This window comes from Hymenobacter sp. H14-R3 (assembly GCF_030063445.1).
In the GTDB taxonomy this organism is placed as follows: Bacteria; Bacteroidota; Bacteroidia; order Cytophagales; family Hymenobacteraceae; genus Hymenobacter.
In genome coordinates this window covers 134436-190054 of the sequence record NZ_JASITD010000002.1, presented here as the reverse complement: position 1 = coordinate 190054, position 55619 = coordinate 134436, and the positions used below count along the sequence as shown (strand labels likewise).

General features: G+C 63.6%; 54 protein-coding genes (2 of these 54 cut by a window edge). 27 read left to right on the top strand and 27 right to left on the bottom strand.

Going from position 1 to position 55619, the window contains the following annotated elements:
• A protein-coding gene (locus tag QMK33_RS02850) for an endonuclease MutS2 (protein WP_283563035.1) crosses the window boundary here: on the top strand, positions 1-1423 show its 3' portion. Its footprint begins 1016 nt before the window's first position; the window shows 1423 of its 2439 coding nt (coding positions 1017-2439); its start codon lies off the left edge, out of view; the stop codon is at positions 1421-1423.
• A 15-nt stretch (positions 1424-1438) separates the two neighbouring features.
• Positions 1439-2053: a CDP-alcohol phosphatidyltransferase family protein gene (locus QMK33_RS02845; protein WP_283563034.1), complete on the top strand. Its 615-nt coding sequence runs from the start codon at positions 1439-1441 to the stop codon at positions 2051-2053.
• 16 nt (positions 2054-2069) lie between these two features.
• Here QMK33_RS02845 and QMK33_RS02840 read toward each other — a convergent pair whose 3' ends face one another.
• Entirely contained in the window at positions 2070-3212 is a 1143-nt protein-coding gene (locus QMK33_RS02840) for a putative sensor domain DACNV-containing protein (RefSeq protein WP_283563033.1), read from the bottom strand.
• 237 nt (positions 3213-3449) lie between these two features.
• Here QMK33_RS02840 and QMK33_RS02835 point away from each other — a divergent pair, with 237 nt between their 5' ends.
• The 4 genes from QMK33_RS02835 (at position 3450) to QMK33_RS02820 (ending at position 9385) form a co-directional block, all read left to right on the top strand.
• On the top strand, positions 3450-6332 hold the full coding sequence (locus QMK33_RS02835; protein WP_283563032.1) for an MSEP-CTERM sorting domain-containing protein: 2883 nt from the start codon (positions 3450-3452) through the stop codon (positions 6330-6332).
• Positions 6333-6384: 52 nt separating this feature from the next.
• A complete protein-coding gene (gene yiaA / locus QMK33_RS02830) occupies positions 6385-6822 on the top strand; it encodes an inner membrane protein YiaA (RefSeq protein ID WP_283563031.1) in 438 nt (145 codons plus the stop codon).
• Entirely contained in the window at positions 6815-8086 is a 1272-nt protein-coding gene (locus QMK33_RS02825; protein ID WP_283563030.1) for a hypothetical protein, read from the top strand. The genes yiaA and QMK33_RS02825 overlap by 8 nt, the downstream gene beginning before the upstream one ends.
• Positions 8087-8338: 252 nt before the next feature.
• Complete coding sequence (locus QMK33_RS02820) at positions 8339-9385, top strand: IS630 family transposase (protein WP_283563029.1); 1047 nt, start codon at positions 8339-8341, stop codon at positions 9383-9385.
• Positions 9386-9406: 21 nt separating this feature from the next.
• Here the strand turns inward: QMK33_RS02820 and QMK33_RS02815 are convergent, their stop codons facing one another.
• From QMK33_RS02815 to murB, 6 genes are all read right to left on the bottom strand, one after another.
• Entirely contained in the window at positions 9407-10624 is a 1218-nt protein-coding gene (locus tag QMK33_RS02815) for a sensor histidine kinase (RefSeq protein WP_283563028.1), read from the bottom strand.
• 24 nt (positions 10625-10648) lie between these two features.
• The gene (locus QMK33_RS02810; protein ID WP_283563027.1) at positions 10649-11095 is read right to left on the bottom strand and encodes a response regulator; all 447 of its coding nucleotides are present in this window, start codon (positions 11093-11095) and stop codon (positions 10649-10651) included.
• A gap of 16 nt (positions 11096-11111) precedes the next feature.
• Entirely contained in the window at positions 11112-13421 is a 2310-nt protein-coding gene (locus QMK33_RS02805) for an ATP-binding protein (RefSeq protein WP_283563026.1), read from the bottom strand.
• Positions 13418-13993, bottom strand: a complete 576-nt coding sequence (locus QMK33_RS02800) for a biliverdin-producing heme oxygenase (RefSeq protein ID WP_283563025.1) — start codon at positions 13991-13993, stop codon at positions 13418-13420. The genes QMK33_RS02805 and QMK33_RS02800 overlap by 4 nt, the downstream gene beginning before the upstream one ends.
• A gap of 171 nt (positions 13994-14164) precedes the next feature.
• Positions 14165-15172: a hypothetical protein gene (locus QMK33_RS02795; protein ID WP_283563024.1), complete on the bottom strand. Its 1008-nt coding sequence runs from the start codon at positions 15170-15172 to the stop codon at positions 14165-14167.
• A 124-nt stretch (positions 15173-15296) separates the two neighbouring features.
• Positions 15297-16343, bottom strand: coding sequence for a UDP-N-acetylmuramate dehydrogenase (murB, locus tag QMK33_RS02790; protein ID WP_283563023.1), 1047 nt, complete (start codon positions 16341-16343; stop codon positions 15297-15299).
• Between the two features lie 105 nt (positions 16344-16448).
• On the opposite strand from murB, the gene QMK33_RS02785 reads away from it, so the two are divergent.
• Complete coding sequence (locus tag QMK33_RS02785) at positions 16449-17000, top strand: RNA 2'-phosphotransferase (RefSeq protein ID WP_283563022.1); 552 nt, start codon at positions 16449-16451, stop codon at positions 16998-17000.
• A 120-nt stretch (positions 17001-17120) separates the two neighbouring features.
• Here QMK33_RS02785 and QMK33_RS02780 read toward each other — a convergent pair whose 3' ends face one another.
• Positions 17121-17672 carry a hypothetical protein gene (locus tag QMK33_RS02780; RefSeq protein WP_283563021.1) on the bottom strand — a complete coding sequence of 184 codons (552 nt, stop codon included), beginning with the start codon at positions 17670-17672 and terminating at the stop codon, positions 17121-17123.
• Between the two features lie 216 nt (positions 17673-17888).
• On the opposite strand from QMK33_RS02780, the gene treA reads away from it, so the two are divergent.
• On the top strand, positions 17889-19553 hold the full coding sequence (treA, locus tag QMK33_RS02775; protein ID WP_283563020.1) for an alpha,alpha-trehalase TreA: 1665 nt from the start codon (positions 17889-17891) through the stop codon (positions 19551-19553).
• Between the two features lie 167 nt (positions 19554-19720).
• On the opposite strand, the gene arsS is transcribed toward treA, so the two are convergent.
• From arsS to QMK33_RS02750, 5 genes are all read right to left on the bottom strand, one after another.
• Complete coding sequence (gene arsS / locus QMK33_RS02770) at positions 19721-20767, bottom strand: arsenosugar biosynthesis radical SAM (seleno)protein ArsS (RefSeq protein WP_283563203.1); 1047 nt, start codon at positions 20765-20767, stop codon at positions 19721-19723.
• A gap of 153 nt (positions 20768-20920) precedes the next feature.
• Positions 20921-21253: an arsenosugar biosynthesis-associated peroxidase-like protein gene (locus QMK33_RS02765; protein WP_068229436.1), complete on the bottom strand. Its 333-nt coding sequence runs from the start codon at positions 21251-21253 to the stop codon at positions 20921-20923.
• Positions 21254-21310: 57 nt separating this feature from the next.
• Complete coding sequence (locus QMK33_RS02760) at positions 21311-22138, bottom strand: SDR family oxidoreductase (RefSeq protein WP_283563019.1); 828 nt, start codon at positions 22136-22138, stop codon at positions 21311-21313.
• Positions 22128-23153 carry an NAD-dependent epimerase/dehydratase family protein gene (locus tag QMK33_RS02755; protein ID WP_283563018.1) on the bottom strand — a complete coding sequence of 342 codons (1026 nt, stop codon included), beginning with the start codon at positions 23151-23153 and terminating at the stop codon, positions 22128-22130. The genes QMK33_RS02760 and QMK33_RS02755 overlap by 11 nt, the downstream gene beginning before the upstream one ends.
• Complete coding sequence (locus QMK33_RS02750) at positions 23153-23842, bottom strand: TIGR04283 family arsenosugar biosynthesis glycosyltransferase (RefSeq protein WP_283563017.1); 690 nt, start codon at positions 23840-23842, stop codon at positions 23153-23155. Before QMK33_RS02750 ends, QMK33_RS02755 begins: the two co-directional genes overlap by 1 nt.
• A 325-nt stretch (positions 23843-24167) precedes the next feature.
• Here QMK33_RS02750 and QMK33_RS02745 point away from each other — a divergent pair, with 325 nt between their 5' ends.
• From QMK33_RS02745 to QMK33_RS02735, 3 genes are all read left to right on the top strand, one after another.
• Complete coding sequence (locus QMK33_RS02745; RefSeq protein WP_283563202.1) at positions 24168-24863, top strand: DUF547 domain-containing protein; 696 nt, start codon at positions 24168-24170, stop codon at positions 24861-24863.
• Between the two features lie 200 nt (positions 24864-25063).
• Positions 25064-26032: an arsenosugar biosynthesis arsenite methyltransferase ArsM gene (arsM, locus tag QMK33_RS02740; RefSeq protein WP_283563016.1), complete on the top strand. Its 969-nt coding sequence runs from the start codon at positions 25064-25066 to the stop codon at positions 26030-26032.
• A 164-nt stretch (positions 26033-26196) separates the two neighbouring features.
• Positions 26197-26817 (top strand): DUF6134 family protein, encoded by a 621-nt coding sequence (locus tag QMK33_RS02735; RefSeq protein ID WP_283563015.1) that lies wholly within the window; start codon positions 26197-26199, stop codon positions 26815-26817.
• Between the two features lie 60 nt (positions 26818-26877).
• Here QMK33_RS02735 and QMK33_RS02730 read toward each other — a convergent pair whose 3' ends face one another.
• From QMK33_RS02730 to QMK33_RS02715, 4 genes are all read right to left on the bottom strand, one after another.
• Positions 26878-27399: a rhodanese-like domain-containing protein gene (locus QMK33_RS02730; RefSeq protein ID WP_283563014.1), complete on the bottom strand. Its 522-nt coding sequence runs from the start codon at positions 27397-27399 to the stop codon at positions 26878-26880.
• Positions 27400-27613: 214 nt separating this feature from the next.
• Positions 27614-29077, bottom strand: coding sequence for a cellulose synthase family protein (locus tag QMK33_RS02725; RefSeq protein ID WP_283563013.1), 1464 nt, complete (start codon positions 29075-29077; stop codon positions 27614-27616).
• Positions 29078-29122: 45 nt separating this feature from the next.
• The gene (locus QMK33_RS02720; protein ID WP_283563012.1) at positions 29123-30475 is read right to left on the bottom strand and encodes a 4Fe-4S binding protein; all 1353 of its coding nucleotides are present in this window, start codon (positions 30473-30475) and stop codon (positions 29123-29125) included.
• A gap of 81 nt (positions 30476-30556) precedes the next feature.
• Positions 30557-31888, bottom strand: a complete 1332-nt coding sequence (locus QMK33_RS02715) for an NAD(P)/FAD-dependent oxidoreductase (RefSeq protein WP_283563011.1) — start codon at positions 31886-31888, stop codon at positions 30557-30559.
• A 185-nt stretch (positions 31889-32073) separates the two neighbouring features.
• Here QMK33_RS02715 and QMK33_RS02710 point away from each other — a divergent pair, with 185 nt between their 5' ends.
• The 8 genes from QMK33_RS02710 (at position 32074) to QMK33_RS02675 (ending at position 38391) form a co-directional block, all read left to right on the top strand.
• On the top strand, positions 32074-32424 hold the full coding sequence (locus QMK33_RS02710) for an ArsR/SmtB family transcription factor (protein WP_283563010.1): 351 nt from the start codon (positions 32074-32076) through the stop codon (positions 32422-32424).
• A 27-nt stretch (positions 32425-32451) separates the two neighbouring features.
• Positions 32452-32910 carry a DUF6428 family protein gene (locus QMK33_RS02705; RefSeq protein WP_283563009.1) on the top strand — a complete coding sequence of 153 codons (459 nt, stop codon included), beginning with the start codon at positions 32452-32454 and terminating at the stop codon, positions 32908-32910.
• A gap of 56 nt (positions 32911-32966) precedes the next feature.
• Positions 32967-33104: a GNAT family N-acetyltransferase gene (locus tag QMK33_RS02700; protein ID WP_283563008.1), complete on the top strand. Its 138-nt coding sequence runs from the start codon at positions 32967-32969 to the stop codon at positions 33102-33104.
• A 119-nt stretch (positions 33105-33223) separates the two neighbouring features.
• Positions 33224-34306: an ACR3 family arsenite efflux transporter gene (arsB, locus tag QMK33_RS02695; RefSeq protein WP_283563007.1), complete on the top strand. Its 1083-nt coding sequence runs from the start codon at positions 33224-33226 to the stop codon at positions 34304-34306.
• A 107-nt stretch (positions 34307-34413) separates the two neighbouring features.
• The gene (locus tag QMK33_RS02690) at positions 34414-34839 is read left to right on the top strand and encodes an arsenate reductase ArsC (RefSeq protein WP_283563006.1); all 426 of its coding nucleotides are present in this window, start codon (positions 34414-34416) and stop codon (positions 34837-34839) included.
• Between the two features lie 7 nt (positions 34840-34846).
• Positions 34847-35899 carry an ArsO family NAD(P)H-dependent flavin-containing monooxygenase gene (locus QMK33_RS02685; RefSeq protein ID WP_283563005.1) on the top strand — a complete coding sequence of 351 codons (1053 nt, stop codon included), beginning with the start codon at positions 34847-34849 and terminating at the stop codon, positions 35897-35899.
• Positions 35900-35988: 89 nt separating this feature from the next.
• Positions 35989-36708: a glycosyltransferase family 2 protein gene (locus QMK33_RS02680; RefSeq protein ID WP_283563004.1), complete on the top strand. Its 720-nt coding sequence runs from the start codon at positions 35989-35991 to the stop codon at positions 36706-36708.
• Positions 36709-37056: 348 nt separating this feature from the next.
• Positions 37057-38391, top strand: a complete 1335-nt coding sequence (locus QMK33_RS02675; RefSeq protein ID WP_283563003.1) for an MptA/MptB family glycosyltransferase — start codon at positions 37057-37059, stop codon at positions 38389-38391.
• Between the two features lie 41 nt (positions 38392-38432).
• Here QMK33_RS02675 and QMK33_RS02670 read toward each other — a convergent pair whose 3' ends face one another.
• A complete protein-coding gene (locus QMK33_RS02670) occupies positions 38433-39071 on the bottom strand; it encodes a TIGR04282 family arsenosugar biosynthesis glycosyltransferase (protein ID WP_283563002.1) in 639 nt (212 codons plus the stop codon).
• Positions 39072-39309: 238 nt separating this feature from the next.
• Entirely contained in the window at positions 39310-40080 is a 771-nt protein-coding gene (locus QMK33_RS02665; protein WP_283563001.1) for a TIGR04283 family arsenosugar biosynthesis glycosyltransferase, read from the bottom strand.
• A 296-nt stretch (positions 40081-40376) separates the two neighbouring features.
• On the opposite strand from QMK33_RS02665, the gene QMK33_RS02660 reads away from it, so the two are divergent.
• The 3 genes from QMK33_RS02660 to recQ all read left to right on the top strand — a co-directional run bounded on the left by QMK33_RS02660 (position 40377) and on the right by recQ (position 45338).
• Positions 40377-41549, top strand: coding sequence for a THUMP domain-containing class I SAM-dependent RNA methyltransferase (locus QMK33_RS02660; protein WP_283563000.1), 1173 nt, complete (start codon positions 40377-40379; stop codon positions 41547-41549).
• Positions 41550-41692: 143 nt separating this feature from the next.
• Complete coding sequence (locus tag QMK33_RS02655) at positions 41693-42853, top strand: alpha/beta hydrolase fold domain-containing protein (RefSeq protein ID WP_283562999.1); 1161 nt, start codon at positions 41693-41695, stop codon at positions 42851-42853.
• Between the two features lie 220 nt (positions 42854-43073).
• Positions 43074-45338: a DNA helicase RecQ gene (recQ, locus tag QMK33_RS02650; protein WP_283562998.1), complete on the top strand. Its 2265-nt coding sequence runs from the start codon at positions 43074-43076 to the stop codon at positions 45336-45338.
• A 65-nt stretch (positions 45339-45403) separates the two neighbouring features.
• Here recQ and QMK33_RS02645 read toward each other — a convergent pair whose 3' ends face one another.
• On the bottom strand, positions 45404-45781 hold the full coding sequence (locus QMK33_RS02645) for a hypothetical protein (RefSeq protein WP_283562997.1): 378 nt from the start codon (positions 45779-45781) through the stop codon (positions 45404-45406).
• A 220-nt stretch (positions 45782-46001) separates the two neighbouring features.
• On the opposite strand from QMK33_RS02645, the gene QMK33_RS02640 reads away from it, so the two are divergent.
• The gene (locus QMK33_RS02640; protein WP_283562996.1) at positions 46002-46808 is read left to right on the top strand and encodes an XRE family transcriptional regulator; all 807 of its coding nucleotides are present in this window, start codon (positions 46002-46004) and stop codon (positions 46806-46808) included.
• A gap of 136 nt (positions 46809-46944) precedes the next feature.
• On the opposite strand, the gene QMK33_RS02635 is transcribed toward QMK33_RS02640, so the two are convergent.
• The 3 genes from QMK33_RS02635 to QMK33_RS02625 form a co-directional block, all read right to left on the bottom strand.
• On the bottom strand, positions 46945-48681 hold the full coding sequence (locus QMK33_RS02635; RefSeq protein WP_283562995.1) for a phospho-sugar mutase: 1737 nt from the start codon (positions 48679-48681) through the stop codon (positions 46945-46947).
• A 121-nt stretch (positions 48682-48802) separates the two neighbouring features.
• Positions 48803-49294, bottom strand: a complete 492-nt coding sequence (locus QMK33_RS02630) for a hypothetical protein (RefSeq protein ID WP_283562994.1) — start codon at positions 49292-49294, stop codon at positions 48803-48805.
• Positions 49295-49557: 263 nt separating this feature from the next.
• Positions 49558-49989 carry an OsmC family peroxiredoxin gene (locus QMK33_RS02625; RefSeq protein WP_283562993.1) on the bottom strand — a complete coding sequence of 144 codons (432 nt, stop codon included), beginning with the start codon at positions 49987-49989 and terminating at the stop codon, positions 49558-49560.
• A gap of 225 nt (positions 49990-50214) precedes the next feature.
• Between QMK33_RS02625 and QMK33_RS02620 the strand changes: the two genes are divergently transcribed.
• Together QMK33_RS02620 and QMK33_RS02615 are read left to right on the top strand one after the other, a co-directional pair.
• Positions 50215-51723, top strand: a complete 1509-nt coding sequence (locus QMK33_RS02620) for a GH3 auxin-responsive promoter family protein (protein WP_283562992.1) — start codon at positions 50215-50217, stop codon at positions 51721-51723.
• 1 nt (position 51724) lies between these two features.
• Positions 51725-52150 (top strand): hypothetical protein, encoded by a 426-nt coding sequence (locus QMK33_RS02615; RefSeq protein WP_283562991.1) that lies wholly within the window; start codon positions 51725-51727, stop codon positions 52148-52150.
• Between the two features lie 101 nt (positions 52151-52251).
• Here QMK33_RS02615 and QMK33_RS02610 read toward each other — a convergent pair whose 3' ends face one another.
• The gene (locus QMK33_RS02610) at positions 52252-53244 is read right to left on the bottom strand and encodes a hypothetical protein (protein WP_283562990.1); all 993 of its coding nucleotides are present in this window, start codon (positions 53242-53244) and stop codon (positions 52252-52254) included.
• A gap of 195 nt (positions 53245-53439) precedes the next feature.
• Here QMK33_RS02610 and QMK33_RS02605 point away from each other — a divergent pair, with 195 nt between their 5' ends.
• The gene (locus tag QMK33_RS02605; protein WP_283562989.1) at positions 53440-53919 is read left to right on the top strand and encodes a hypothetical protein; all 480 of its coding nucleotides are present in this window, start codon (positions 53440-53442) and stop codon (positions 53917-53919) included.
• An 80-nt stretch (positions 53920-53999) separates the two neighbouring features.
• A complete protein-coding gene (locus QMK33_RS02600) occupies positions 54000-54647 on the top strand; it encodes a zinc ribbon domain-containing protein (RefSeq protein WP_283562988.1) in 648 nt (215 codons plus the stop codon).
• Between the two features lie 311 nt (positions 54648-54958).
• Here QMK33_RS02600 and QMK33_RS02595 read toward each other — a convergent pair whose 3' ends face one another.
• The 3 genes in view from QMK33_RS02595 to QMK33_RS02585 are tightly spaced (at most 27 nt apart) and all read right to left on the bottom strand, a layout consistent with a single transcriptional unit that may run on beyond the window.
• Complete coding sequence (locus tag QMK33_RS02595; protein WP_283563201.1) at positions 54959-55144, bottom strand: DUF2281 domain-containing protein; 186 nt, start codon at positions 55142-55144, stop codon at positions 54959-54961.
• 27 nt (positions 55145-55171) lie between these two features.
• Positions 55172-55390, bottom strand: a complete 219-nt coding sequence (locus QMK33_RS02590; protein WP_283562987.1) for a hypothetical protein — start codon at positions 55388-55390, stop codon at positions 55172-55174.
• Between the two features lie 2 nt (positions 55391-55392).
• Positions 55393-55619, bottom strand: partial view of an ABC transporter ATP-binding protein gene (locus QMK33_RS02585; RefSeq protein WP_283562986.1) — the 3' portion only. Its footprint extends 1624 nt past the window's final position; the window shows 227 of its 1851 coding nt (coding positions 1625-1851); its start codon lies beyond the right edge, outside the window; its stop codon occupies positions 55393-55395.

Below are 55619 nucleotides of genomic sequence, written 5' to 3'. Positions count from 1 at the left end.
GGAGCTAACGCCCGAGCGCCGCGTGCTGGTTATTTCGGGGCCCAACGCGGGCGGCAAGTCGGTGGCCCTCAAAACGGTGGGCTTGGTGCAGTACATGCTGCAATGCGGCCTGCTTATTCCGTGCGATGACTACTCGGAGGCCGGCATGTTTGAGGATATTCTGCTCGACATTGGCGATGAGCAAAGTATTGAGAATGACCTTAGTACGTATTCGTCGCACCTGCTGGCCATGAAGCAGTTCGTGACCGTGGCCAACAAGAAAAGCCTCATCCTGATTGACGAATTTGGCACCGGCACCGAGCCCAGTCTGGGCGGGGCCATTGCCGAAGCCGTGCTGGAGCAGCTCAACCAGGCCCGCGCTTTTGGGGTGATTACCACGCACTACACCAACCTCAAGAACTTCGCCGAGAAAACCGACGGCCTCGTGAACGGTGCCATGCGCTACGACCCCGAGCGCCTGCAACCGCTCTATCGCCTCGAAATTGGCAAGCCGGGCTCGTCGTTTGCCATCGAGATTGCCCGCAAAATTGGCCTGCCCCGGCAGCTCGTGGAGCGCGCTACCCAGCTGGTGGGCAAGGATAAAATCCGCTACGACCGCCTGCTCGAAGGCCTTGAAAAGGACAAAACCGAGCTCGAAACCAAGCTCCGCGAAACCGAGAAGCTGCAAAACGGCCTCCGCAAGTTCACCCAGGAATACCTGGACCTCAAGAAGCACCTCGACGACACCCGTAGCGAAACCTTGCGCGAAGCCAAGCAGCAGGCCAAGAAGCTGTTGCAAACGGCCAACCAGCAAATCGAATCCACCATCACCGAGATTCGCCGCAGCCAGGCCGATAAGGAAACTACCAAGCAGGCCCGCTCGACCCTCGAAACCTTCGTGCGCCAGGAGCTGCAAACCGAGCCGCCCCGGGCCCGCCCCACCCGCGAGCTGGCCGAGGCCGGCAGCCTGCTAGCCGGCGACCGCGTGGCCATCCTGGGCCAGGACGGCCACGGTGAGGTGGTGAGCGTGAAGGGCAAGACCGCCGAAGTGCTCTTCGGCGGCATGAAAACCCTGGTGAAAGTGGCCCAGCTCGAAAAGCTGAGCCGGGCCGAAGCCCGTGAGCGTGAGCAAGTTGCCCGCAAGACGGCCGCCGCCAACAGCGGCGGCCCCAGCCTCGACATCACCGGGCGCATGGCCAGCTTCAGCCCCACCCTCGACCTGCGCGGCGAGCGCGCCGAAGATGCCCTCACCAAGCTCATGAGCTTCGTGGACGATGCCGTGATGCTGGGCATTCCGGAGGTGAAAATCCTGCACGGGCGCGGCAACGGCGTGCTGCGCCAGGTGGCCCGCGACTACCTGCGCCGCACCCGCACCGTGGCCAGCGTGGGCGACGACCACGCCGACCGCGGCGGCGACGGCGTAACGCTGGCCGTGCTTAAGTAATGTAGCTTTGGACCCATGCGCAGCTTCACCAGCAAAATCCCGATAGGGCTGATTTACAGCCGCTTGCTTATCGGTATTTTGCTGGTGGGGCTCAGTTGCTACCACGTTCCACACTACGGCCCCCTTGCCATCGGGCTGTTGGTGGTGGCCGTGCTCACCGACGTGTTCGACGGCGTGGTGGCCCGGCAGCTGGGTATTTCGACGCAGCGCCTGCGGCGGCTCGATTCTACTATCGACCAGGTATTCTGGCTGCTGGTAGTGGGGGCCACGTACGTAGCCTGCTCCGGCTTCTTTGCTGCGAATAGCTTGCAGCTCAGTATATTGCTAGGGTTGGAAGCCTTGACCTACGCGGTTTCTTTTTTGAAATTTCGCAAGGAAGTAGCTACCCATTCCTTCGCGGCCAAAGGCTGGGTACTGGTGTCGCTGGCCACGCTGGTGCAGGTTTGCCTGAGCTGCCAATCGGGCTGGCTGTTTCAGCTGTGCTTTTGGGTGGGCGTACTATCGCGGCTCGAAATAGTAGGTATCTTATTGGTACTGAAGACCTGGGCCAGCGACGTGCCCACGCTCTACCACGCGGGGCGGCTGCGGCAGGGCCGGGCCATTAAGCGGCACAAGCTATTTCATGGCTAAGCGCACGCTTGCCGGCTCACAGCAGCAGCACGTCGATGCGGTGGGCGTGCACCCGGCCCAGCGCTTCCGACCACGAGAAGACCGTGAAATTGCCGTCCTGCGAGGCTACCAGCGACACCGCGTCGTGCTGGTCGTGCACAAACTGGGCGGCGGCCAGGTGGCGGGTGCCGCCGTTTTTGGCGGGGTGCAGGGTGGTGGCGCTGCTGCCCACCACGGGCTCGGTGAGCACGATTTCCTCTACTGAGGTGCCGTCGGTGCGGCGGGTTACTTTGGCCCCAAAGGCCAGCAGCTTGTAGTCGCGGGTGAGCACGGTGGCCCCGTCTACGGCGGTATAGCCACCCACTATCTCAATGGCATCCAGCAGGTTCTCCTGCCAGTCGCGGTGGCTGCGGTCGGCGCCGGTGAGCAGGTCGGCGATGCCCGCGAAGGCCGGCACCACGGGGTAGCCCAGCGGCTGCACCACCGAGGCCCGCCACGCCTCCGAGCCGGGTGGCAGCAACAGCAGCAGGCCGCCGCGGCCGTGGGCGCGCATGGCGCGGGCCAGCTCCAGCAGCACATCTACCGACCGGCCGCCGGGCGCGGTGGCCGGGCACGGAATGGCGGGCAGCGACTCGCGCAGTGTGGGGTAGTCGGCCAGGCCCATGGTATCCTCGTCCACCACCCTTATCTGGTCGCCCCGCAGCACGGCCACGTTGATGAACTTGCCAAAGCCATCGGCCCGGCGGTGCTTGGCCACCAGCAGGCCCGGCTCCACCACTTCCAGCACAAAGCACACCGGCGGCACCTGGCTGGCCGTGCCCCAGATGTAGAGACCCTCCGCGTCGAAGCTCACCCCCAGGTGAATGCCGGGATGCTCCACGGCCGGCGCTAACTTGATGAGTACCTGCGGTGTGAGGCGCAGCCGGTGCCCAAACAGCAGCGGCTGCCCGGCCGCCTCGGGCTCCAGCAGCGCCAGCGAAATGCGGGGCGGGCGGCCCTCCTCGCGCCGCAGGCTGGCCCAAAACGCCACGTCGATGATGGCTTCGAGCAGCGCCGCCGGCGGGGGTGGGGGCAGGGGCGGGCCGCCTAGTTGCGCGGCGTCGGTGCGGTGCTGGGCAAAGTGAGCTTCGAGGGCGGGGGCCACCATGCGGGCGGCCAGGTAGGTAGGTTCGGAGAGCATAGAAAAAACGAGGGGCGGCCAGCTGCGCAAAGCCTGCTACCGCGAAGCAGTAGAACAGCCAGGCAGGAAAATCGCTTGGCACCCGCCCAAAATCACTTGAAAGCAAGCTTTTTGCTAAATTTACTTTGAATTACAAAGTTCTTTACAATACCTTTGCCGGCCGGGTTGCTGCCGCCGTTGCTGGCGGCGTGCGGCGGCGGTGCCGCCACTTATTCACCGTTTTATTAGCCTTTGCTTATGCACAACCTGCTCAATGCCAAATGGCTATTGCTGCTCAATACCCTGCCGCTGCTGCTGCTGGCGGCGCTAGGCTACGGCGAGTTTTCGGTGATTGAAACGCTGCTGCCGGCCGCCAGTGTGGCCGTGTGGCAGCAGCTAGCGCTGGGGCTGGCGGCCCTGGGTGGGGCCACGCTGCTGCATGCGGCCTGGCAGTGGCGGCGCGGGCTGCCGCTGAGCAGCCGCTACGCGGGGGCCGCGCTGGTGGCCTACGTGGCGTACCTGGCCTGGTACACCAGCAGCAGCGAGGTGGTGCTGCCGCGCGATATTCCGCGCTGGATGGTGCCCACCGATTTGCTCGTCTACGTCTGGACCTTCCTCATGCCCACCCTGGCCCATGCCCTGCTGGTGCTGGTGGTGCGCAGCGTGCCCGCCGCCCGGCCCCAATCGGTGCTGCCCAGCCTGGGGCTGGCGGTGGCCATTCCCGTGGGTGGGTGGCTGGTGCTGGGGTTGCTGAGCACGCTTTTGGGTAGCTGGGTCAACGGCTCCTGGCTGGATGGGCCGCTGCTGCTGGCCGGGCTGGTGGTGGGGCCCCTCACGTTCCTGTTTTTTCTGGTGCGGGCCGCCTATCTCTTCAGTCTGCGCCGCGACGATGAGTTTACCATTATCTGGAAAGTACTCATTACCTTAGTATTACCTCTGTTAGGCTTGCTCGTGAACACGGGCATGCTGCTGGGGGGCGTGGGCAAGCAGAGCGGCATTTTTGGTAATTTCAACACGCCGTGGTTCTACGGGCTGGCGGTGCTCAACGGGGTGCTGCTGTGCCTGCCGGCCCCGGCGCGGCCGGCCGGGCGGCTGGCGCTGCTGGGGGCGCGCAGCGTGTTGCTGGGCTACACGTGCTACTTTTTTCTGGTGTTTCTACCGTTTTTGCCGCTGTCGCTGCTGGCCGTTATCGCCATTGGCACGGGCTTTCTGATGCTTGCGCCGCTGGTGCTGCTGGTGGTGCACGTGCGCCTGCTGGCCGAGGATGTGGTGGCCGTGCGGCCCCACTTTGCGCGCTGGGTGCCGCGCGCCGTGCTGGTGGGCGGGGCTACCGTGCTGCCGCTGCTGCTCACCGCCGACTACTACCACGCCCGCCGCACGCTGCACGCGGCGCTGGCCTACGTGTACACCCCCGATTATACCAAATCCTACGACCTCGACGCCGCGACCCTGGCCCGCACCCTGGCCACCGTGCGCCAGCACAAAGACCACGGCCGCGACCTGTTTATGGGCAGCCAGCAGCCGTTTCTCTCCACGTATTTCAACTGGCTGGTGCTGGACAACCTGCTACTCTCGGAAAGCAAGCTCACTACGCTGGAAAGCGTGTTCGGCCTGGGCGATACGCGGGTAGATGCCTGGAATTCAGGCATGTTTACCGCTACTGCCGCCGCGCCCGCGCCGGCCGCGCTACGGCACCTCACGGCCCGCAGCACCTACGATGCCCGCCAGCAGGCCTGGGTGAGCTGGGTCGATGTGGAGGTGGGCAACCCCAACCCGGCGCAGCCAGCCGGCGAGTACCGCACCACGTTTGCGCTGCCGGCCGGCTGCTGGGTGAGCGATTATTACCTCGACATCGACGGCCGCCGCGAGCCGGGCATTCTGGCCGAAAAGAAAGCCGCCGACTGGGTCTACACCCAGATAGTGCACCAAAACGACCGCCGCGACCCCGGCCTGCTCGCCTACGCCGGCCCCGACCAACTGCGCCTCCAGGTGTACCCGGTGGTGGAAAATACCCCCCGCCGCACGGGGGTGCAACTCACGCACAAAGAGCCCGTTAGTTTACTGATTGACGGGCAAACGGTGCAACTGGGCCGCCCCGGTTTGGTGGCCCCCACCCCCGCGCCAGTGGCCACGCCCGGCGGGGCGGTGGTGTACCTGAGCGCGGCGGCCAAGCAGCAGCTACCGCTGGTGCAGCGCCGGCCCTACTACCACTTTCTGCTTGATGTGTCGGCGGCGGCGCAGGTTCGAAAAGAGGCTTATAAGCAGTGGGTTACCACTTTTATGGCGCAGTACCCGAGCGCTGCGCCGGCCCGCTTCACGCTCGTGAATACCTACGCTACGCCCGTGCCGGCCGGGGCCGACTGGCGGCAGCAGCTCGACGGCTTTGCCAATGCGGGCGGCTGCTACCTCACCGGGGCCGTGCGCCGCACGCTGGCCGAGGCCCAACTGCACCCCGCCGCCAGCTACCCGGTGCTGGTGGTGGTCACCGATTCGCTGACCGGCACCGTGCTCGACCCCGATTTTGCCGATTTGGCGGCGGCCTACCCCGAGGGCGATACGTTTCTGGTGCTGGGAGAGGGCAAAATACTGGAAGCACAGGGCCAGGTTACCGGGCATTCGCTGCGCGCCGCTTCGGGCGAGGTAGTGCAAAATGCTGTTAATCAGGCCGAAGCAAAACCAGGCGTGCGGGCCTGGCCTACGGCCGCGCAGCCCCGCGCGTACCTGCCCAACGACGGCCGCGCCAGCGTGGTGCTGAGCCAGCCGGCCGCCGCGCTGGCCGTGCCCACCGCCGCGGCCTCGCGCTGGCAAACCGGGCTGCTGCTGCGCGGCTACGCCCAGTGGCAGGCGCTGCACCCCGCCGCCGCCGATGCCCAGCACCTGGCCTTCATTCAGGCCAGCTTTCGCAGCCGCCTGCTCACGCCGCTCACCGCCTTCCTGGCCCTCGAAAACCAGGCCCAGAAGCAGGCGCTCTACCGCAAGCAGGCCCAAACGCTGGCCGCCAACGCCAGCCTCGATACCCAGGAGGCCGCGCCGCCCAGCACCGCCACCGCCGTGCCCCTCGACGACTATGCGCCGTGGCTGCTGCTGCTGGGCGTCGGGCTGGGTAGCTGGTGGCTGCGCCGGCCCCGGCTGGCGGGGTAGGGGCGGGGCGGGCCAAGTAGGCGTATGTTTGCCCACTCATCATCCCGTCCTCATGAATCCATCTGCTCGCACCGCGCCCCAGGGGCCTTCCGCCGCTTTTATTATCGCCTCTTGGGTGGCACTGCTAGCCGGCATGGCGGCCTACAACATTGGCCTCTGGAACGCCCAGATGGTGCTCAACGAAAAGGGCTACTACTTCACGGTGCTCATGTACGGGCTGTTTTCGGCCGTGTCGGTGCAAAAAAGCGTGCGCGACCGCCAGGACGGCATCAACGTCACCAACATCTACTATGGCTTGAGCTGGTTTTCGACGGTGCTGGCCATTAGCCTGCTGGCCGTGGGCCTCTGGAACGCCACGCTCACGGCCAGCGAGAAAGGCTTCTACGCTATGTCCTTCTTGCTGAGCTTATTCGCAGCCATTGCGGTGCAAAAAAACACCCGCGACACGCAAGGCCTGGCCCGCCCCAACCGCGAGGAGCCGCTTGCCTAGGTACCTCGCTGGCGTGGCCCCGCTGGTAGCCCTGCTGCTGGCGGCGTGCCTGTCGTTCTGGCTGTCGCCGGCCCCGCGGGGCCAGCCCGACGTCGAGTACTGGGGCGAATACGTGCACCTGGCTCCCGGCCTGGGATTTGTGGTCAACCACGACAGCCACGGCTACATGCTGGTGGCCCAAGAGCCGCGCCGGCTGCTGCTGCCGCAGGAGGTGCGGCAGTCGCGCCCGCTTTATGCCCTGCTGGGCGCGGCCGTGGGCTACCCGCTCACGGCCGCGTTGCGCCTGGCCGGTCGGCACGGCCTGGTGCTGCCTTTTTACCCCGAAGACCCGCGCATTGCCGGCTACTACGCCGGCTTTGTGCTGCTCAATGGCCTGGCCTTGCTGGCTGGTATGCTGCTGCTCAGGCATTTGTGCAGGGTGCTGACGGCCGGCCGGGGGGCGGCCTGGCAATTCTACGCCCTGGCGTGGGTGCTGGTAGCCAATCCCATCACGAAGGCTTTTTTCTGGACGGCCCACCAGCAGATGTTCGCCTTTCTGGTGCCGCTCTTTTGCCTGGCGCTGGCGCTGCGGGTGGGGCGGGGCTGGCTGCGCGGCGGCCAGCTGGCGGGCCTGGCCTGCGCGCTGGGGCTGCTGCCACTGGTGTATGGCAGCTTCGTATTGGCCTGGCCTGCACTGGCTTACGGCGTGGTGCGGGCGGCCCGGCTGGCACCGGCGGGCGGGCGGCGCTGGCGGCTGGTAGCTACCCGCCTGCTGCTGAGCGGCCTGCTCTTCGGTCTGCCCACCTTGCTATGGATTGCCTTGCTGCGCACCCAGGGCACCACCTACTACAACCACGAGGCCGCGCGCTTTCACCAGCTGGTGTGGCTGCCCGAGGCCTGGCCGCTGCCCTGGCCCGAGTTCACGCAGGTGGTGGCAGCCAAGCTGGCGGCCTACGCGGCCAGCCTGGCCGTTATGAGGTGGTGGCTGCTGGCCGGGCTGGGCCTGCTGGGCGCTACCTGGTGGCGGCTGCGGCCCCGTAGCCAGCCAGTGCTACCTGCCGGTACCGGGCCGGCGCTGAGCTGGGTTTTTGGGTGCTTCGTGGTGTTTTTTGCCCTGCTGGGCTACTACCCCGAGCGGCTGGCCTACACGCTGTTGCCACTGGTGCTGTGCCTACTGGCGGGCCTGCTGCCGCATTGGCCGGCCCGCTACGCGCGGCCGGCGGTGCTGGCTGGGGCCGCCGGCTGGCACCTCTACGTGCTGCTGAGCTACGGCCCATTTTCGTAGCTTTTACCAGATAACATATTGATAATCAATATGTTATAGTGTACTCCGCATTGCAAGCCCCAGCGAGTGCGACTCCGCTGGGGCTAACGAACGCGTTGACGCAATGCCTCGCTGGAGCTTACAAATGCGTTGGCATAACGCCCGTTGGGGCTGTGCAAGCGCGGCTGCCTTAGCGCCTTGTAAAAGTCGGGTACTATACTCGTCGCGAAGTGAGTTGCGAAAACAGTGCGTAAAAAGTCCTAAACTTGCGTCATGGAATTAAGCCTAAGCCCTGCTGAGCGCCAAGCGCTACGCACCCTGCAAGGGCGGTGTGGCGAGCGAGCGGACTATGTGGCGGTGACCGTGGTGCTGCTGCTGGACAAGGGTCGTTCGGTCGCCAGTATCGCCGATGATTTAGGCGTGTCCGTGGCCACGGTCTACCGCTACACCAGGGCCTACCAGGCCCAGGGATTGGCCGCTTTCCGCAAACCCGACACGCAGGCCGGGGGCTACTGGGGCCTGCTGACCAGCGCCCAGCTGGCGCACCTGTGTCAGGAGCTGGGCCGCCACCTCTACACCGATTGTCGGCAAATCGCGGACTGGCTGGCGCTGACCTGCCAGGTGCAGTATTCCGTTTCGGGTCTGACGGACCTGCTGCACCGCCTGGGCTTCTCCTATAAATTGACCACTGCGGTGCCCTGCGAGGCGGACGCAGCCCGGCAGCACGCATTTCTGGCCGACACCTTACGGCCGTTGCTGGCTCAGGCCGAAGCAGGCACGGCGGCGGTGTATTTTGCCGATGCCGCTCACCCCACCCACAACACCCGCGCCACCCACGTCTGGACTGAGACGGGCAAAGAACGGCCCCTGCTCACGGTCAGCGGCCGCGAACGCGTCAATCTCAATGCGGCCCTGAATGCGGTGGTCGCTACCGAGCTCTACCTCGATGAAACCGACTGCGTGAATGCTCAAAGCACGCGTCGGCTGTACGAGCAGCTGCTCGAAGCCCACCCCCAAGGCCCGGTCTATGTCGTCTGCGACAACGCCCGCTACTACAAAAATAAGGCCCTTACTACTTGGCTGGTCGACTCCCGCCTGGTACAGGTTTTCCTGCCCCCCTATTCGCCTAATCTGAATCTGATAGAGCGCTTCTGGAAATTCCTGCGCCAAAAAATCATCAACACGGCTTTCTATCGCACCAAAGGCGCGTTCAGGATGGCCGTGCTCGACTTTTTCACCCGGCTCGACGAGTTTGGGCCTGAACTCGCGTCCCTGCTCACCCGCAATTTTCATATTCTCGACGCGCAACCCGCTTCGTGACGAGTATAATATAAAAATATATTAATCAGCGCTTTGTAAATAAACGCTAAACGTGGTGCCCTCGCCTGGCTGGCTGGCCACCTCGATGTGGCCGCCCTGTGCCTGCACCAGCCGGTTGACCAGGAACAGGCCTACGCCCGTGCCCGACGCGGCATCGGGGTGGAAGCGGCGAAACAGCTGAAACAGCTCGCCCTGGTGGCGCTCCAGGTCGATGCCGAGGCCATTGTCCTGCACCTCTAGCACGGGGTGGCCGGCGGCCAGCCAGGTGCGCAGGCGCACCTGCGGGGCGCGGCCGGGGTGGCGGTACTTGAGGGCGTTGGCCAGCAGGTTGAGCAGGATGGTGCGCAGGTTGCGCGGCGAATAGCTTAGCACGGGCAGGGCCTCGAAGCAGCTTATTATAACGGCTTTGCTATCAAGTATTTGCACATGCAGCGACTGGGCGATTTCGGCCACTATAGCGGCCAGCGCTACTTGCTCGATAGGCTCGGCGGCGGGCTGGCGCTCTTCCTGCACCACGCTGGCCAGGTCGGTAATGGTAGTGGCCAGCACGCGCAGCGAGTCATCGGCCAGGCTCCACATTTTGGGGGCGAGCGGGTCCGCAAAGGTGGCGGTGGCGCGCAGCTCGTCAAACAGCCCGCGCAGGTTGTTCACCGGCTGCTTGAGGTCGTGGCTGGCCGCGTACACGAAGTTGTCGAGGTCGGCATTGGTGCGGGCCAGCAGCTTGTTGGCGGTGGTGAGCTGCGCGTTTTTGGCGTTGAGGGCACGGCGGGTTTCCTCCACCATTTCCAGCGAGTCGCGCAGCTGCTGGTTCATGGCTTGCAGCTCGTGGTGGTAGTTGGCCTGGTACTGCCGCCACTCGTTTTTCTCGATGGCGTGCACCACCGTTTTGGCCAGCAGTTCGGGGTCGAACTGCTGCTTCACCAGGTAGTCGAGTGCGCCCATACCCAGGGCCTGCACGGCCAACTGCTCGTTGCCACCGCCCGTTATCATCACCACGCACAGGCCCTCGGGCGGGGCCAGCTGTTTGAGCTGGGCCAGCAAATCGAGGCCGTCTACGTCGGGCAGGTTGTAGTCGAGCAGCACGCAATCGGGCTGCTCGCTCGCAAACAAGGCCATCGCCTCCTGCCCCGAGGAAGCCTCGGTAATTTCCACCCGCTCGTGGCCCAGCTGCTTGCCTAGGTAGCGCCGGTAAAGATGCCGGTCTTGCGCATTGTCATCAACAAGAAGAATTTTCTTCACTTTACACGCGCAGAAGTTAGCTCCTCAGTTCAACCCCGGCAGCTCCGAGGCTCCGAGCCAGTAATTGATAGTGAGCCGGATTTTTTCCTCCAGTGCGCTGTACTCAAGCGGCTTGGTAAGGTAGCTGTTGGCCCCCAGGCGGTAACAGTCCTCGATATCGCGCGAGCTGGAGGAGGTGCTGAAAATAATAACCGGAATGGTGTGCAGCTGCGGGTCGCGCTTGAGGCTTTCGAGCACGGCCCGCCCGTCGGTGCCCGGCAGGTTGAGGTCGAGCAGCACCAAGGCGGGCAGCGTGGCCGGCCAGCCCACCGCCTTGCCATAGCCCTTGAGGTAGGTGAGGGCCTGGTCGCCGTCTTCGCAGCGCAGCACGGGGTTTTGGAGGGCATGCTTGCGGAAGGCGCGCCCCAGGGCGGTGAAGTCCTCGTCACTGTCCTCAACTACTAAAATGGGTTTTAATGAACTGATAATCAAGGCGTAATCAACTTAATTATAAAACGGGTAGCTGCCTGGGCAGGGAAAAGTAGAAGGTAGCTCCCTGGCCTAGCTCGGACGCAACCCACAGGCTGCCGCCCTGCTTCTCCACCATTTTTTTGGCAATGGCGAGGCCAGCCCCGGTGCCGCCGCCATACTTTTCCTGGGCATGGAGGCGCTTAAATAGCTTGAATATCTTTTCGTGGTGCCGGGGGGCAATCCCGATACCATAATCGCGTACGTAAAAAATATGAAAATCGGCTGAATTGGCCGGGCCGCCCGGCACCACCACGCCGCTGCCCACTACGCCAATGGTGACGGCCTTGGCGGGCTGCTCGCTATACTTTATGCTGTTGGTGAGCAGGTTACTCACTATTTCCTGTAGCCACACGTACTCGCCCAGCACCGTGGGCAAGGGGCCCGGCACCGCAACCGTGGTCTGGGTTTGCTCCAGGCGCGGGTGCAGCAGGTCGAGCACGCCGGCCACCACCTCATTCATGTCTACTTCTTTGAAAACCAGCTCGATGCTTCCCACGCGCGCGAGCTGGAGCAGGCCCTCAATCAGGCCTTCCATGCGCTGGCTGAGGCGCACCAGGGTTTGAAGCTTGCTCACACCGTCGGCATCTAGCTGGTCGGCATAGTCTTCGAGCAAAAAAAGCGAGTAGTTGTGAATACCTCGCAGCGGCTCCTTGAGGTCGTGCGAGGCCACGTAGGCAAACGAATCCAGCTCCTCGTTGCTGCGCGCCAGCTGCGTGTTGAGGTGCTGCAAGGCGCGGGCGCGGGCGTGCAGCTCGTTGAAAACCTTGAGGCGCACGTCGGAGATGTGCAGCCTGATTTCCTGGGCCGCCGCCAGCTCCAGGGGCTGCCAGGGCAGGGCCGTGTTCTCGACCAGCTGCTTCCAGGCCTCAAACGACTGCCGGGGCGACATAAACAGCTCGCCGCTGGCCAGCTGCTGCACTTTTTCGTGCTGGCCGGCCCAGGTCACGGTTTGCACCAGCTCGGGCCGAAACCACAGCAGGTAGTTGCCGGGGGCCTCCGACAGCGCCGCCGCCAGAATGCCGCTGGCGGTGCCGCGAATGGCCAGCCCCGCCGGGTTGAGGCTGGCGTAGGAATTGGTGTGAAACACGTCTTGCCGCGCGTGGGCTTGCAGCCAGGCCAGCAGCTCCTCAAGCTGGGGGCGGCTGGGCGTGTTGCCCAGCATAACCAGCTCGCCATCAAAGCAAATGGCCGCGCCGCCGCAGTCCAGCACATCGGCCAGGGTAGGGGCGTGCTTGTAGAGGCCCTCCACGAAGTTGGGCGTGTGCGAGAGGTGCGTAAACAGCCGCGCCTGCCGCTCGCGCAGGCGCAGCTGGTACCCCAGGGCGTCTTGCTGCTGCTTGGAGCCGAGCAGGGCCGAAAACGTTTTGGCAATAAACTGGCACAGCTTGCGCAGCTCGTAGCTCACTAGCCAGGGCGTGAGGTGGTGGCAGGTAATCATGCCCCACAGCTGCCCGTCCTGAATGAGCGAGAGCGTCATGGTGGCCGCCGAGCCCAGGTTGTGCAGGTACTGAATATGAATGGGCGACACACTGCGCAGCACCGCGTAGGTCATGTCGGGCGGGCGGCTGGGGCGGCCCACTGGCAGCGCCACCAGGCGGGCCGGCACGTAGCTGGCATCGGGGATAAAGCGTAGCCAGTTGAGCAAGTACATGGACCGCGCCTGCTGCGGAATGTCGCTGGCCGGGTAGCGCAGCCCCAGCCAGGGGGCCAGCCCGGGGCGGGTGGCCTCGGCCACCACCTCGCCGCTCTCGTCGGGCGCAAAGCGGTAGATGGCCACCCGGTCGAAGCTGGTGAGGGCGCGCACCTGGGCCACGGCCTGCTGGCAAAAATCGGCCACTGAGCCCGCGGTCAGCATGTGGCCCAGCGCCGCGTTGAGCAGGGGCAGGTCGAGGGTGGCGGGGCCACTCTCCGCCACGGGCTCAAACTCCAGCCACAGCAGCTGGTCGTGGCGGTGCATGATGAGCTTGTAGAAGGGCTGGCCCGCCACCAGGTCGAGGCGCACGCCCAGCAGCTGGTGCGTGGCGGTAAGGGTGGCCAAGCACGCCTCCACCTCGGCCATGCGGGCGGGGGCCAGCAGCCGGCCCAGGCCCGCACCCAGCAGGCTGGCGGGGTCAACACCCAGCAAATCAGCGGTATTGTCGCTCACGTAGACCACGCGCCGCGTGCTTTCGTCGAGGCACAGCAGGAAGCCGTAGGGCTGAATGGCGCCCGGAATGTGAATCGGCTCGCGGTCGCAGTTTGTGAGGGTAATGGCCTGGTCAAGCAGGCGCTCGTCGGGAAGGCTCACGGGCGGGCCAGCCAGGCGGCCAGCGTTTGAAAGGTGACAATGGCCGACTGCACCACCTCTGCCTCCTCCTGCCCGGGCGTGGCCGTGGCCGCCAGCAGGTGGCAAAACGATTTCCAGCGCGGCCCGGTAAGCGGCCCCGCGCCGGTAAAAAACCGGCCCAGGTCGAGGCCCGCCTTGGCCAGCTGGCGGGCCAGCACCTGCCCGCCCAGCGTCGAGCCTTCGAGCACGTACATGGCGCCCAGCAGCTGGGGCCGGGTGGCGAGCGGCGGCAGGGCCGGGCACAGCGGCAGCTGGTGGGCGGGCACCCGCAGGTCTTCCAGAATGAGGTGCGCCCGCAGGCGCCCGGGTATTTCCCAGGCGGGGCCCAGGGCCGGGGCGTGGGCCAGTAGCTGGGTTTCGTAGGGCCGCATGAAGCCGTACATATCGGCCAAAAACCGGGTGGTGGCCGCCGCGCCGGGCGTGCCCGCCCCCAGCGCCCGGTTGAACTCGTTTTGCTCCACGGCGTCGTGGTAGGGGCGGGTTTCGGCGCGCAGGCGCGCCAGCAGGCCGGAAGAAACGGGGGCGATACTCAAATGCGAAAATTAAACGAACAGAAATCGCAAATTAGCCCCAAAAACCCGGCGCTTCCGGCGCAGTGGCGCTAGTAGGCTAGTTGTTAACAACATAAGCCTGCCCATCGAGCTGATGGACAGGCTTATGCACATTAGTACGGAGGAGCCTGACCAAAAGCCGGGCCGCCGGGCTTAGCGGTTTTTGCGGGTGCTCTTTTTGCCACCCGTGATGATGGGCACCGGCGTAGACGTGGCCGTGCCGGCCGCGTTGCGCGAGCTCACCAGCACGTAGTAAGTGGTGCCGGGCTCCAAGCCATCGACCGTGATGCGGTGCTGGGTGGTGAAGCCTTCCACGAGGCGCTCCTGGGTGAGCTCGGTGGCCGAGGGGCCAAATTTGAGGCGGGTATCGCCGGGGTAAAGCGTGGTGTATTCGAGGGTGAAGCTTTGGGGCGTGGTGCCCACCGGCACGGGCTCGCCGGTGATGCGGGGCACGCCGCCGCCGCGCACGATGTCGCTGGCCAGGCGCGGCAGCAGCTGGTAGCCACCCGTGCCACTGGGTGAGAACTGGCTTAGAATACCGCGCACGTCAAACGTCTCACCCTTAGGCACTGCCGAGTCGATGAGGCCGGTAGGGCCGGTGCTGGCATTGGTGATGCGCAGCAGGGCGTTTTTGTCGCCGTCGAGCAAAAAGTTGGAGTTGGCCGACAGCGTTTCTACGGGTGTGCCCGTGGAGTTGGTGAGCTGCGACACGCCCGTTATTTCGAGCAGGCGGCCCTCGTTGGCCTCCACAAAGGCGCTGGCTACGTCGGCCATGGGCACCTTGAGGGGGTGCAGCGTCCGGCCGCCACTTATTTTGTGCACCGCCGTGATGGGGTCCATCTCCAGCAGGTTGTTGTAGCTCTTGAGCTGGCCGGTCACTTGCAGGCTGTCGCCGGCGCGCAGCTCATCGAAGCCCGGCACGCGGGTGGGCAGGGCGTAGAGGGCCAGGCCCGCCTCGCCATCCTGCACGTAGCGCAGGCCGCCCAGCTCGGGGCCGTTGAGCACTACCGCCCGTATCGTAACCGTGGCACCCGCGCCCAGCGCCCGCGCCGCCTTAATCGACTGCACGACCGGGCCGGGGGGTGGCGAAGCGGGCTTGGGGCCAGGCCCAGCCAGGCTGCCAAGTAACGTAGCGATAACTAGGGGAGTAACAAAAACCATAGGAGGAAAAAAATAGAACTGCTTACAAAAAGGACGGGTAAACTACTGTGCAAAACTAGTAGGCAGGCACTTAAAGAAGGTTAAGGCAGGATTAAAAATGTTGCTATTCCAATAATAGGCTCATTTACAGAATATTAACTTCGGGATGCAGCTCAATGCCAAACTGCGTGCCCACGGCCCGAATGATTTCCTCGGCCAGTGCGCGCAGCTCCTGGCCGGTGGCCCCGCCGTGGTTCACCAGCACCAGGGCCTGGCGCTCGTGCACGCCGTGGGTGCCCGCGCCCGCCCCGCGCCGCAGCCCCTTGAAGCCGGCCTGCTCGATGAGCCAGCCAGCGGGCACCTTCACGCCGCCCGGCACCGGGTAGCCGGGCAGGCCGGGGTAGCGCCCTTTCAGCTCGTCGAACTTGGCTTGCGACACCTCGGGGTTTTTGAAAAAAGAGCCCGCGTTGCCAACCTCGGCCGGGTCGGGCAGCTTCGAGCGGCGGATGTGCACCACGGCCTCGCTCACGTGGCGGGCGGTGGGCTCGCTTTCGATGCCCAGCTCGGCCAGCGTCTCGCGAATGGCCCCGTAGCTGCTGTTGGTGGGCCGGGCGGCGGCGGCGCGGTGCAGCCGCAGCACCACGGCCGTTACCACAAACTGGTTTTTGAGGGCGCCCTTAAACACGCTTTCGCGGTAGCCAAAGCCGCAGGCCTCCTTGCCAAACACCCGCAGCTCGCCGGTGCTGATTTCCAGCGCCTCCAGCCGCTCAAAGGTGTCTTGCAGCTCGGCCCCGTAGGCCCCGATATTCTGGAGGGGTGCCGCGCCCACCGTGCCCGGAATGAGCGAGAGGTTTTCGACGCCGCTCAGGTCTTCGTCGAGGGCGTAGGCTACCAGGCCGTGCCAGCTTTCGCCGGCCCCGGCGCGCAGCAGGGCGGTGTGCGTGTCGGCATCTTCGCCGCTGATTTCGAGGCCCATCAGTTCGTTTTTCAGCACCACACCGCCGAAGTTTTGGGTGAGCAGCAGGTTGGAGCCGCCGCCCAAAATGAGCAGCGGCCCGGCCTGTACCTCGGGCTGGGCCAGCAGCTCGCGCAATGATTCTACCGAGGCGAAGCGCGCAAAGTAGCGGGCCTGCACATCGAGGCCAAAAGTGTTGTAGGGGCGGAGCGAAACGTTTTCTTCGAAGAGCGGCATGGGGCAAAGGTCGGCAAGTAGCGGGGACTCTGCGAGTCCGCGCGTAGAACGATTGCGTGAACGCCCCCACGCGCGGACTCGCAGAGTCCGCGCTACATTGCCGCTATGGACCCCAAAACCGCTACCCGCTACAGCAAATTTCTCAGCCAGCACCTGCGCCACCAGCCCGAGGCCATTGGCCTGACGCTGCAAGCCGGCGGCTGGGTAGCCGTGGCCGACCTGCTGGCCGCCTGCGCCGCCCACGGCTATCCCCTCACCCGCGACGAGCTCGACGACCTGGTGGAAGACAGTGATAAGCAGCGCTTTGCCTACGACGAAGCCGGCCAGCGCCTGCGGGCGCAGCAGGGCCACAGCGTAGCAGTTAACCTGGAGCTGGTCCCGGCTACGCCGCCCGCCGTGCTCTACCACGGCACGGCCCCGGCCGCGTTGCCCGCCATTCGGGCCACCGGCTTGCAGAAAATGAGCCGCCACCACGTGCACCTCACCGCCGACGAGGCCACGGCCCGCCGCGTGGGCCAGCGCCGGGGCCGCCCCGTGCTGCTGGCCGTAAACGCCGCCGCGTGGCACGCGGCCGGCGGCGTGTTCTACCGCTCGGGCAACGGCGTGTGGCTCACCGAAGCCGTGCCGCCGCAGTACTTGGAAGGTCTGGATGCCTGATGTTTAGAGCGGTTTATGGGTTGGTGTATAGTAGCGCGGATTTTCATTCCGCGAGTGGAATAGCCCGTTCACTCGCGGACTGAAAGTCCGCGCTACTTCTACTTCTGTACCCTAACTCTGCTACTGAGGCACGTTGGCCTTCACGAAGAAGCGGGCATCGGCGCGCACGTTCGTGGCCTGGGGCAGAGGTTGGGCCAGCTCGGCGGTGGTGAAGAGCGTGTAGGTATTGGTGCGCAGGTAGAGGTCAAACTTATTGCCGCTGGGCGTGAGGCGGATGGTGGTTTGGCCGGTGGGCACGGGGCTGAGCGAGGCCAGCAGCGTTTTGCTGTTGCCGCTAGCATCGGTGTCGATATAGAGGCTGATACTCTTCAGAAAGTCAAAGTTTTGCGTGCTGGGGTCGGTAACGGTGAGCGTGAGCTGGTCGAGGGTCACATCCTGCACGTAGTTGGCGGTGGTCTTGTTGCTCGCGTAGGTGCTCGTCGAGTTCGACGCCACCGCAATGGCCGGGAGCGTAAGCACCGTGTTCGTGAGCGGCCCCGTGGCCGGAATAGTAAAATTGGTAGCGTCGTTGACGTTGAACGTGAGCATGCCCAGCAGCTTTTTACAGCCAATGGCCCCTAGCAGCAAAAGGGGCAGGAGCCACCAGATTTTGGGAGACAGGATATTTTTCATGGCTGATTGGCAGGCAATAGTCGTGCGTAAAAGTAAAGTACTCTGCATCAGGTGGTAAGCAGCCCGGTACTGCCCCGCGTAGGTGGCCAGTGCCAGCCGGTGGTGCGTTGGGCAAGGCCAAACGATACGGAACCAGGTAAAAAGAAGTCCGCTGGGCTGGCTGCGCCGCTAACTGCGAAATAAGCAGCAAATTTGTTCTTTCCCGCCACTCTGCCCATGAAAAACCTTTTGCTTAGCGCAAGCCTGCTGCTGGCCAGCCTCACCGCCGCGGCCCAGCCTACGCCCGCGCCCACGCCCCGCCAGCTTTACCCCGGCCTGTTCGAGGCCGTGCAAATGGGCCGGGTGTATCCCGATGGCAAAACATTCGTGGATGCCCTGCCCACCGCGCCGCCGCCCGAGGTGATGGCCGCCTACGAGCGCCTGCGCGGCCAGCCGGGCTTTGCTTTGCAAGCCTTTGTGAAGCAGTATTTTACGGCGCCCGTGGCTGGTACCGATTTGTACCGCAGCAACATCGGGGCCGGCATTCGGGCGCACCTCGACACGCTGTGGACGGTGCTGAGCCGGCCGGCCCAGCTGCAACCCGTGCCGTATTCGTCGCTGCTACCGCTGCCCCGGCCCTACGTGGTGCCGGGCGGGCGCTTCCGCGAGATGTACTACTGGGACTCGTACTTCACGATGCTGGGCCTGCGCGAGGCCGGCCGCACGGCGCTGGTGCGCGATATGGTGGCCGATTTTGCCTCGCTCATCGACCGCTACGGGCACATTCCCAACGGCACGCGCACTTACTACATCAGCCGCTCGCAGCCGCCGTTTTTTGCCCTCATGGTGCAGCTGCTGGCCGAGAGTGAAGGAATTGGCAGCCAGGCGTATACCCAGTTTCGGCCCCAGCTGCTGAAAGAACACGCCTACTGGACCGCCAACGGCGCTAGCCCCGCGCCCGGCACCGCCGAGCGCCTGGCCGTGCGCATGCCCGGCGGCGAGCTGCTGAGCCGCTACTGGGACGACAGCGACCAGCCCCGCGAGGAGTCGTACCGCGAAGACGTGGAAGCCGCCAAAACCAGCGCCCAGCCGCCGGCCGAGTTCTACCGCAACGTGCGCGCCGCCGCCGCCTCGGGCTGGGATTTCAGCTCACGCTGGTTTGAGCCCGGCCAGGGCCTGGGCACCATCCGCACTACCCGCCTCGTGCCTGTGGACCTCAACTGCCTGCTGCTCACCCTGGAGCAAACCCTGGACCGGGCCGCCCGCCAGGCCGGCGACTCGGCCGAGGCCTTTCGCTACCGCCAGCTGGGCCAGCGCCGGGCCGGCGCCATCCGGCGCTACTGCTGGGATGCCAAGGCTGGCTTCTATACTGATTATGACCTCGATAAGCGCCAGCCCACGCTGGCGCGCACGCTGGCGGCCGCGTTCCCGCTGGCCTTTGGGGTAGCCACGCCCGCCCAGGCCAGCCAGGTGGCGGGCCACCTGCGGCAGGAGTTTTTGCGGCCCGGTGGCCTGCTCACCACCCCCGTGCCCAGCGGCCAGCAGTGGGACGCCCCCAACGCCTGGGCCCCTCTCGAATACATCGCCATCGTGGGCCTGCGCCGCTACGGCCAGCACGCCCTGGCCGATACCATCGCCGACCGCTGGACCCGCCTCAACGTGCGCGGCTTCGCGCAGACCGGCAAGCTCCTCGAAAAATACAACGTGGAGGCCACCGGCCCCGCTGCCGGCGGGGGCGGCGAGTACCCCCTGCAAGACGGCTTCGGCTGGACCAACGGCGTGCTGCTGACTCTCGAAAACGCCCGGCAGCGCGCTAAAACGGAGCCGGCTCCGCGCCCGGCTATTGTGCCTAGCCCCGCCCGCAAGGCTGCGGATAAACGCCGGATTGCGCCGATGCGGTAACTTATTGTACAATAATAAGTTGTATTAAATTATTTGCTTTGAGGCCGCCTTGCTACCTGAGGTAATTGCCTGCTGATTGCAGCCCCACCCCCGGCCCACGCCGCTTGATGCGCGGAATCCTGCGGGGGAGGGGAGCCTGACGTTAGTAAACGCCGGGGATGGGGCTGCTACGCCACCGTGCCGCCGCAGCTGGAGCCCGCGCCGGCCGTGCAGCCGTAGCAGTGCTGGTTGAGCACAATGACCCGCTGGGCCAGGGCCACCGCGTCGAAATCGCGGATGTGCTGGCTGGTGCTGGCCACGTGCAGGTCGAGCATCTGGTTGAAATCGCAGTCGTAGAGGCCGCCGTCCCAGCCCACCGAAATGGTGTCGCGGCACATCACGCCGGCCGCCGCCGTGGGGTTGAAAGCGTTCACGAGCTTCTCCATGTAGCCCGCGTAGTTGCCCGATTCCACGAGGTAGTCGAGAAAGCGGCTCACCGGCAGGTTGGTGATGGCAAACAGGCTGTTGAACACGATGCCGAAGTCTTTGCTCAGGGCCTGCTTGAACTGCCGCTCCAGCGCCGCCTGCGGGCCGGGCATGAAGGCCCCGGCTGGGTTATATACCAGGTTCAGCGTCAGGCCGCTACCGGGCTGGCCGTAGCCCACGGCGTTCAGCATCTTCAGGGCTTTGATGGAGTCGTCGAACACGCCGTCGCCGCGCTGGCGGTCGGTTTTGTCGGCCGAGTAGAAGGGCAGCGAGCTGACCACCTCCACGCCGTGCTGCTTGAAAAATTCGGGCAGGTCGTGGTACTTTTTATTGGCCACGATGATGGTGAGGTTGCAGCGCACCAGCACCTTGCGTCCCAGCTTGCTGATTTCCTCCACAAACCACCGAAAGTCGGGGTTCATCTCGGGCGCGCCGCCGGTGAGGTCCACCGTCGGGATGTCGGTGGCGGCCAGCGCGTTGAGGCAGAGCTGCATCGTCGCGCGGGTCATAATTTCCTTGCGGTCGGGGCCGGCATCCACGTGGCAGTGCTTGCACACCTGGTTGCACATTTTGCCCACGTTGATTTGCAGCACCGCCGGGGCCACCGGCCGCAAAGGGAACAGGTTGGCCGCCTGCATCTTCTGGTGGAAGGGCGGCAGGTGCAGCACGTCCACCACTTCCTGGCGCAGTACGGTGAGTTGGAAAGCCGAGTCGGCGAGCTGGTTGCCGGTGGCCTTGAGAGATTTTATCATAGAAATAAAAATCTGTCTACCAGGTTGATAGACAAAAAAGAACGTCATGCTGAGCGCAGCGAAGCATCTCGCTGGCAGCAGTAACTCAATCGTCCAACGGCGCGAGCGAGATGCTTCGCTGCGCTCGGCATGACGTTCTTTTAAAATACTTTACATCGATAACTCCTTGACCTTGTTCATCATCTGCACGCCGTGCACCAGGGTGGCGCCGCCCCGGATGGCGGCGGCCACGTGCACGGCCTCCATCATTTCGGGCTCGGTGCAGCCTTTTTCGAGCGTGTCGGCCGAGTAGGCGTCGATGCAGTAGGGGCACTGCACGGCGTGGGCCACGGCCAGGGCGATGAGCGACTTTTCGCGGGCCGTGAGGGCACCTTCGGCGAAAACAGCCCCGTAGTAGGCGAAAAACTTATCGGCAAACTCTTTCTGAAACTCGCCGATGTTGCCGAATTTCTTGAGGTCGGCGGGGTTGTAATACGTTTCCATGGGCAGGACTTTTAAAGTATACTACGAAGAAAGGACAGGAGACAGATTGCCGGCGGGCTACTCGTAAAAATTGCGCAGCCGGCGCTGGGAAGTTAGCACCACCCAGTCGCCGAGGCGGGGCAGCAGCGTGTGCACTACCAGAATGAGGCGGCCCAGGGCCGAAATAACCGTGCGCCGCCGCCGCCGCCGCACGTGGTTCAGGATAATGGTCGCCACCTGGGGCTGCGATTTTTGCCAGCGGGCCGAGCGGTGCGCAATGGGCACGGGCTGGCCCGCCGCGTTGAGCACGCGCTTGTCGGGGTCGTTTCGGGTAAAGCCAATGTGCACTACCCCAAAATGCACGCCGGTGTCGGCCAGTTCCAGGCGCAGGGTGTGGGCGAGGTTGGCCAGCGCAGCCTTGCCGGCGCAGTAGGCCGAGCCGCTGGGCATGCCGTTGAGGGCCGAAATGGAGGAAATGAAGGTGACGCTGCCCCTGGCTTGAATGAGGTGCGGCAGAGCCGCCTTCAGCGGGTACACCGCACCGTAGACGTTGCTATCGAGCACCTGCCGAAACACGTCGGGCTGCATATCGACAAAGTAGGCCCGCTGGGAAATACTGGCGTTGGCAATCAGGATATCGAGCCGGCCGAAGTGGGCGATGGCCGTGGCCACGAGGCGCTCGCAGGCAGCGTAGTCGGTGACGTCGGCCACGCAGGCGGCCACCTGGTAGCCCTCGGCGGCCAGGGCCTGGCGGGTGGCTTCGAGGCGCTCGGCCTGGCGGCCGTTGAGCACCACGGCGGCCCCCTGCCGGCAAAAGGCGCGGGCCGTTTCGCGCCCAATGCCCGACTCGGAGCCCGTGATAAGGGCAACTTGCCCCGCCAGCGGGCCGGTAGTTTTAGGTAGCATAGCCGTGCGTAATAAACCAGTCGCGGGCCTCGGCCACGGCTTGGGTAATGGGTGTTTGGGGGAGGGCCAGCTCGGCGCGGGCTCTTTGGGCGGTGAAGTAGTGGCCATCGTTGGCCACGGCCGCCATGGCGGCATTTAGCTGGGCGGGGCGGCCGGTGAGGCGGGCTTTGAGGTCGCAGAGCACGCCGTAGAAATTGGCCAGCGGGGGCAGCACCGGCCAGCGCGGGGGCACCACGCCCAGCACGCCGCTTATCAGCCCGAAGGCTTCTTTATAGCTCAAGTTTTCATGGCCCAGAATGTACGACTCGCCCACCCGGCCCTGGGTCAGGGCGTTGGCAGTGGCCACGGCCACATCGCGCACGTGCACGTAGTTTTTGCCGCCCAGCGGGTAGCCGGGCAGCTGGCCGGCGCGCAGCGCCAGCAGCAGCGCGCCCGAGGTGGGCCGGGCATCGCCGGGGCCCAGCATAAAGGTGGGGTGCACCAGCACGGCGGGCAGCTGCTCGCGGGCCACGGCGGCCAGCACGCGGTCGGTGGCGGCGCGCTTACTATCCATATAATCAAGCCCGTAGCGGCGGCCAGCGTAGGGCCTGGTTTCGTCGCCGGGCCGCTCTTTCGTGCCGAAGCCGAAGACGTTGGCCGTGCCCACGTACACGAAGCGCTCAATCCCGCCTTTGCGCGCCAGGCGCAGCGCCTGCTCGGTGCCATAAATATTGGTATCCCGCACGGCCCGGCTGCGGGCAGGATTTACCTGGGCCAGCGCGGCGGCGTGAATAATGGCCCCGCAACCGCCGATAGTATCGGCCAAAGCCTCCTTGTACACTACCTGCGCCAGGTCCAGCTCGCACACCTCAATGGGCAGCGACTGCAAGGGCGGCAGGGCCGAACTCGCCACGCCGCCCGGCCGCACCAGCGCCCGCACGGGGTAGCCACGGCGCAGCAGCTCGGCCACGAGGTGGCGGCCCAGGAAGCCGTTGGCGCCGGTCACGAGCACGCGGGGGAGCGGGAGCGGGGGCATCAGCGGTAGTTGAGCAGGGCCTTGTAGGTGCGCGCAATGCGCGTTGGCGGCTGCTTGAGAAAGTAAAGAGCGAAGGCCGTGAGGTTGGCTAGCTGCACGCGCAGCCAGCCGTTGGTTTCGTACTTGCGGGCCGACACCACCACGTTCAGCGGCACGATGTAGAAGTCGGTCACCCGCCGAATGCGCTGGATAATCTCGAAGTCTTCCATTATCACAAACTGCTCATCGAAGCCCCCCAGCTGCTCAAATAGCGCCCGCGTAACGAACAGCGTCTGGTCGCCGCCCCGGCTCATAATTCCCTTAAAGCGAGTGCCGTAGCTGTTGAGGCGCAGCAGCGGGTGCGCCGAGTCGAACCGGAAGCGGTAGCAGCCCGCCGCGTGGCCCTGGGCCACGGCCGCCGCAATGGTGGCCACGTAGTCGGGGTGAATGCCCACGTCGGCGTGCACGAAATACAGCACCTCGCCCCGTGCCTGCCGGGCCCCGTGGTTTAGCTGGGCCGCGCGGCCGGGCCGGGGGGCTTGCAGCACGGTGGCCCCGGCGGCGCGGGCAGCCTCGGCAGTGCCGTCGGGGCTGCCGGCATCCACCACCAGAATCTCGACCGCCTCGGCCGGGGTGTGGCGGCGCAGGTCGGCCACTAGCCGGCCAATGTTAGCGGCTTCATTGTAGGTGGGAATAATAACGCTGAGCATAACTGGCAAAACGGCTACGGAGCCGCAATTTCCGCATCAATTAACGAAGATGAGGGCGGGTTGGACCAAAGTGCCTCCCCAATGGCGCGGTAAAAGCCGTTTGCAGCACCGGCCGCCGCGCTTGCCCGCGCCCGCCGGCCCTGGGGCTGGCACCCGGAAGATTGCACCCGCTAATCTTTATGTTGGCCTTTCCCCGTATGTAACCCCAATGAACAAGCTCATGAAAACCTCGACCATAGCCGCTCTCGTGCTAGCGGCGGGCACGCTCACGGCCGTGGCCGTGGTAGTACCCGGCCTCAACCCCGTGCCAACGCCCACCTACGCCATGCCCGCCGCCAGCGCCGTGGTGGACCACAGCGCCTACGACCGGCTGCTCAAAAAGCACGTCAATGCCCAGGGACTAGTTGACTACAAGGGCTTTAAGGCCGATGAAGCAGCCTTTAACCAGTACCTGGCCCTGCTGAGCAAAAACCCGCCCGCCGCCAACTGGAGCAAGGCCGACCAGATGGCCTACTGGATAAACGCCTACAACGCCTACACCATCCGCCTCATCCTCAACCACTACCCGGTCGAGAGCATCAAGGACATTGGCTCGAAAATCAAAATCCCGTTCGTGACTACGCCCTGGGCGGCCAAGTTTTTCAGCATCGGCGGCGAGAAGATGAGCCTCGACAACATTGAGCACGGCATTTTGCGTAAGAAGTTCGACGACCCGCGCATCCACTTTACGCTGGTGTGCGCGTCCATTTCGTGCCCCCGCCTGCGCAATGAGGCCTACACCGCCGCCCAACTCGAAAAGCAGCTCGACGACCAGGGCCGCGACTTTGTGAACGACCCGGCCAAGAACAAGATTGGCAAGCCGGCGGCCCAGCTCTCCAAGTATTTCGATTGGTACAAGGGCGACTGGGAAAAGAATGGCCAGTCGGTGGTGAAGTGGGTCAACCGCTACTCAACCACCAAAATCGACGGCAACACCAAGATTTCTTACCTGGATTACAACTGGAATCTGAATAAGCAGTAGCGTGCTGTTGAGTAGCCATAACAGAACGGTATGCTGCACGCAGGGAAGCACCGCGCCTGCTTCGCTCAACGATTTGATTATTGCTGCGCGCGCGATGCTTGCCTGCGTGCAGCATGCCGTTCTGTTAGTTTTCTGCCTTGGCCCTGGCGCGCCGACAGCGCCGTGGTACAGACCTGAATTTCTGCCTAAAAAACCAGTAAATGAGCTACTTAGATACCACCGCCGATGTATACCGCCAGGCGGCCCAGGAGCCCCAGGTGGGCCTTTGCTGCACCACCAACCCGGTGTGGCAGCTGCCCGGCCTCCGCATTCCGCAGCGCATGCTAAGCATGAACTACGGCTGCGGCAGCACCGTGAACCCGCGCGACCTAACCAACTCGCCCACCGTGCTTTACGTGGGCGTGGGCGGCGGTATGGAGCTGCTGCAATTTGCGTATTTCAGCCGCCGGCCGGGCGCCGTGATTGGCGTAGACGTAGTGAGCGAGATGCTCGATGCCTCGCGCGACAACATGCAAGCCGCTGAGCAGCAGAACGATTGGTTTAAAAGCGAGTTTGTGGACCTGCGCGCCGGCAATGCCCTGCACCTGCCCGTGGCCGACGAGAGCGTAGACGTGGCGGCCCAAAACTGCCTGTTCAACATTTTCAAGCTCGACGACCTCAAGCGCGCCCTCCAGGAAACCTACCGCGTGCTCAAGCCCCACGGCCGCCTCGTGCTATCGGACCCCACCTGCGAGCAGCCCATGAGCGACGAGCTGCGCGCCGACGAGCGCCTGCGCGCCCTCTGCCTCACCGGCTCGCTGCCCTTGCAGCAGTACCTGAACCTGATTGCTGAAGTGGGCTTCGGCACCATCGAAGTGCGCGCCAAGCGCGCCTACCGCGTGCTCTCGCCCCAGCACTACGCCACCAACGAACTGATTTTTATTGAGAGCGTGGAAGTGTGCGCCATTAAGGACCCGATGCCGGCCGACGGGCCGTGCATTTTCACGGGCCGCACCGCCATTTACTACGGCGGCGAAGCGTATTTTGACGACCACCGGGGCCACGTGCTCATGCAAAACCAGCCCCTGGCCGTGTGCGACAAAACCGCCGGCAACCTGGCCCAGCTGCGCCGCGCCGATATCTTCCTCTCGCCCCCCACCTACCACTACGACGGCGGCGGCTGTTGCTGAGGGCACAATAGCGGACTAGAAATAAACGGCATGCAGAGCGCAGGGAAGCATCTCGCTTGCAGCAGTAACGCAGCTGTTCAGCCCTGTTGACTACCACCCCATGCGAGATGCTTTCCTGCGTTCAGCATGACGTTCATTTGTACTATAAATAATTGAAAATAAGAATGTTAGTGCCCAGCCTGCTTTTTCTCAGCGCGCTACCTTTGGCGGCGGTGGCGCAAGCCCCCAGGCCCGTTGCGGCCGAGGTGCGGCACTACGGCATTGAGGTGGCGGGCCTGCGGGTGGGTACCATGACGGCCACGCGCCAAGCCCCGGTGGGCCCCGATGTGACGTACGCGCTGGTGAGCGACGTGAAGGTGAACTTCCTGTTCTACCACCTCAAAATTTACTACCAGGTAACCAACCGCTTCCGCAACGGCCAGCTGCTGCTCTCGACCGTGGAGGCGCATACCAATCAGGGCAATTTTTCGTCCAGAGCCGAGTGGAAGGGCGACCACTACGACATTGTGGCCGACCAGTACAAGCACCACTACAAGGCCACCGAAACGCAGCCCATCCGCTACGCCGTTACCAACCTGTTTTTTGGCGAGCCGCCAGCGGGCCAGGCGCGGGCCTTTGCCGAATACTTCGGCGACTACTTCGCCCTGAGCTGGGGCAAGGCCGGTAGTTGGCAGGCCCTGCGCGATGGCCGCGAGGACGAATACCAATACGCAAACGGTCAGTTGGTTACGATTATTAAAAAGAACCCGCTCAAGAACTTTATTATCCGCCTGCTGCCGGAGTAGAGGGTAAACGGTTGCTGTGGGCAGCAGGTCGTGCGGGGCCTCACCCCCCGGCCCAATCCTTCAATACACCTTTTCGCCGCGCTTGAGCCAGATGCCCCAGGCAGGCGAGTAGGCGTGCACGCGGTCGGTGGGCTGGTTTGCGGCCGTTACTATTGGCTGGCCCTCGTTCACCCACTCAAAAATGCCACCGTAGAGGTTGCGCACGTGGGTGAAGCCGGCTTGCGTTAGCTGCGCGCCGATTTTTTCGCTGCGCACGCCCACCGAGCAGTACACCACGATGGGCGCATCTTTGGGTATATCCTGCACGGTGGCCAGCGAAAACTTATCGTAGCCTACCAGCCGCGCCCCGCGCAAGTGGCTGACGGCAAACTCCGGGGCCTCGCGGGTATCGAGCAGCACCGGGGGGGCGGGTTGCTGCCGCAGCTGGGTTACGCTCACAAAGGGCACCGACTCTTTGAGCAGGCTATTGAGCATGGCTGAATAGAGGGAATTGGTGGTCGCGGGGGCGTCGGGCTTGCGGCGCTGGCAGGCCACAAACCCGAGCAGCGCGAGTACCCCGAGCCAGGAAAAAAAACGAGTCATGGGTAGGAGAGAGGGAGCCACAAAAACCGCTTGCCGCGCTGGGCTAGCCGGGTGGTGGCTTAGCTACGTAATACGAGGGCGGGCCGGTTAACTAGCTGGCCGATTGCGCTTATTTTTCCTTCAGGGCTTACGCAGTCAACGTGTAGCGTACATTTTGGCTCACCGAAAAAATTACGTAAAATACTGTTTATCAGCTATTTAAGTGCTGGCTGTCTTAGGCCCTGGCTCCCAGCTGCTGGCGCAGGCCGTAGCCGGTGAGCGTGCCGAAGCCCGCCACCAGCAGCCCGTGAAACGGGAGCAGCCCGTAGCTGCCGTAGTAAAAGCCCGCCGCTATTCCCACCAGAAAATAGAGCGTCAGTGCGCCCTCGGCCAGGGGCAGCGGCGCGGCCTGGCGCGGGCGGTTGTGGCGGGCGGGCGGCTCGCCGGGCCTGCCTGCCCCCAGCTTGGGCGTGCGCACAAAGGGCGAGGCCCGGCGCAGCCAGCCCTGCACCACGGCGCGGGCATTGTGCAAGGCCAGGCCCATCGACAAAGCCAAAAACAGCAGAAACGTCGGCCCAAACCAGCGGCCACCCTGCGGCCCCGCCCGCCGCCAGGCGGTGTAGTAATAGTAGGCCAGCGGCAGCAGCGTGAGCACAAAGCCAGCGGCGAGCCGAAAAACCAGCTCAAACCCCGGTTGGTAAGCCCGCACAAAAAGCAGCGGCACGCTCAGCAGCGCCATGAGTAGGATAACGGCAAACACCGAGCTGTTGAGCAGGTGAAAAGTGGCGTGCAGCCGGGTAGCCAGCGGCAGGCCGGGCGTGCGCCACACCCGGCCGAGGTGCTTGCGGGCGGTTTCGGCGGCGCCCTTGTTCCAGCGGTGCTGCTGGGCTTGCAGGGCGTCGAGGTGGGCTGGCAGCTCGGCGGGGGCCACCACCTGGGGCAGGTATCGGAAGCGCCAGCCGCGCAGCTGGGCGCGGTAGCTCAGGTCGAGGTCTTCGGTGAGGGTGTCGGCGTGCCAGCCGCCGGCGTCCGTGATGCAGGCGCGCCGCCACACGCCGCCCGTGCCGTTGAAGTTGAGGAAGTGCCCGCCGGCCTGCCGCCCCACCTGCTCCACCAGAAAATGCGCGTTCAGCCCAAACGCCTGGAGGCGCGTAAGCAGCGAGTCGTGCTCGTTGAGGTGGCCCCAACGGGTTTGCACCATCCCAATGTCGGGGCTGGTGAAGTAGGGAATAACACGCCGCAGAAAATCCGGCTCGGGCAGAAAATCGGCGTCGAAGATGGCAATAAACTCCGCGTCGGTTTCGGCCAAGCCGTGGGCCAGCGCGCCGGCCTTGTAGCCCTGGCGGGTGGGCCGGCGCACGTGGGCAATGCGGTGGCCCGCCGCCCGGTAGTGCGCCACGCGGGCGGCGGCCAGGGCCACGCCCGCATCGGTCGAGTCGTCGAGCACCTGGATGAGCAGGCGGTCGGCCGGGTAGTCGAGCGCGGCGGCGGCATCGAGCAGGCGCTCCACCACGTTGCGCTCGTTGTAGAGGGGCAGCTGCACCGTTACCGAGGGCCACACGGCGGGCGCGGGCGGCGGGGGCAGGGGCCGCGCCCGGCGCGCCAGCCAGGTAAGCTGCCCCTGCGTGAGGCTGAAGCCCAGCATAAATACCAGGCACAGGCCGTAGACAACGACCAGCCCGGTGGCGAGAAGAAGCATGAAAAGAGAGGAGAAAAAGAAAGGGAGGCTGCCCGCGCAGATGCCCTACAAAATTCGCAACGAATCGGCGTGAATGAACGCCGAAGCCGCCAGCCGGCCCGCGCGCGGGCCATTTTCCAGGCTGAGCACGCCGCGGGGGCAGGCGGTGGCGCAGAGGCCGCAGCCCACGCAGGCCGCCCGCACAATGGGCTCGCCCCGCTGGGCATACTGCTTCACGTCGATGCCCATTTCGCAGGCGTTGGAGCAGTTGCCGCACGAGATGCACTGCCCGCCGTTGGTGCTGATGCGGAAGCGCGAGAAGTGCTTTTGCAGCAGGCCCAGGTAGGCGGCCATGGGGCAGCCAAAGCGGCACCACACCCGGCTACCCATGAGCGGATAAAAGCCCACGCCCACAATACCCGAAAACACGCTGCCAATCGCAAAGCCATAAAACTGCCCCAGCGGCCCCGTAACCACGCCCAGCGCCGGCACCGCCCCCGAGGCCCCCACCCACAGCAGCGCCGTGAGCAGCACTATCAGCCCCAGAATGGGATAGAGGAGGCGCACTTCCCAGCGCCAGGCCTGCCGGCTTTTGTCGGAGAGGTGGCGGTAGGCATCGCCGGCGGTTTCGGCCAGGCCGCCGCAGCCGCACACCCAGGAGCAGTACCAGCGCTTGCCGAAGAAATAGGTGAGCACCGGCGTGGCCAAAAACGACATTACTACCCCCCAAAACACCATAAACACGCCTAGCCCGCCGCCGTGCAGCAGCTTGCCAATGGTGTCGGGAAAGAGGTAGTCGTACTTCAAAGGCCAGAAATACGAGAAGTAATACTCGGGCTGCTGCATTGCCAGCAGCAGCCCCGGCAGCAAAAAGCTGAAGCCCAGCTGGAAGAACATTACCGAGGCGGTGCGCGCCAGGTGGTAGCGCGAAAAGCGGTATTTCCACAGCGCCCGCCCCCCCAGCACCAGCACCGCCAGCGTGTAGAACGTGCCGTAGAGCAGCCACTGGTCGGCCGGCCGGTGCCGCAGCCACTGGCTGAACGGGTCGAGCGCCCTAATGAGGTTTTCGAGCAGCCACGGAAACCAGTACAGTACTACGTAGAAGCCCGTGAGGGCCAGGCCGGTAGCCCAGGCCGCGGTGCCCCGGCTGGTACTGGCCCGCCGCCAAAGGTCGTGCGGGTGCCAGCCGGCTTCCGTGCGCCCAAACGCCAGCCAGGCCCAGCTCAGCGCGCCGCCGCTCACCAGTGCCAGGGCCGCGTACAGGCTCAGTCGGGCCCGGTTGTGGTCGGCATCGGCGGCGGCTACCAGCAGCGCCAGCAGGCCCAGGGCCACGGCCGCCAGGGCCGGTTTTTCGCCGGGTGGCGTGGCGGCCGCTGGCGGCTGTGCCAGGGCCAAGGAAGGAGCGAGGAGGTCTTGCATAGGAAAGAATTTTAAAGTACGGTGCCGGGCAGCCCACCCCCGCAGGGGAGGGGCTGCCCGCGGAGGGCAATGGGGCGTGCATCACTTTAGCAGCCCAAACAACCTTTTGCGGCGCGGCTTCGCCACCGCGATGCCCGGAAACTGCTGGGCAAACGCGCGCTGGATGGCCGGCTCGTGCTGGCGCGAAAACTCGGCATCGAAGTTGGCCGCTGCCAGTTGGGCTACCACGGTGCCAATGGGCGTTTTTTCGCGCAGCCAAGGCTCCCACACGTCCTGGCGCTGGCGCAGGCCCAGGGTATTTACGCCCGTCACGGCCTGGTCGGCTTCTCTGAAATTGATACGCAGCAGGTGTTTTCCATTCGGGTGCTGCCAGCAGAAGCTGGCGATGCCGGCTTCGGGCCGGGCGGGCACGCGGCCGTAGGTCTGGTATTCGAGGTTGAAAAACTTGGCCGAGTTGAACCACTCGCCGCGCTGGTAGGGCGTGGGCTGGCCGCAGAGGGTGTGGGCTACGGTTTCGCCCTGCATGCGGCCGGTATACCAAAGCTGCTCCACGGCCACTTCGCCGGGGGCGGGCTGGCGGTGCTGGGCGCAGTCGCCGGCCGCGTACACGCCGGCCGCGCTGGTTTCGAGCAGCTCGTTGACCAGGATGCCGCGGTCGGTGGCGAGGCCGGCGGCCCGGGCCAGGGCCAGGTTGGGCTGCACGCCGGTGGCCAGGCCCACCCACTCGGCGGGCAGCTCGCGGCCAGTGGTGGTTACTACGGCTCGCACGCGGCCCTGGGCATCGCCGTGCAACTCGCGTAGTTCGGTAGTCAACTGCAAGTCAATGTGCTGGTTACGAATGTGCGCCTCCAGCATGGCCGACTCTTCGGCCGGCAGCACCGACTGCCAGTAGCGCGCCTCGCGCACCAGCCACGTGACCTGGATGCCGCGCGAGTGCAGCATTTCGGCCAGCTCCACGCCAATGAGGCCGCCGCCCACCACCACGGCGCGGCCGATGCCCTGGGTGTCGCGGCTCATGCGTTCGAGGTCGGGCAGGCCGTAGAAGCCCTGCACGCCGCGCAGCTGCCGGCCGGGCCAGTCGGGAATGCGCGGTACCGAGCCGGTGGCCAGCAGCAGGTGGTCGTAGGCCAGGGGCGGGCCGGCGGCCAGCTGCACGGTGCGGGCGGCGGTATCTACGCCAGTGGCCTCGGCGTGCACCAGCTCCAGGCGGTTTTCGGGCCAGAACCAATCGCCGTAGGGCTTCACGTCGGTGTAGCGCAGGTGGCCCAGGTACAGGTACATGAGCGCGGGGCGCGAATAGTGGTGCGCACTTTCGGCCCCTACCAGCGTGATGCGGGCCTCGGGTGAGAGCCGCCGCGCCGTGATGGCCGCCGTAACGCCCGTAATACCGTTGCCAATGATAACGAGGTGCATAGAAAGCAAAGAACGCCCAAACCGCCGGGCTCTGCCGGGCAAAGCACCTACGTGCCTGCCCCGCCGCCGGGTTTAGGACCCTCAAATAGTCTTGTTTTTCTGCATGACGTAAATTTGCGATACCCTATGACGTATATTTACGTCATAGAACGAAAGGTGATTGCCAGTTACCGCTTTTTTACACCATGACCTACGCCAAAACCGCCGCCTTCACCGCCGACCAGCAGCGGCTGGCGTGCGTGGCCAAAGCCCTGGCCCATCCGGCGCGGGTGGCCATTATTCAGCTGCTGGCCAGCAAGCAAACCTGCATTTCGGGCGACATCGCGGCCGAGCTGCCGCTCTCGCGCACCACCGTGTCGCAGCACTTGCAGGAGCTGAAGGCGCTGGATTTGATACGCGGCGAAATCGACGGCCTCACCGTTTGCTACTGCCTCAATACGGAGCTGCTGCGGCAAGTGCAGCAGCAGTTTACGGCTTTTTTTAGCGCAGCCACGGCGGGCACAGCCTGCGGCCCCGAAGACGCCTGCGCCTGTTAATCCCCGGCTTGCCCTAATTCGTTTTCTATGAAAATCTCTGAGTTGAAGCAGGCCCTGGTGGGCCTCGCCGCCATTGGCTTCCGGCTGCCCGATGGCACGGCCCTGCCGGCCCATTTCCACGTAACGGAAGTTGGCCTGGTAACCAAGCACTTCATCGACTGCGGCGGCGTGGAGCGGAAGGAAACCGTGGCCAACTTCCAGCTCTGGGAGGCCGGCGACTACGACCATCGGCTGGCTCCGCAGAAATTTCTGCATATCCTCCAGCTCTCGGCGCGCATGCTGGGGTCTGAGGACCTGGATATTGAGGTGGAGTATCAGCAGGCCACCATCGGCAAGTTTGGCCTGGCCTTCGACGGCCACGACTTTCTGCTCACGCCCAAGCAAACGGCCTGCCTGGCCCAGGCTGCCTGCGGCATCCCTAGCGCGGCCTTTGTGCTGCCGCAGCTGCTGGTGGCCGCCTGCACGCCGGGCGGGGGCTGTTGCTAAATAGTGTGTCAGAGGTAATCAAGTAGCTAATAATAAATTAGTTATGCTTATTTGTTATGCTGACTAACGCCCTCGCCGCCGCCCACGGCTTTTGGCTGGTGGGCCGGCGCGAGCGCATTGCCCAGCTGGCCGGCGTGTGGCGCGACACCCTGCTGCTGGAGCGCCGCAGCCCCACGGTGGGCCAGTCGGCGTAGCCCCGTTTTATTGCCCTCTAGCCCGAGTCTCCGGTGGCCCTTGGCAGCCTCGGCTGGCCCGCCGTGCCCGGCCGTCAGCGGCCTGACTCGTTCTTTCCCCGCCCTCTTCTTTTTTCTTTATGGAACTGACCAACCAGGCAGCGCTCCCGCCCGTAGCGGCAGTGGCCCAAAGAAAGCTTTCCGGCCTCGACCGGGGGCTCACGCTCTGGATATTTCTGGCCATGGCGCTGGGCGTAGGCCTGGGCTACTTTGTGCCCCATATCAACCAGGCTATCAATTACTTCACGGTGGGCACCGTGAACGTGCCGCTGGCCGTGGGCCTCCTCCTGATGATGTACCCACCGCTGGCCAAGGTGAAGTACGAACAGCTGCCCCGCGTTTTTCGCAACGTGCGCATTGTGGGCTTGTCGCTGGTGCTCAACTGGATAATCGGGCCGCTGCTCATGTTTGGGCTGGCCATCTGGTTGCTGCCCGACCGGCCCGACTACATGATGGGCGTTATCCTCATTGGCATTGCGCGCTGCATTGCCATGGTGCTGGTGTGGAACGACCTGGCCAACGGCAGCCGCGAGTACGCGGCCGGGCTGGTGGCGCTCAACTCCCTCTTTCAGGTGCTGTTTTACAGCGTGTTGGCGTGGCTGTTCATCACCGTGCTGCCGCCTTATTTTGGGCTGAAGGGCTACGCCGTGCATCTCGGCATCGGCGACATTGCCCCGAGCGTGCTCCTGTACCTGGGCTTGCCGTTTGCGGCGGGCTTTTTGTCGCGCCTCGTGCTGCGCCGCCTCCGGGGCGACGCCTGGTACGAGCAGGTTTTCCTGCCGGCCATCAGTCCGATTACGCTTAGCGCGCTGCTGGGCACCATTGTGGTGATGTTCAGCCTGAAGGGCGACCTGATTGTGCGCATCCCGCTCGACGTGCTGCGGATTGCGCTGCCGCTGGCCATTTATTTCGCCATCATGTTCATAATCAGCTTTATGGCGGGCAAATACCTGGGCGCGAGCTACGCCGAAAACGTGTCCATCGCCTTCACGGCCACCGGCAATAACTTCGAGCTGGCCATTGCGGTGGCCATCGGCGTGTTTGGGCTGAATTCGGGGCAGGCGTTTGCGGGCGTCATCGGCCCGCTCATTGAGGTGCCGGCCCTCATTGCGCTCGTCAACCTGGCGTTTTGGCTGCGGCGCAAGTATTATGCAGCTGCTTGATTTTTTGTGATTAGCCCAATTTCCAGAGCAGGGTACCTGCTCCGGCTCCGCCGGCCGACCGGGACAGGCGCTTTGCATCTACTTAACTTACAGATTGACAATAGGTTATGAAACATGACATCTTGGTGCTGTGCACCGGCAACTCGTGCCGCAGCCAGCTGCTGCAAGGCTACCTCCAGCAAGCGCTGGGCAACCGCGCCACCGTGTATTCGGCGGGCATCGAAACCCACGGCCTCAACCCCCGCGCCGTGCGCGTGATGGCCGAAGACGGCGTGGACATTAGCCACCACACCAGCAACCACGTGGCCGAGTACGCCGCCGTGCCGTTCGCCTACGTACTCACGGTGTGCGACCACGCCCACGAGGCCTGCCCAGTGTTGCCCTCGCCGGCTCAAAAGCTGCACCACAACTTCCCCGACCCCGCCAAAGCCACCGGCACCGACGACGAGATTATGCAGCAGTTTCGGGCCGTGCGCGACGAGGTGAAGGCCTACGCCCACAACTTTGCGCAGGCGCACTTCGGGGCCAACTAGCTATTTCATGGATTTGCAAACAGTTGATATAGTGGTAATTGGCGCGGGGCAAAGCGGGCTGGCCGTGGGCTACTACCTGCGCCGGGCGGGCTACTCGTTTGCCCTGCTCGACGACCAGCCGCGGCCCGGCGGCGCGTGGCCCCACGGCTGGGATGCGCTGCACCTGTTTTCACCGGCCGAGGCCAACTCGCTGCCCGGCTGGCCCATGCCCCGCCCGGCCCCCGGCGGCCCCGAGTTCCCGCCCCGCGACGCGGTGGCAGCGTATCTCACTGACTACGAGCGCCGCTACGCGCTGCCCGTGCACCGGCCGGTGCGCGTGGCGGCGGTGGCGCGCGCCGGGGCCGGCTTCGTGGTGGCTACCGACCAGGGCAACTGGCAGGCGCGGGCCGTGGTGGCGGCCACCGGCTCGTGGGGCCAGCCCTTTATCCCTGAGTACGATGGCCGGGCGCTGTTCGGCGGCGAGCAGCTGCACTCGGCGCACTACCGCCGGGCGGCGGCCTTTGCCGGGCAGCGCGTGCTGGTGGTGGGCGGCGGCAACTCGGGGGCCCAGATTTTGGCCGACGTGTCGCGGGTGGCCCGCACCACCTGGGCCACCGAGCGCCCCCCGCGCCTGCTACCCGATGAGGTGGATGGGCGCGTGCTTTTCGCCCAGGCCACCCAGCGCTACCAGGCCGGCCCCGCGGCCAGCCCGCCCCCCAGCCTCGGCGACGTAGTGATGGTGCCCGAGGTGCGGGCGGCCCGTGCGCGCGGTGTGCTGCACAGCGTGCGCCCGCCGGCGCGCTTCACCGCCACCGGCGTGGTGTGGCCCGATGGCCGGTCCGAAGCGTTCGACGCCGTTATCTGGTGCACGGGCTTCCGGCCGGCGCTGGGCTTTTTGGGCGGGCTCGGGCTGGTGGGGCCCGATGGGCGCGTGGCCACGGCCGGCACCCGCGCCCTGGCGCTGCCGGGGCTTTGGCTGGTGGGCTACGGCAGCTGGACGGGCTTTGCCTCGGCCACGCTCATTGGGGTGGGCCGCTCGGCCCGCGCCACGGTGGTAGAAATTAAGGATTTTTTGGGCTAAGTAGTTGTTGGATAAATGCTTTTGAGAAGCAAGCGCGGTGCGCCGGCCCCCGCCCCGGCGCGCCACCCGCTTTCTTTGTGGCTCCCCCCGTGTCCCACTTGCCCTTGACTGCCGCCCCGCCCCGCATTGCCGTGCTCATTCCGGCCCACAACGAGGAGAAATCCATCGCATTGGTACTGAGTGAGATACCCACCGGCCTGGTGCAGGAAGTAGTGGTGGTAGACAATGCCTCGACCGATACCACCGCCGCCGCCGCCCGCGCCGCCGGGGCCACCGTAGTAGCCGAGCCGCGCCCCGGCTACGGCCAGGCCTGCCTGGCCGGGCTGGCCTACTACGCCGCCCAGCCCGCCGCCCAAACCCCGGAAATCATCGTGTTTCTGGACGGCGACCATTCCGATTTTCCCGAGGAAATGCCCGCCCTGCTGGCCCCCATCCTTAGCGGCGGGGCCGAGTTGGTTATCGGCTCGCGGGCGCTGGGCCAGCGCGAGCGTGGTGCCCTGCTACCCCAGCAGCGCTTCGGCAACTGGCTGGCCGCCTGGTTATTGCGCCTGCGCTACGGCGGCACCCACACCGACCTGGGCCCCTTCCGCGCCGTACGGGCCGACGCGCTGGCCCGCATCGGCATGGTGGATACCAACTACGGCTGGACGGTAGAAATGCAGGTGAAAGCCGCCCGCCTGGGCCTGCGCGTGGTCGAGGTGCCCGTGCGCTACCGCCGCCGCATCGGCGTGAGCAAGGTGTCGGGCACGGTGCGCGGCACCATTGGGGCCGGCTACAAGATTTTGTGGACGATTTTCAAGTACTGGTAGTACCGGTCCGGCCCGCCGGCTTTTTCAGCCGGCGGGCCGGTTGTCGTTGTTAGCAGCCGCGCTCTATTAATCTATAGAAACGAAAATCAGTTAGTAACCTACTGATAAGCAGTGCCTTAAATGAGGTGACGCAGTGAGGTGTAGCGCGGACTTTGTAGTCCGCAGCCCTGCGCCGGGAAAGCTAACCCATTGGTGCGGGACCGCGGACTACAAAGTCCGCGCTACACCTCACTGCGTAACAGCAGCATTAATCTACGACTGGTTGGCAACGAAAACTGGTCGGCCGGCTGAAAAAGCCGGCGGACCGGAGTAGGCGTCAATAGCTTTGCTTTTAGTTTTTTACGAACATTGTCCCTCTCTATTCTGCTTCGCCTCAGCCAGCTGCTGGCGCTGCTGCTCACGGGCGCAGCCTACTGGGGCCTGGCCTACGCCACGCCGCGGGCGCATTTTGGGCAGCTGGTACTGCTCTTTGCGGTGGCGGGCGCGGCCTACGCGTGGCTGCTGCACACGCGGCTGCCGCTACGCTGGGGGCTGGGCGCGGCGCTGGTGTTTCGGCTGCTGTGGCTGCCCGCCACCCCGGCGCTGAGCGACGATTTTTACCGCTTCCGCTGGGATGGCCTGCTGGCCAGCCACGGCCATAGCCCCTTTGCCGAAACGCCCCGGCAGCTGCTCCAGCACCCGCCCACCGACTCGGCCGCCCTGCCCCTGGGCGAGCTGCGCCGCCTGCTGCCGCACCTCAACTCGCCCACTTATTTCTCGGTGTATCCGCCCGTGGCCCAGGGCCTGTACCAGGTGGCCGCCGCGGTGTTTCCAACCTCCGAAACCGGCTTTCTGGTGGTGGTGCGCCTGGCCCTGCTGCTGGCCGATGCGGGCGCGGCAGCCCTGCTAATCTGGCTGTTGCCCCTGGCGGGCTGGCCCGCCCGCCGCGCCCTGGCCTACCTGCTGCACCCGCTGGTAGTGGTAGAAGTGGCCGGCAACGTGCACATGGAGGGCGTGGTAGTAGCCTTTTTGCTGCTAACGGGCGCCCTGCTAGTGCGCCGCCGCACCCGGCTGGCGGCCGGCGCGCTGGCCCTGGCGGTGGCCAGCAAGCTGCTGCCGCTGCTGGCCCTGCCGCTGCTGGCCCGGCAGCTGGGGCGGCGGCGCTTCCGGTGGTTTCTGGGCGTGCTGGCGGGCAGCCTGGGGCTCCTGTTTTTGCCCTACCTGTCGTGGAGTTTGCTGCTGCACATCGGCCTCAGCCTCGACTTATACTTCCAGAGCTTCGAGTTCAATGCCAGCATATTCTACCTGCTGCTGGGCCTGGGTAAATGGCTGACGGGCGTTGACTTGGTGGGGGGGCTGGGGCCGCTACTGGGGCTGGGCGCGGCGTACCTGGCTTTTGGGCTGGCGCGGCGAGCGGGCCGGCCTCGGCTGGCGGCGGTGCCGCAACTGCTGCTGCTCACGCTCAGCGGCTACTTCGCGCTGGCCACCATTGTGCACCCCTGGTACCTGGTGCCGCTGGTGGCGCTCAGCTGCTTCTCGCCCCTACGCTACGCGCGGGTGTGGGGCGGGCTGGCAATACTGTCCTATGCGGCCTACCGCACCACCGCATACACCGAAAGCGGTCTGTTGCTCACCCTCGAATATGGCATCGTGCTCGCCTGGGCCGCCTGGGAATGGGTGAATAGTGAGATGGTGAAGGAGTGAATTGATATGTTCAAGGGCGCATTATGGTGACCGCAATTCACTCACTCCTTCATCAACTCACTCCTTCGCCAGGTAGCCAGGTCCTGGGCCGAGTCTACGTCGTGCAGCGTGGGCAGCTGGGCCACGCGTAGGCCCAGGCGGGCGGCGTCGGCCAGGGTATCGGGCAGCACGGTGGCAGTGCTCCAGTCTTTGTTGGCGAATAGCTCGGCCTCCAACTTATTCATACCCAGCAGGTAGTAGCCGCCGTCGTCGGCCGGGCCTGCCACCAGGTCGTGGCTTAGTAGCTGGTCGAAAGCCTGTCGCAGCAGCTCCGTGCTCAGGCCGGGGCAATCGGTGCCGATAACAACCACCCGGCCCGCGCCCGCCGCGAAGGCTTCGCTAAAGGCCTGCGCCATACGCGCCCCGAGCGAGCCGGCGGCCGGCTGCACGCGCCAGGGCAGGCCGGGCCACTCGGGCCGGGGCTGGGTGGGGTCGCCCTCGGCCGGCGCTTCCGCCAGCCAAACGGTGGCGGGCACCTGCGCCACCGCCACGGCCGCCGCCGTCAGGGCCAGCAGCTCGCGGTACACGGCGAGCGCCGCCGCCTCCCCAATACCCGCCGCCAGCCGGGTTTTGACGCGGCCCAACACCGGCTCGCGGGCAAATATCAATAAGTGGCAGGCAGGCAGGGTAGGAGGGGGCATAGGAAGCGGTTTTTACTTGAAAAATAAGGGCGGCAAGCTACACCCAAGTGTAGGGTAAGCTTCAGCTTGCCACTACCACAACCGGGCAGCTAGCGCAGTTTAAGAGCTTGTGCATAGATAATTGAAAATTAAAACATATAAGTTAAAAATCTAATTATCAAGTTTTTAACTCATCATTTTTAATTCCTACCAGATGCGCGACGGCCATTACAGGCGAGCTGAAGCTTACCCTGCATTCCTATAACTTACCCTGCCGGATGAGCCGGCGGTAGAGCTGCACCAGGCGGCGCTGCGATACGCCCAAGCGGTAGAGCACCACGATAAGCGTAAAAATGCCTTGCAATCGAAACACCCCGTTAACCAGGTACTTACGCGCCGAGGTGGTGACCGCGCGGGGCAGCAGCCGAAACGGAGCCTGGGCCCGCAGGCGGCCCACAATTTCCTGGTCTTCCATCACCAGCAGGTCTTCGCGGTAGCCCCCGATGTGGCCAAACAGGCCGCGGCGCACCCACAGACTTTGGTCGCCGAAGCGTACGGCCGTGAAGGGCAACCGGGTGCACCAGGCGCTAAAGCGCAGAAACCAGTGCTGGTGGTCGAAGGCCAGCCGGTAGCAGCCCGCCCCATAGCCCTGCCCCACGGCCTGCCGCACTTCGGCCAGGAAGCCGGGCGGCGGGTAGGAGTCGGCGTGCAGGAAATACAGCATCTCGCCCCGCGCCTGCTGCGCGCCGTGGTTGAGCTGGGCGGCGCGGCCCTTGCGTGGGCTGGCCAGCACGGTAGCCCCGGCCTGCCGGGCCAGCTGCACGGTAGCGTCGGTGCTGCCCCCGTCTACCACCAGCACCTCCGGCGCGGGCTCGCCGGCCGTGGCCTGGCGCAGGTAGGCCAGCAAGGCCACAATGGCCTCCGCTTCGTTGTAGGTGGGAATGATGATGCTGAAGCTCAGCTCAGCGCCCGGCGGGTAATGGGGAGCCAACGCACTACTGGCCGGCCCCGTCGAAAAAAGCATACGCATAGCACCCACAACGGAACAACGGCGGCCCGCCTGGGCCAGTAGGTACGCCGGGGCGCGGCGGGCGTTGTGCCAACCGGCCAAACAGTGCGGGGCCGGCCAGCTACCTCGCCCCCAATTGCGTAGGGTTTCTGCTACTTCCTTGCTGGCCCATCACATCGCTTTTTTCGGTTTCAAATTTCTTCCTCAAATGCTTCCCGCGGGAGATTGAGGCTGAGAAACGGTGGTTTTGCGGGCTGCAAGGTAGCCGCCGCTGCTACTTGGTAGGTAGCGCGCGCGCCAGGCCCGACCTTTGCGCCATGCACCTTACCGCCACCACCCAGTTTGGCCTCGAAGAAGTCCTGGTAGACGAACTGCGCCAGCTTGGCGCCACCATCGAATACGTGGGCAGCCGCGCCGTCGAGTTTAGCGGCGACAAAAAGCTCCTCTACAACACCATTCTCTGGAGCCGCACGGCCATGCGCCTGCTGCGCCCCTTCGCCGATTTTTATGCCCGCGACGAGCAGGCGCTCTACGACCAGGTGGGCGAGATTGACTGGAGCCGCTTCATCGGCCCCGGCCAAACATTTGCCATCACGGCCGTGGTCAACAAGTCGAGCTTCGAGCACTCGCTCTACGTGGCCCAGCTCACCAAAGACGCCATTGTGGACCAGTTTCGGGCCCGCACCGGCGAGCGCCCCAGCATCGACACCCGCAACCCCGACATCCGCATTCACCTGCGCATGCTCGAAAACGACGTCATTTTGAGCCTCGACGCGGCCGGCGACTCGCTGCACCGCCGCGGCTACCGCCAGGCCACCAACGATGCCCCGCTTAATGAGGTGCTGGCCGCCGGCCTCATCCTGCTCAGCGGCTGGGACCAGAAAAGCCCGCTCATCGACCCCATGTGCGGCTCGGCCACCATCCTCACCGAGGCCGGCCTCATTGCCCAGCGCATCGCGCCCGGCCTGTTTCATCAGGGTAAATTTGGCTTTGAAAACTGGGCCGACTTCGACGCCGACTTGTGGCAGCAGCTGCGCGAAGAGGCCAAGGCCCAGCGCATGGAGGAGCCGCAGGCCTACCTGGCCGGCTCCGACCTCGACCCCCGCGTGATTGACCAGGCCGCCCAGAACATCGAAGCCGCCGGCCTCGATGAGTGCATCCGCCTGAGCGTGCGCGACGTGCGCGATGCCCAGCCGCCGCAGGGCCAGGAGCCCGGCCTCGTCATCACCAACCCGCCCTACGGCGAGCGGATAGGGGAGGAGGCCCAGATGGACGCGCTCTACAAAACTATTGGCGACGCGCTGAAGACGAATTTTCAGGGCTACGAGGCCTTCATTTTCACCGGCAACCTGGAGGCTGCCAAGGCCATTGGCCTGAAGGTATCGCGCCGCATCCCGCTCTTCAACGGCCCGATTGACTGCCGCCTGCTGAAGTATGAGCTGTATCGGGGTTCGCGTCGCGCCCCCGCCCCGGCGGCCGACGAAGCGTAGGCCAGCGCCAGGGTAAACGGAGCATCCAGTAAAAATAGGGAGCTGAAAGTCAGTCAGTAATTGGCTTATTTTCAGCTCCCTTGTAGCTTTTTGGGGAGATATGCCGTAAGAGCGTCCTTCATACAGGTACATTTTTTCTTCTCATGTTTCAATTCTGGAAAAGCGCTTCGGCGCGCTGGGCCGCGCCGGTAGCGGCCCTGGGTCTGCTGGCCGCTTGCAGCAGCAGCCAAACCACCGGAACTTCCTCGGTCACTGCCACCAGCGACCCGGCTACCGCCCCCGCCCCCGCCGATAGCGCCGCCACCAGCCAGCCCATGGCCGTGAAGCCCAGCGCCCCCGCGCCCGCCTGGGGCACCGGCCTGCACCCCGAGATGCAAGCCGTTATCGAGCAGCTCACTGCCCTGAGTGGCCCCACGCCCATGGCCAAGCTGACGCCCCAGGAGGCCCGCAAGGCCCCCAGCGCCACCGACGCGGCCATGGCCACAATGCAGAAATTCAGCATCCCCACGCCGCCCGCCACCGCCGACACCATGAGCCGCGTGGTAATGCCCGGCGTGAAGGTGCGCATCTACACGCCCAAGGGTGCCACGGGCCCGCTGCCGGTTATCGTGTACTACCACGGCGGCGGCTGGGTAATTGCCAATCTCGACACCTATGACCCGTCGGTGCGCGCCCTCGTCGAGCAGACGGGTGCCATCGTTGTGTCGGTGGCCTACCGCCAGGGGCCGGAGAATAAATTTCCGACCGCCCACAACGACAGCTTCGCCGCCTACCAGTGGACGCTCAAAAACGCCGCCGGCTTCAGGGGCGACCCCGCCCGCGTAGCCGTGGCCGGCGAGAGCGCCGGCGGTAACCTGGCCTGCGCCGTGAGCCTGATGGCCCGCGATAAAAAAGTGGCCCTGCCCAAGCACCAGCTGCTCGTGTACCCCATCGCGGGCTACGACCTGAACACGCCCTCGTACCTGGCCAATACGCAGACCAAGCCGCTCAATAAAGACCTGATGGCCTGGTTCTTCCAGTACTACCTGCGTACCCCCGCCGATGGTAAGAACCCGCTTATCGACCTCGTGCACGCCAACCTGAAAGGCCTGCCGCCCACCACCCTCATCACCGACCAGTACGACCCCCTGATGAGTGAGGGCAAAATGCTGGCCGACAACCTACAAAAAGCCGGCGTAGCCGTGAAGTACCAGAACTACGCCGGGGTAACGCACGAGTTCTTCGGCATGGCCGCCGTGGTGCCCGAGGCCAAAGAAGCCCAGGCGCTGGCCAGCGGCGAACTAAAAAATGCGCTGGGCAAGTAAGCTAACCTTAGCAAGTTTGTTACTAAAAACGGCACCCCAGCGGGTGCCGTTTTTTTATGGCCCACGTTTTTCAGCAACTAGCAAGGCCTCTGCCAGCGGTTTAGCAACGGCGTGGTACCTGGCCGGGCGCGGCTGGTTGGGGCCGCCTGGTGAGGTTGGCTAAATTCTTTGGAACTTCGTGTGGCCGATTGTTATTTTAATCTTTCGACCGAAGTGCCTTATGCCCGCTACCACCGCCCCCGCCGTTTCCCTTACCGCCGCCCGCCAGGCACTCAAGCGCTACTACGGCTACGATAATTTCCGGCCCATGCAGGGCGATATCATCCAGAGCATTCTGGGTGGCCAGGATACCGTGGTGCTCATGCCCACCGGCGGTGGCAAGTCGGTCTGCTTTCAGATTCCGGCCGTGGTATCGGAGGGCGTGTGCGTGGTGGTTTCGCCGCTCATTGCGCTTATGAAGGACCAGGTAGAGGCCCTGAAAGCCAACGGCATAGTGGCTGCCTACATCAACAGCAGCGTGGGCCAGAGCGAGGCCAGCGACATCTCGCGCGCCGCCCTCAGCGGCCACCTCAAGCTGCTCTACGTGAGCCCCGAAAAGCTGCTGAGCGATGGCTTTATGCAGTTTCTTACGCGGCTCAACGTTAGCATGTTTGCCATTGACGAGGCGCACTGTATTTCGAGCTGGGGCCACGATTTCCGGCCCGAGTACACGCAGCTGGGCGCGCTGCGGCAGCAGTTTCCCAGCGTGCCCATCATCGCGCTTACGGCCACGGCCGACCGCCTCACGCAGCGCGACATCAAAACGCAGCTCAACCTGCACGAGCCCCAGGTGTTCCTGTCCAGCTTCGACCGGCCCAATATCAACCTCGTGGTGCGCCCCGGCCAGGACCGCATCGGGCAGATTCTGGACTTCATTGGCCGCCACCCCAACGATGCGGGCATCATCTACTGCCTCTCGCGCAAGAGCTGCGAAACGGTGGCCCAAAAGCTTCAGCAAAAGGGGATTAAGGCCGGCTACTACCACGCCGGCATGACGCCTAACCAGCGCGCCGAGGCCCAGGAGAAGTTTTTGCAGGACGATATGCAGGTCATTGTGGCCACCATCGCCTTCGGCATGGGCATCGACAAGAGCAACGTGCGCTGGGTGATGCACTACAACCTGCCCAAAAATATCGAGGGCTACTACCAGGAAATCGGCCGCGCCGGCCGCGACGGCACTGATGCCACCGCGCTGCTCTTCTACAGCTTCGCCGACGTGATGTCGATGCGCGACATGGTGACCAAGGACGTGCCCCAGCGCCAGGCTCAGCTCAACACCGCCAAGCTGGAGCGCATGCAGCAGTTTGCCGAGGCCGCCAGCTGCCGCCGCCGCATTTTGCTGCACTATTTCTCGGAAGACCTGGGCCACGACTGCGGCAACTGCGACATCTGCCGCAACCCGCCCACCACCTTCGACGGCACCCTGCTGGCCCAGAAGGCGCTCTCGGCCAGCACCCGCGCCCAGCAGCGCGTGGCCATCAACTTACTCATTGATATTCTGCGCGGTATGCGCAACCAGGCCGTGCTGCAAGGCGGCTACGACCAGCTCAAAACCTACGGCGCGGGCCAGGACCTGCCCTACCTCGACTGGTACAGCTACGTGCACCAGATGCTGAACGACGGCCTCTTTTACATCGCCTACGAGGAAGGCTACGCCCTCAAAATAACCGAGCGCGGCCAGCAGGTGCTGAAGGGCCAGTTGCCCGTATCACTCAAAAAATTCCAGGTGGCTGAGAAGGCTGATAAGCAAACCCGCGCCACTAAAAAAGCCGCCGCCGATGCCGCCGCGGCCGGCGCCGGCACCCCCGAGGCCCGGCTATTCGAGCGCCTGCGCCAGCTGCGCAAGCAAATTGCCGACGAGCAGGGCGTGCCGCCCTACGTGGTATTTACCGATACCACGCTGCAAGAAATGGCGCGCGAGCAGCCCACCAGCCGCATCGCCATGCTCTCGGTATCGGGCGTAGGCATGAAGAAATTTGAAACCTACGGCGAGGCGTTTATCGAAGCCATTTTGCAGCACGGCCCGCCCCGCGCCGTGCCCGATGCCATAGATGACTCGCTCAACGTGCCGCCCTTCAGCGAGGACGACTACACGCCCGGCCCCCGCGCGGCGGCCCAGAAAAAGACCGACCGCGACGTAAACGACAGCGAGGACCAAACCTTCCAGCTGCACCGCCAAGGTCTTAAGCCTGAGCAGATTGCCGAGCAGCGCAACCTGGCCCTCAGCACCGTGAAAAGCCACCTGGAGCGCGCCTATACCAAAGGCCTCGACCTGCGCATGCAGGATTTCCTCTCCGATTCACAATTGGCTGAAATTGCGGCGGCCCGCGCCCAGCTCGGCGGCGCGCCCGCCCTGCGTGACCTGTTTGACCACCTGCGCGAAAAGTACGACTACTTCCAGCTGCGGCTGGCGGGCATTCGGGCGCAGCGTGGGCGGCAGGGCTAAGGGGCTACCCAAGTAGGCCACCCAACGGCATCCGGGCGCAGCGCGGGCGGTAGCAGTGAGCTGTGCTACAGCGTATCAGCCTCCGTATCCTCGGCCGGGTGGGAGTGCTGCCACTCGTCGTAGTTTTTTTTCAAGCCCCACAGCGCGCCAAGCAGTACCACGGCCAGCACGAGCCCTACGGTCACACCCACGAATAAAAAGGCGATAAAAGCCACGATGATGGCATAGATACGCAGTCCTACCTTCTTGTATTCGTCCTCATACAGCTTGTAGGCAGTGAGCCGAAAACCCAGGTAAGCGGCCCACAGCAGCAAGGCCCAGGATACTATGGAGAGGGCCACGCCTGGCTGCACAAACGTGGCTAATATGCTGATTAACAAGCCTAAGCTTGAGAGCACAAGGGCAATGATGGCAGAAATGCGGAGCGTAGCGGGTTTAAACATCTGCCAAGGGCAAAGTGGAAAGGTGTTGCAAAGTACTCGCGCCATGCTATACATGGTGATACTGGGTATGCTGCACTATTTTTAGCATCGTCTCAACAATTCCCACCCCGTTAGCGTTGGCAAGTCTAATGGAATTAGTAACTTGCGGCCAGTGTTGCCAGTATTGTGCGTCGCGCCCCCTCCGCGTTGGGTTTTTCTTCCCCTGTCTTTCCTAACCGTTATGATTAATACCAACCTCAAGTTCTGGCGTCGCGAGCTGAGCCTGACGCAAGCCCAACTAGCTGACAAGCTGGGCATTAAGCGCTCTTTGGTGGGCGCGTATGAAGAAGGCCGCGCCGAGCCGCGCCTGGCCACGCTCGTCAACATGGCGCGGCTCTTCAATATTCCGCTTGACTCGCTGGCTACCACCGACTTTACCAAGCGCAAGAACGCCAAAACGGCCGCCGCCCTGCGCGAAGCCGGCCCCCTCGACGATACCCTGCCCGAAGACAAGCCCCTGCGCATCCTGGCCATCACGGTGGGCCCCGACGACCGCGAAAACATCGAGCTGGTACCCCTGAAAGCCGCTGCCGGCTACCTCAACGGCTACGCCGACCGCGAATTTATTGAAGAGCTGCCCCGCTTTCGGTTGCCCATGCTCACGAGCACCGGCACGTTTCGGGCCTTCGAAATCGCCGGCGACTCTATGCTGCCGCTGGTCAGCGGCACCACCATCGTGGGCCGCTACGTCGACGACTGGGCTACCATCAAGGATGGCAGCCCGTGCATCGTGGTGAGCCAGAAGGATGGCATCGTATTCAAGCGCGTGTATAACAAGCTGAAGCAGAGCGCTATGTTTGCCCTGCAATCGGACAACCCGCTGTACTCGCCCTACGACGTGAAGGCGGAGGACGTGCTCGAAATCTGGGAAGCCAAGAGCTATATCAGCAGCGCCTTCCCCATCGGGGGCGTGTCGCTGGAGCACCTGGCCAGTATGGTCCTCGACCTCACGCAGCAGGTGAAGATGATGCAATTGCAGCGGGCGTAACGCCGCCAGCAGCAGGCGCAAAAAATGCCTGTCATGCTGAGCTTGCGAAGCACCTTATCACGTTTGAACGACTTGTTCTGGCGTAATAAGGTGCTTCGCAAGCTCAGCATGACAGGCATTTTTTGCGCCTGCTGTGCTATTTCAACTGCATTTCCTCTATAATGCTTTTGATTTTAGCCTCGCCTTTTTTGTGCGTCATCTCATAGTCAGCGATGGAAGCCAGCGGCTCCTTCACGCTGAAGTAGAACTTGATTTTGGGCTCGGTGCCGCTGGGGCGGGCCGATACTTTGTCGCCGGCGGCCGTGATGAATTGCAGCACGTTGGAGCTTTCCACGCCGGTGCTTTCCTCTACCTTCGTGGTGAGGTGGTGAATCTTACCGGTCTGGTAATCACGAATTTCCACTACCGGCGAGCCGCTGAGCGTGGTGGGTGGGTTTTTGCGCAGCTCCACCATCATCTCCTGAATTTCCTCGGCCCCGCGCTGGCCTTTTTTGGTGAGCGAGATGAGGTCTTCGACGTATAGGCCGTATTCGGCGTACATTTTCTGCATCTCCTCGTAGAGCGTGCGGCCCTGGTTTTTAGCTACGGCGGCCATCTCGGCCACCAGCGCGCAGGCCGTTACGGCATCTTTATCGCGCACGAAATCGCCGATGAGGAAGCCGTAGCTTTCCTCACCACCGCAGATGTAATTCTCCTTACCCGCCAAGTCGCGGATGAGGCCGGCGATATATTTGAAACCCGTGAGCGTGCGGTACGACTTCACGTTGTAGCGGCTGGCGATGTCGCCCAGGATTTCGCTCGTTACGATGGTGTACACAATGAAGTCGTTGGGCTGGGCCTTGCCCGCTTGCGCCCGGGCCGATAAGATGTAGTGCGTGAGTAGCGCGGCCGTCTGGTTGCCGTTGAGCAGTACCCACTCGCCCTTGTTGTTTTTCACGCCCACGCCCACGCGGTCGGCGTCGGGGTCGGTGGCGAGTACGATATCGGCGTTCTGTGCCTTGGCCTGGTCGAGGGCCATTTGCATGGCCGGCTTCTCTTCGGGGTTGGGCGACTGCACAGTGGGAAAATTACCATCGGGCTGGGCCTGGGCCGCTACCACGCTCACGTTGGTGAAGCCAAACTCGGCCAGGGCCGGTGGCACCAGCGTAATGCCCGAGCCGTGAATGGGCGTGTACACAATGCCCAAATCGTGCTGCTGCTGAATGGCGGCGGGGTTGATGCTCAGCTTCTTCACTTCAGCCAGGTAGGCATCGTCCACCTCCTTGCCAATGAGGTGAATGAGGCTGGGGTTGCCTTCAAATTTCACTTCGTCGGGGCTGGTGATGCGGTTCACCTCCGTAATAATATTCTTATCGTGCGGGGCTACCACCTGCGAGCCATCGTTCCAGTACACCTTGTAGCCGTTGTACTCCTTGGGGTTGTGCGAAGCCGTGATAACGCAGCCGCTTTGGCAGCCCAGGTACCGGATGGCAAACGACAGCGCCGGCGTAGGCCGCAGGCTATCAAACAGATAGGCCGTAATACCGTTGCCCGAAAAAATGTTGGCCACCGTTTCGGCAAACAGGCGCGAGTTGTTGCGCGAGTCGTGGGCGATAGCTACCTTGATTTCCTGGTTGGGGAAGCTCAGCTTCAGGTAGTTGCAGAGGCCCTGGGTGGCCATGCCCAGCGTGTAGCGGTTCATGCGGTTCGAGCCCGCGCCCATGATGCCGCGCAGGCCGCCCGTGCCAAATTCCAACGAGCGGTAGAAGGCGTCGTTGAGCTGGTCGTCCTGGTGGGTGTCAACGAGCTGTTTGATTTCGGCCTGGGTAGCAGCGTCGTAAGCGGGCGTGAGCCAGGTGTTGATGCGCTGCTGAACGTCGGGGGCAAGGGGCATGGGAAGTAGGAGTTAGGAAAGGCGGTGTCGCACAAAAGTAAAGACGCCACGGGGCGTCTTTATAGGGTAATGCTTACGGGGAGTGGCGGCCGAAGTTGAGGCCCGCGGCGCGGGCGCGGGCTTACTGGCCCGCCGCAGTTTCTTCGCGTAGCTGCACGCCGTAGCGCTTGGCAAAGGCTTCGAGCTGGCCGCGCAGTACGGCCAGGCGGCGGGTGCCCTTCACCTCGCGCATGTTGAGCACGTGAATGTCGCCATCCTTGAGGCGCACCCGCAGCTGGCGGGGCAGCAACTCCAGCTGGCTCATGCTTTCGGCGGCAAACACCTGCTTGGCCCGAAACAAGCCCGCCTTGTGCACCAGGTAGCCGGGGGCAAACTCGAAATAGCTTTGGGTGCCGAAAATCGGCGCATTGTGCACCAGAATAAAGCCCAGGTACACGACGCAAAAGCCCAGGAAAACGTAGCTCAGCCAGTAAAAATCCTGGGTGTCGGGCGAGTTACGCAGCATCAAAACGGCGTAGGCGATGGCAAAAAGTGCCAGCGAAACCTGCACCCCAAACGAGAGGCGCGAAGAGTTGGCGGGGCGAAGGCGAATGCGGGTAGTACCAGTGGGCATGGGGCAAAAGTAGTGGGTAATGGTTAATGGTTAGTGAGCAATGAGTTAACCTTCTATTAGTTAAGATATTAAGCCCCTTCCTCACTAACCATTCCTCCCTGATTATTACGCCCTAACGCAGTCTTCAAGTCGTTGCTCCAGTCCGATGGCGCAGCCAGCCGACCAGTTATCGCGTGAACGATGGCCGAACGGTGCCCGCGTCAGCCGGTAGGCCGGCTGCACCAACGGACCAGAGCAACTTAACAAACCGCGGTAATGACGCCCTACGCCAGCTTGGCTTCGAGCGTCATTTCGGGCACCGCGCTCAGCAGCTTCGATACCGGGCAGTTGGCCTTGGCAAACTCGGCGTGCCTCTGGAAGTCTTCGGGCGTGATGTTGCCACCGGTTACGTGGCCCTCGGTGCTCACGTGGATTTTGGTGATGAAGGGCGGGTTCTGGCTGGGGTCGAGCGTCACGGTTGAGGTCGTGGTGATGCTTTCTACGGTGTGGCCGTGCTGGCCCAGGATATTAGTCAGAAACATGGTGTAGCAGCCGGCGTGGGCCGCGCCAATCAGCTCCTCGGGGTTGGTACCTTTCTGGCCCTCAAAGCGCGAGCCGGTAGAGTACGTAGCGTCCACTACCCCGCTTTTGGTGGTGATGGTGCCGTGGCCTTTGATGTCACCCTGCCACTCGGCTTTGCCAAATTGATTAATCATGGGAGTTTTGAAAAGAAGAAAAGAATAAAAAACATTCACCGGCCGTAAGCCAGCAGCTTTGCAGGCGCGAAAGCTTTGTTTAAGTCCGGTGCCCGCAAAGCTAAACAGGATAAGCTGCTCAGTACGCTGCCTGCTGGCCAAATTTTTTCGATAGCTGGCCAGTACTCTGCTATTACGTGCGAAAAGTCGCCCCAACCACTAGCGTGCCGTCTATTTTTGCCAGTCATGGGAATTAAAGCCGCTTTGAGCCGCCCGCTGGCGGCCTACACCTTGCACCGCTACCGCCAGTGGCAGCGCAACCCCGCCGCCGCGCAGCGGCGCCTGCTGGGCGAGTTGGCCCGCACGGCTGCCAGCACCGCCTTTGGCCGGGCCCACGACCTGGCCGCCGTGCGCACGCCCGCCGACCTGGCCGCCCGCGTGCCCATCCGCGACTACGAGGCCCTCAAGCCGTATTTTGACCGCATGAAGGCCGGCGAGGCCGACGTGCTGTGGCCCGGCCGCCCGCTGTACCTGGCCAAAACCAGCGGCACCACCAGCGGGGCCAAGTACATCCCCATTACCCAGGCCAGCATTGGCAACCACATCAACGGGGCCAAGGACGCGCTGCTGCACTACGTGGCCGCCACCGGCCGCGCCCGCTTTCTCGATGGTAAGCTGATTTTCCTGTCCGGCTCGCCCGAGCTGGAAATGGTGGGCGGCATCCCCACGGGCCGGCTCTCGGGTATCGTCAACCACCACGTGCCAAGCTACTTGCGCCGCAACCAGCTGCCCAGCTACGCCACCAATTGCATCGAGGATTGGGAAACCAAGCTCGACGCCATCGTGGCTGAAACGCTGGGGCAGGATATGACCCTCATCTCGGGCATTCCGCCCTGGGTGCAGATGTATTTCGACCGCCTCACGGCCCGCACCGGCCGGCCGGTGGGGGAGGTGTTTCCGCAGTTCGACCTCTTCGTATCGGGTGGCGTGAGCATGGAGCCCTACCGCGCCCGCCTAATAGAAAGCATTGGTAGGCAAATAGATAGCATCGAGCTCTTCCCAGCCTCCGAAGGCTTCCTTGCGTTTCAGGACCAGCCCGGCAATCCCGGTCTGCTACTGCGCCTGGACAGTGGCATCTTCTTCGAGTTTGTGCCTGCCGAGCGCTTTTTCGAGGAGACCCCGCCCCGCCTCACCATCGCCGAAGTCGAGCTGGATAAGCAGTACGCCGTAGTGCTCACTTCCAACGCCGGCCTGTGGGCCTACTCGCTCGGCGACACCGTGCGCTTCGTCAGTTTGCATCCGCACCGCGTAGTGGTCACGGGCCGCATCAAGCATTTCCTCTCGGCCTTCGGCGAGCACGTTATCGGCGAAGAAGTAGAGGCTGCCCTGCGCGAAGCTATCCGCCAGCACCCCGAAGCCGAGGTCACCGAATTCACCGTGGCCCCGCTCGTGAGCGAGGACAAAGCCCAGCCCTCGCGCCACGAGTGGCTGGTAGAATTTGCCCAGCCCCCACGCGATGCCGCCAGCTTCGCCGCCGCACTGGATGCTAGCCTGCGCCAGCGCAATACGTATTACGACGACTTGCGTCAAGGTAATATATTGACCAGCTTGCAGTTGACTCAGCTGCCCGCTGGGGCTTTCCGGCGGTATATGAAAAGCGTGGGCAAGCTGGGCGGGCAGAATAAGGTGCCGCGTTTGGGCAACGACCGGACGCTGGCGGAGGGGTTGTTAAACAACAGCTTAACGAGCTGGTAGTATGAATTTTAGCGTGTTTACGTTCGTGCCCGTCTGTCTTGGTTTAGCGTACTGGTGGTACCAGTACACTAAAAAATCAGCCAATACTATCGAAAAATCGGGTTACCATGCATGGGCTATATTCAGGAGTTATCGCAAAGATTATGTGCGGGTTGCGGGTAGTTGGCACTGTCTGGATTATCCTTATGTGGAGTATAAAAGTGCAGAGGGAGAAATGGTGTTTGAGCGTCTCAAATATGCGGAAAGCAATGGGCGGTTGTTGGAAATCGGCGACGAAATAGAAGTGGTGCGCTACGACGAGATTCTCTACTACCGGGCTGCCTTGCATCCAAACTATGAATGGTCCTACGTACTATGGCTAGCAGCAACAGTGGGTGCTTTGGCCGCGTTGGGCGGCTTAGCCAATTATTTCACAAAAAATAAGTGACTCACGGTAAAAAAAATCGCGCAGGTTTTCGTAGAAATATGGTGCGTCCAGCCCTGCGAAAACCTGCGCTTCAACATCCCAAAACCCTGCGTGAAACTCGTTTAAAAAACCGCCTTCGTAATGGCAAAGCGCGGCGAGGTGGCCGTGTACGGGTACAGTACAAATGCCTCCGTGCCATTGCGGCGGGCGATGGTGGTGGCGCTCACGGCCCCCGTGGCGAAGCTGCCGGTGGGGGCGGTAGTAGCCCAGGCGTTGGTGCTGGCCATGCGGAAAACGGTGTTTTGGCTGCCCGCTACTACTAGCAGGGTGTTGTTGTCGAGCAGCAGCAGGCCGTCGGCGCCCACCAGGCTCTGGGTGGTGGTTACGGTGGTGAAGCCGGTGGGGTTGGCGAGGGGTACTTTATACAGCGTGCCATCGCTGGTCTTGGCCGTCAGCAGGTAGCCATCGGGGTGAAACACGATGCCATTGAGCCCGAAACCGGTGCCGCCGCTCAGCTGCGGGTTTTCCAGAAAAACCGTGGCCACGCCCTGCGCATCCACCTTGTAGATGATGGGCGAGAGGCTGTCGGTGATGTAGGCGTTGCCCTGGGTGTCGACGGCAATGTGCGGCAGCGTGGGCCGCAGCGCCCCCAAATCGACGTAGCTGAGCAGCGCGCCGCTGCTGGGATTAAAGATGGCGAGGGCCGCCAGCTTGCGCAGCGTAGTGGCCGTGGAACGGGCGGTGTTGACGCCAATATCCGACACGGCGGCCAGCAGGCGCTGGCGGGTACCGTCGAGGTTCAGGCCGATGGTCGAAACCAGCCGGGGGTCGTCAGCGAGCTGGGTGTAGGTGCTGTCGTCGCGCACGGTGCCGATGCGGCCCTGGGTGCGCGAGCTCACAATAAAGCGCTTATTGGTTTCATCATACTGAATGCCCTCGGGCGAGAGTGCCCGCTGCGGCACCGTTATTTTGGCGGGGGTGGGCACCGCAATGGGGTAGTCTTGCTTAGAGCAGCCTGGCAACAGGCCCAGCAAACCCACTGCTAAGGCCGCCAGGCCCACCACGCGCGGTAAGGCAGCTGACCCAGTGCGAGCCGACAGGAAAAAGGAAGTCATAAAAAATTGATTTTGATGAATAAATAATAAAGTAGTGGCTTGTACGGCGGGTGGTCCAGAAAGCTGCCGGCCCAGCCTAGTTCAAGGCAATAAAATAATAAATAACTGATAATGAGCTATTAACATCCGAAATTACCCGCCAGCCGCGGCCGAAGCTACATTTGCCCAAGGCGCTTGCGTGCCTAGGTAGGGCCATTGCAGCTGGATTTTCCTGACCATTTCCCCATTCGCCAACGCCTCATGCGCATCACCTTCGACCTGAACAATACCCTGATTTGGGGCGAATACCACTTTGCGCTGAAAGCGCCGAAACGCAAGCTTTGGGCATGGCTGCTGGGCAAGGAATCGCTGCGGGCAGGCACTGTGGAGCTGTGTGAGTTTTGCCGGGCTCAGGGCTGGGAACTGTGGGTATACACCACCTCGTACCGCAGCGCGGGCTACATCCGGCGGCTATTTTGGCTGCACGGTATTCGCCTCCATGGAGTAGTGAACCAGGCGCGGCACAACCGCGAGGTGAGGGTGCGCAGCACTAAATACCCGCCGCAGTTTGGGATTGATTTGCTGATTGACGACTCGGAGGGCGTGCGAATAGAAGCCGAGCGCTACGGCTTCAACATGCTGGTAATCAGTCCCACCGATGCCGGGTGGGTGGCCAAGGTGCAGGCCCGCCTGTAATGCCAGCCGGCCGGGCCGCGATACAGTTGCCCAGCGGCTGTGCGCCTTACATTTACGCCGCCAACTTACGCGCCCGTGCCATGAGCAACATGATTCAATTCGTCGCTAATTACGACGACCTGTCCACCGACAAAGGTTTTCAGTTTAAGTTTCATTGCGACCAGTGCCGCAACGGCTATATGTCTCGTTTTCAGCCCAATGCGATTGGCATTGCCGGCAGCTTGCTGAGCGCGGCGGGCAACTTTTTTGGCGGCTTGGGTGGGATGCAGAACGCGGCCTACCAGATTCAGCAGGCTGTGGGTGGCAAGGCCCACGACGAGGCCCTGGAAACGGCCGTGGCTGAGGGTAAGAAAAATTTCAAGCAGTGCACGCGCTGCGGCCACTGGGTGTGCCCCGATGTGTGCTGGAACCACAGCGCCGGCCTTTGCGAAGCCTGCGCCCCCGACGAGCACGAGGAGCTGCGGGCCCAGCAGTCGCAGGCCGCCCGCGAGCAGATTCGCACCAAAACCCGCGCCACCGACTACACCCAAGACCTCGATTTTTTTGGCCGCGGTACCCTCGTGCAGTGCCCCAACTGCCAGGCCAAGCTCGCGGCCGGCCAAAAGTTTTGCCCCAGCTGCGGCATCGCCAACCCCGCCGCCAAAACCCAGGAGCGGTTTTGCGCCGGCTGCGGCACCAGCCTCAAGCCCGAGCAGAAATTTTGTGCTGAGTGCGGCACCAAAAACTAGGCCCGCCGCCCGTGGCCGGGCCCGGCGGGGCCAGCAATTGGTTGGCCGCAAGCCACTTACCGAGTAGCTTGCGGCCGTGGCCCGGCGCGTAGCACCCCCGCCGGGCCACGGCGCGTATGGAAATCCCGTATCCCGCCCTGGCCGCTGCCGCCCTCACCTGGAAATACGCCGGGCGATGCTTAAAAAGCACTCATTACTCAAATTATTGATGAGAAATTCTGCCGTACTACTCAGTCATTTATTTCCTGTGTAAAACCAACGGAAAGCGTGCGTGTCGAGGAGCAGTCGCGTTAAGTATATTATTGTAAATACTATACCTGTCTATTAAAATCATTCGTTATGATAATGAGCCCATTACCAGCCCCAAACTGCCGTTTCGCCAGCGGCGGTTGCTGCTTCTGCACCTTCGTTTTCAAAAAGGTTACAAAATCCTGCACCTCCTCCTGGAGGTTGGGTGGGAGGGAATCAATTTCTTCTAAAAGCTGGGTATTAGATATTTAAATTTGCTTTAAATTGTAGAAATATCATTGCCACTCAATAACCCAGTCAGTTTCTGCAAAGTAATGAATAAGGTTTTTCTTCTTTTCTAGCCAGTCGTTACCGCCGCCATCCTTACTAAAGTACAGAATAAAATAACCGCCGGTTTCGCCCGCCGAGTCATTTACAACTTCAATAGTCCAGCCAAGATATTCTCCGTTGGTAATTTTACCCTTGCGGCCAATATAATAACCGGGGTCAAGCATAGCTACGCCAATTCAAACTGCAACCGCAGCAAATTGGCGTACAGCCCACCCTCACGGTCGCTCAATTCCTCGTGCGAGCCGGCTTCCACAATGCGGCCACCGTCAATCACTAAAATCTTGTCCACCTTGCGGATAGTCGAAAGGCGGTGGGCGATGATGAGGCTGGTGCGGTGCTGCATCAGCTCATCGAGGGCGCCCTGCACCAGCTTTTCGCTCTCGCTATCGAGCG

What these genes read in the sequence shown, in the direction of transcription:
- QMK33_RS02845 (WP_283563034.1), top strand. Translation starts at nt 1,439, where the DNA reads ATGCGCAGCTTCACCAGCAAAATCCCGATAGGGCTGATTTACAGCCGC.
- QMK33_RS02840 (WP_283563033.1), bottom strand. Translation starts at nt 3,212, where the DNA reads ATGCTCTCCGAACCTACCTACCTGGCCGCCCGCATGGTGGCCCCCGCC.
- QMK33_RS02835 (WP_283563032.1), top strand. Translation starts at nt 3,450, where the DNA reads ATGCACAACCTGCTCAATGCCAAATGGCTATTGCTGCTCAATACCCTG.
- yiaA (WP_283563031.1), top strand. Translation starts at nt 6,385, where the DNA reads ATGAATCCATCTGCTCGCACCGCGCCCCAGGGGCCTTCCGCCGCTTTT.
- QMK33_RS02820 (WP_283563029.1), top strand. Translation starts at nt 8,339, where the DNA reads ATGGAATTAAGCCTAAGCCCTGCTGAGCGCCAAGCGCTACGCACCCTG.
- QMK33_RS02795 (WP_283563024.1), bottom strand. Translation starts at nt 15,172, where the DNA reads ATGGTTTTTGTTACTCCCCTAGTTATCGCTACGTTACTTGGCAGCCTG.
- murB (WP_283563023.1), bottom strand. Translation starts at nt 16,343, where the DNA reads ATGCCGCTCTTCGAAGAAAACGTTTCGCTCCGCCCCTACAACACTTTT.
- QMK33_RS02785 (WP_283563022.1), top strand. Translation starts at nt 16,449, where the DNA reads ATGGACCCCAAAACCGCTACCCGCTACAGCAAATTTCTCAGCCAGCAC.
- QMK33_RS02780 (WP_283563021.1), bottom strand. Translation starts at nt 17,672, where the DNA reads ATGAAAAATATCCTGTCTCCCAAAATCTGGTGGCTCCTGCCCCTTTTG.
- treA (WP_283563020.1), top strand. Translation starts at nt 17,889, where the DNA reads ATGAAAAACCTTTTGCTTAGCGCAAGCCTGCTGCTGGCCAGCCTCACC.
- QMK33_RS02765 (WP_068229436.1), bottom strand. Translation starts at nt 21,253, where the DNA reads ATGGAAACGTATTACAACCCCGCCGACCTCAAGAAATTCGGCAACATC.
- QMK33_RS02760 (WP_283563019.1), bottom strand. Translation starts at nt 22,138, where the DNA reads ATGCTACCTAAAACTACCGGCCCGCTGGCGGGGCAAGTTGCCCTTATC.
- QMK33_RS02755 (WP_283563018.1), bottom strand. Translation starts at nt 23,153, where the DNA reads ATGCCCCCGCTCCCGCTCCCCCGCGTGCTCGTGACCGGCGCCAACGGC.
- QMK33_RS02750 (WP_283563017.1), bottom strand. Translation starts at nt 23,842, where the DNA reads ATGCTCAGCGTTATTATTCCCACCTACAATGAAGCCGCTAACATTGGC.
- QMK33_RS02745 (WP_283563202.1), top strand. Translation starts at nt 24,168, where the DNA reads ATGCCCGCCGCCAGCGCCGTGGTGGACCACAGCGCCTACGACCGGCTG.
- arsM (WP_283563016.1), top strand. Translation starts at nt 25,064, where the DNA reads ATGAGCTACTTAGATACCACCGCCGATGTATACCGCCAGGCGGCCCAG.
- QMK33_RS02735 (WP_283563015.1), top strand. Translation starts at nt 26,197, where the DNA reads ATGTTAGTGCCCAGCCTGCTTTTTCTCAGCGCGCTACCTTTGGCGGCG.
- QMK33_RS02730 (WP_283563014.1), bottom strand. Translation starts at nt 27,399, where the DNA reads ATGACTCGTTTTTTTTCCTGGCTCGGGGTACTCGCGCTGCTCGGGTTT.
- QMK33_RS02725 (WP_283563013.1), bottom strand. Translation starts at nt 29,077, where the DNA reads ATGCTTCTTCTCGCCACCGGGCTGGTCGTTGTCTACGGCCTGTGCCTG.
- QMK33_RS02720 (WP_283563012.1), bottom strand. Translation starts at nt 30,475, where the DNA reads ATGCAAGACCTCCTCGCTCCTTCCTTGGCCCTGGCACAGCCGCCAGCG.
- QMK33_RS02715 (WP_283563011.1), bottom strand. Translation starts at nt 31,888, where the DNA reads ATGCACCTCGTTATCATTGGCAACGGTATTACGGGCGTTACGGCGGCC.
- QMK33_RS02710 (WP_283563010.1), top strand. Translation starts at nt 32,074, where the DNA reads ATGACCTACGCCAAAACCGCCGCCTTCACCGCCGACCAGCAGCGGCTG.
- QMK33_RS02705 (WP_283563009.1), top strand. Translation starts at nt 32,452, where the DNA reads ATGAAAATCTCTGAGTTGAAGCAGGCCCTGGTGGGCCTCGCCGCCATT.
- QMK33_RS02700 (WP_283563008.1), top strand. Translation starts at nt 32,967, where the DNA reads ATGCTGACTAACGCCCTCGCCGCCGCCCACGGCTTTTGGCTGGTGGGC.
- arsB (WP_283563007.1), top strand. Translation starts at nt 33,224, where the DNA reads ATGGAACTGACCAACCAGGCAGCGCTCCCGCCCGTAGCGGCAGTGGCC.
- QMK33_RS02690 (WP_283563006.1), top strand. Translation starts at nt 34,414, where the DNA reads ATGAAACATGACATCTTGGTGCTGTGCACCGGCAACTCGTGCCGCAGC.
- QMK33_RS02685 (WP_283563005.1), top strand. Translation starts at nt 34,847, where the DNA reads ATGGATTTGCAAACAGTTGATATAGTGGTAATTGGCGCGGGGCAAAGC.
- QMK33_RS02670 (WP_283563002.1), bottom strand. Translation starts at nt 39,071, where the DNA reads ATGCCCCCTCCTACCCTGCCTGCCTGCCACTTATTGATATTTGCCCGC.
- QMK33_RS02665 (WP_283563001.1), bottom strand. Translation starts at nt 40,080, where the DNA reads ATGCGTATGCTTTTTTCGACGGGGCCGGCCAGTAGTGCGTTGGCTCCC.
- QMK33_RS02660 (WP_283563000.1), top strand. Translation starts at nt 40,377, where the DNA reads ATGCACCTTACCGCCACCACCCAGTTTGGCCTCGAAGAAGTCCTGGTA.
- QMK33_RS02655 (WP_283562999.1), top strand. Translation starts at nt 41,693, where the DNA reads ATGTTTCAATTCTGGAAAAGCGCTTCGGCGCGCTGGGCCGCGCCGGTA.
- recQ (WP_283562998.1), top strand. Translation starts at nt 43,074, where the DNA reads ATGCCCGCTACCACCGCCCCCGCCGTTTCCCTTACCGCCGCCCGCCAG.
- QMK33_RS02645 (WP_283562997.1), bottom strand. Translation starts at nt 45,781, where the DNA reads ATGTTTAAACCCGCTACGCTCCGCATTTCTGCCATCATTGCCCTTGTG.
- QMK33_RS02640 (WP_283562996.1), top strand. Translation starts at nt 46,002, where the DNA reads ATGATTAATACCAACCTCAAGTTCTGGCGTCGCGAGCTGAGCCTGACG.
- QMK33_RS02635 (WP_283562995.1), bottom strand. Translation starts at nt 48,681, where the DNA reads ATGCCCCTTGCCCCCGACGTTCAGCAGCGCATCAACACCTGGCTCACG.
- QMK33_RS02630 (WP_283562994.1), bottom strand. Translation starts at nt 49,294, where the DNA reads ATGCCCACTGGTACTACCCGCATTCGCCTTCGCCCCGCCAACTCTTCG.
- QMK33_RS02625 (WP_283562993.1), bottom strand. Translation starts at nt 49,989, where the DNA reads ATGATTAATCAATTTGGCAAAGCCGAGTGGCAGGGTGACATCAAAGGC.
- QMK33_RS02620 (WP_283562992.1), top strand. Translation starts at nt 50,215, where the DNA reads ATGGGAATTAAAGCCGCTTTGAGCCGCCCGCTGGCGGCCTACACCTTG.
- QMK33_RS02615 (WP_283562991.1), top strand. Translation starts at nt 51,725, where the DNA reads ATGAATTTTAGCGTGTTTACGTTCGTGCCCGTCTGTCTTGGTTTAGCG.
- QMK33_RS02610 (WP_283562990.1), bottom strand. Translation starts at nt 53,244, where the DNA reads ATGACTTCCTTTTTCCTGTCGGCTCGCACTGGGTCAGCTGCCTTACCG.
- QMK33_RS02600 (WP_283562988.1), top strand. Translation starts at nt 54,000, where the DNA reads ATGAGCAACATGATTCAATTCGTCGCTAATTACGACGACCTGTCCACC.
- QMK33_RS02590 (WP_283562987.1), bottom strand. Translation starts at nt 55,390, where the DNA reads ATGCTTGACCCCGGTTATTATATTGGCCGCAAGGGTAAAATTACCAAC.